General features: G+C 59.5%; 51 protein-coding genes, 3 tRNA genes, 2 pseudogenes and 2 riboswitches (1 of these 58 running past the window's edge). Of the genes and pseudogenes, 18 read left to right on the plus strand and 38 right to left on the minus strand.

Features of this window, described 5'->3' with window-relative positions; all coding sequences use genetic code 11:
• Together lpxD and ACR3EN_RS15035 are read right to left on the minus strand one after the other, a co-directional pair.
• On the minus strand, nt 1-504 hold the beginning of the coding sequence (gene lpxD / locus ACR3EN_RS15030) for a UDP-3-O-(3-hydroxymyristoyl)glucosamine N-acyltransferase (protein ID WP_480859294.1). It extends 588 nt beyond the left edge of the window; only the first 504 of its 1092 coding nucleotides appear in the window; it begins with the start codon at nt 502-504; its stop codon lies off the left edge, out of view.
• Between the two features lie 37 nt (nt 505-541).
• Entirely contained in the window at nt 542-2137 is a 1596-nt protein-coding gene (locus ACR3EN_RS15035; protein ID WP_480822321.1) for a L,D-transpeptidase family protein, read from the minus strand.
• A 347-nt stretch (nt 2138-2484) separates the two neighbouring features.
• Here ACR3EN_RS15035 and mepK point away from each other — a divergent pair, with 347 nt between their 5' ends.
• Entirely contained in the window at nt 2485-3054 is a 570-nt protein-coding gene (gene mepK, locus ACR3EN_RS15040; protein WP_480822323.1) for a peptidoglycan L,D-endopeptidase MepK, read from the plus strand.
• 96 nt (nt 3055-3150) lie between these two features.
• Here mepK and ACR3EN_RS15045 read toward each other — a convergent pair.
• The 10 genes from ACR3EN_RS15045 to iscR all read right to left on the minus strand — a co-directional run bounded on the left by ACR3EN_RS15045 (nt 3151) and on the right by iscR (nt 10948).
• Nucleotides 3151-3227: transfer RNA gene (locus tag ACR3EN_RS15045), tRNA-Arg, on the minus strand.
• A 55-nt stretch (nt 3228-3282) separates the two neighbouring features.
• Entirely contained in the window at nt 3283-4503 is a 1221-nt protein-coding gene (locus tag ACR3EN_RS15050) for a cysteine desulfurase (RefSeq protein ID WP_480870773.1), read from the minus strand.
• Between the two features lie 13 nt (nt 4504-4516).
• Nucleotides 4517-5083 (minus strand): Yip1 family protein, encoded by a 567-nt coding sequence (locus ACR3EN_RS15055; RefSeq protein ID WP_480822327.1) that lies wholly within the window; start codon nt 5081-5083, stop codon nt 4517-4519.
• Nucleotides 5080-5565 carry a YIP1 family protein gene (locus ACR3EN_RS15060; RefSeq protein ID WP_480822329.1) on the minus strand — a complete coding sequence of 162 codons (486 nt, stop codon included), beginning with the start codon at nt 5563-5565 and terminating at the stop codon, nt 5080-5082. The genes ACR3EN_RS15055 and ACR3EN_RS15060 overlap by 4 nt, the downstream gene beginning before the upstream one ends.
• The gene (sufD, locus tag ACR3EN_RS15065) at nt 5565-6845 is read right to left on the minus strand and encodes a Fe-S cluster assembly protein SufD (RefSeq protein ID WP_480822331.1); all 1281 of its coding nucleotides are present in this window, start codon (nt 6843-6845) and stop codon (nt 5565-5567) included. Before sufD ends, ACR3EN_RS15060 begins: the two co-directional genes overlap by 1 nt.
• Complete coding sequence (gene sufC / locus ACR3EN_RS15070) at nt 6845-7600, minus strand: Fe-S cluster assembly ATPase SufC (protein WP_480822333.1); 756 nt, start codon at nt 7598-7600, stop codon at nt 6845-6847. Before sufC ends, sufD begins: the two co-directional genes overlap by 1 nt.
• Before the next feature lie 49 nt (nt 7601-7649).
• The gene (locus ACR3EN_RS15075; protein WP_480822335.1) at nt 7650-7853 is read right to left on the minus strand and encodes a hypothetical protein; all 204 of its coding nucleotides are present in this window, start codon (nt 7851-7853) and stop codon (nt 7650-7652) included.
• Nucleotides 7853-9373, minus strand: a complete 1521-nt coding sequence (gene sufB / locus ACR3EN_RS15080; RefSeq protein WP_480822337.1) for a Fe-S cluster assembly protein SufB — start codon at nt 9371-9373, stop codon at nt 7853-7855. Before sufB ends, ACR3EN_RS15075 begins: the two co-directional genes overlap by 1 nt.
• An 18-nt stretch (nt 9374-9391) precedes the next feature.
• Nucleotides 9392-10435, minus strand: coding sequence for a cysteine desulfurase family protein (locus ACR3EN_RS15085; RefSeq protein ID WP_480822339.1), 1044 nt, complete (start codon nt 10433-10435; stop codon nt 9392-9394).
• Nucleotides 10436-10489: 54 nt separating this feature from the next.
• Nucleotides 10490-10948 (minus strand): Fe-S cluster assembly transcriptional regulator IscR, encoded by a 459-nt coding sequence (gene iscR, locus ACR3EN_RS15090; protein WP_480822341.1) that lies wholly within the window; start codon nt 10946-10948, stop codon nt 10490-10492.
• A 179-nt stretch (nt 10949-11127) separates the two neighbouring features.
• Between iscR and ACR3EN_RS15095 the strand changes: the two genes are divergently transcribed.
• The 4 genes from ACR3EN_RS15095 (at nt 11128) to ACR3EN_RS15110 (ending at nt 15160) form a co-directional block, all read left to right on the plus strand.
• A complete protein-coding gene (locus ACR3EN_RS15095; RefSeq protein ID WP_480822343.1) occupies nt 11128-11781 on the plus strand; it encodes an alpha/beta hydrolase in 654 nt (217 codons plus the stop codon).
• Nucleotides 11781-12026, plus strand: a complete 246-nt coding sequence (locus tag ACR3EN_RS15100; RefSeq protein ID WP_480822345.1) for a hypothetical protein — start codon at nt 11781-11783, stop codon at nt 12024-12026. Before ACR3EN_RS15095 ends, ACR3EN_RS15100 begins: the two co-directional genes overlap by 1 nt.
• 509 nt (nt 12027-12535) lie before the next feature.
• Complete coding sequence (typA, locus tag ACR3EN_RS15105; RefSeq protein WP_480822347.1) at nt 12536-14353, plus strand: translational GTPase TypA; 1818 nt, start codon at nt 12536-12538, stop codon at nt 14351-14353.
• Between the two features lie 273 nt (nt 14354-14626).
• The gene (locus ACR3EN_RS15110) at nt 14627-15160 is read left to right on the plus strand and encodes a hypothetical protein (RefSeq protein ID WP_480822349.1); all 534 of its coding nucleotides are present in this window, start codon (nt 14627-14629) and stop codon (nt 15158-15160) included.
• Between the two features lie 121 nt (nt 15161-15281).
• Here ACR3EN_RS15110 and ACR3EN_RS15115 read toward each other — a convergent pair whose 3' ends face one another.
• The 4 genes from ACR3EN_RS15115 to recA all read right to left on the minus strand — a co-directional run bounded on the left by ACR3EN_RS15115 (nt 15282) and on the right by recA (nt 20492).
• Nucleotides 15282-15902 (minus strand): transglutaminase-like cysteine peptidase, encoded by a 621-nt coding sequence (locus ACR3EN_RS15115; protein WP_480870776.1) that lies wholly within the window; start codon nt 15900-15902, stop codon nt 15282-15284.
• A gap of 339 nt (nt 15903-16241) precedes the next feature.
• Entirely contained in the window at nt 16242-16529 is a 288-nt protein-coding gene (locus ACR3EN_RS15120) for a DUF1330 domain-containing protein (protein WP_480822353.1), read from the minus strand.
• Nucleotide 16530: 1 nt separating this feature from the next.
• Entirely contained in the window at nt 16531-19203 is a 2673-nt protein-coding gene (alaS, locus tag ACR3EN_RS15125; RefSeq protein ID WP_480822355.1) for an alanine--tRNA ligase, read from the minus strand.
• A 224-nt stretch (nt 19204-19427) separates the two neighbouring features.
• Nucleotides 19428-20492, minus strand: a complete 1065-nt coding sequence (recA, locus tag ACR3EN_RS15130) for a recombinase RecA (protein WP_480822357.1) — start codon at nt 20490-20492, stop codon at nt 19428-19430.
• A 190-nt stretch (nt 20493-20682) separates the two neighbouring features.
• On the opposite strand from recA, the gene ACR3EN_RS15135 reads away from it, so the two are divergent.
• Complete coding sequence (locus ACR3EN_RS15135; RefSeq protein WP_480870778.1) at nt 20683-21276, plus strand: gamma-glutamyl kinase; 594 nt, start codon at nt 20683-20685, stop codon at nt 21274-21276.
• On the opposite strand, the gene ACR3EN_RS15140 is transcribed toward ACR3EN_RS15135, so the two are convergent.
• The 3 genes from ACR3EN_RS15140 to guaB all read right to left on the minus strand — a co-directional run bounded on the left by ACR3EN_RS15140 (nt 21273) and on the right by guaB (nt 26290).
• Nucleotides 21273-23558: an ATP-binding protein gene (locus ACR3EN_RS15140; RefSeq protein WP_480870781.1), complete on the minus strand. Its 2286-nt coding sequence runs from the start codon at nt 23556-23558 to the stop codon at nt 21273-21275. The two genes, ACR3EN_RS15135 and ACR3EN_RS15140, sit on opposite strands and share 4 nt — an antisense overlap.
• A 104-nt stretch (nt 23559-23662) precedes the next feature.
• On the minus strand, nt 23663-24820 hold the full coding sequence (locus ACR3EN_RS15145) for an RsmB/NOP family class I SAM-dependent RNA methyltransferase (RefSeq protein WP_480822363.1): 1158 nt from the start codon (nt 24818-24820) through the stop codon (nt 23663-23665).
• A gap of 21 nt (nt 24821-24841) precedes the next feature.
• Nucleotides 24842-26290 carry an IMP dehydrogenase gene (gene guaB / locus ACR3EN_RS15150; protein ID WP_480822365.1) on the minus strand — a complete coding sequence of 483 codons (1449 nt, stop codon included), beginning with the start codon at nt 26288-26290 and terminating at the stop codon, nt 24842-24844.
• A 214-nt stretch (nt 26291-26504) separates the two neighbouring features.
• Here guaB and ACR3EN_RS15155 point away from each other — a divergent pair.
• A pseudogene (locus ACR3EN_RS15155) lies at nt 26505-28548 on the plus strand (ASKHA domain-containing protein).
• Nucleotides 28549-28572: 24 nt separating this feature from the next.
• The gene (locus tag ACR3EN_RS15160) at nt 28573-29427 is read left to right on the plus strand and encodes a class I SAM-dependent methyltransferase (RefSeq protein WP_480822369.1); all 855 of its coding nucleotides are present in this window, start codon (nt 28573-28575) and stop codon (nt 29425-29427) included.
• 1 nt (nt 29428) lies between these two features.
• Here the strand turns inward: ACR3EN_RS15160 and ACR3EN_RS15165 are convergent.
• The 4 genes from ACR3EN_RS15165 to ACR3EN_RS15180 form a co-directional block, all read right to left on the minus strand.
• Nucleotides 29429-29502: transfer RNA gene (locus ACR3EN_RS15165), tRNA-Gly, on the minus strand.
• 126 nt (nt 29503-29628) lie between these two features.
• Nucleotides 29629-30690: a methyltetrahydrofolate cobalamin methyltransferase gene (locus tag ACR3EN_RS15170; protein WP_480822371.1), complete on the minus strand. Its 1062-nt coding sequence runs from the start codon at nt 30688-30690 to the stop codon at nt 29629-29631.
• A 9-nt stretch (nt 30691-30699) separates the two neighbouring features.
• Nucleotides 30700-31626, minus strand: coding sequence for a methylenetetrahydrofolate reductase (locus tag ACR3EN_RS15175; protein ID WP_480822427.1), 927 nt, complete (start codon nt 31624-31626; stop codon nt 30700-30702).
• Between the two features lie 26 nt (nt 31627-31652).
• Nucleotides 31653-31949, minus strand: coding sequence for a virulence factor (locus tag ACR3EN_RS15180; protein WP_480822373.1), 297 nt, complete (start codon nt 31947-31949; stop codon nt 31653-31655).
• A gap of 240 nt (nt 31950-32189) precedes the next feature.
• Here ACR3EN_RS15180 and ACR3EN_RS15185 point away from each other — a divergent pair, with 240 nt between their 5' ends.
• Nucleotides 32190-33302: a Ppx/GppA phosphatase family protein gene (locus ACR3EN_RS15185; protein ID WP_480822375.1), complete on the plus strand. Its 1113-nt coding sequence runs from the start codon at nt 32190-32192 to the stop codon at nt 33300-33302.
• Nucleotides 33302-34017: pseudogene (locus ACR3EN_RS15190) on the plus strand (RlmE family RNA methyltransferase). The gene ACR3EN_RS15185 and the pseudogene ACR3EN_RS15190 overlap by 1 nt, the downstream one beginning before the upstream one ends.
• A gap of 3 nt (nt 34018-34020) precedes the next feature.
• Here ACR3EN_RS15190 and ACR3EN_RS15195 read toward each other — a convergent pair.
• Nucleotides 34021-34215 (minus strand): hypothetical protein, encoded by a 195-nt coding sequence (locus tag ACR3EN_RS15195; RefSeq protein WP_480822379.1) that lies wholly within the window; start codon nt 34213-34215, stop codon nt 34021-34023.
• A 227-nt stretch (nt 34216-34442) separates the two neighbouring features.
• Nucleotides 34443-35297 (minus strand): YihY/virulence factor BrkB family protein, encoded by an 855-nt coding sequence (locus tag ACR3EN_RS15200; RefSeq protein WP_480822381.1) that lies wholly within the window; start codon nt 35295-35297, stop codon nt 34443-34445.
• A 142-nt stretch (nt 35298-35439) separates the two neighbouring features.
• Here ACR3EN_RS15200 and ACR3EN_RS15205 point away from each other — a divergent pair, with 142 nt between their 5' ends.
• The 3 genes from ACR3EN_RS15205 to cls all read left to right on the plus strand — a co-directional run bounded on the left by ACR3EN_RS15205 (nt 35440) and on the right by cls (nt 38013).
• Complete coding sequence (locus ACR3EN_RS15205; protein ID WP_480918437.1) at nt 35440-36054, plus strand: AI-2E family transporter; 615 nt, start codon at nt 35440-35442, stop codon at nt 36052-36054.
• Entirely contained in the window at nt 36051-36509 is a 459-nt protein-coding gene (locus ACR3EN_RS15210) for an AI-2E family transporter (protein WP_480918438.1), read from the plus strand. Before ACR3EN_RS15205 ends, ACR3EN_RS15210 begins: the two co-directional genes overlap by 4 nt.
• A gap of 91 nt (nt 36510-36600) precedes the next feature.
• On the plus strand, nt 36601-38013 hold the full coding sequence (cls, locus tag ACR3EN_RS15215) for a cardiolipin synthase (RefSeq protein ID WP_480822385.1): 1413 nt from the start codon (nt 36601-36603) through the stop codon (nt 38011-38013).
• On the opposite strand, the gene ACR3EN_RS15220 is transcribed toward cls, so the two are convergent.
• A complete protein-coding gene (locus ACR3EN_RS15220; protein ID WP_480822387.1) occupies nt 38010-38444 on the minus strand; it encodes an ion channel in 435 nt (144 codons plus the stop codon). The two genes, cls and ACR3EN_RS15220, sit on opposite strands and share 4 nt — an antisense overlap.
• Nucleotides 38445-38599: 155 nt before the next feature.
• On the opposite strand from ACR3EN_RS15220, the gene ACR3EN_RS15225 reads away from it, so the two are divergent.
• The 3 genes from ACR3EN_RS15225 to ACR3EN_RS15235 are packed head-to-tail and all read left to right on the plus strand — an operon-like array spanning nt 38600 to nt 42679.
• Nucleotides 38600-39247, plus strand: coding sequence for an ABC transporter ATP-binding protein (locus ACR3EN_RS15225; protein ID WP_480822389.1), 648 nt, complete (start codon nt 38600-38602; stop codon nt 39245-39247).
• Nucleotides 39244-41655, plus strand: coding sequence for an ABC transporter permease (locus tag ACR3EN_RS15230; RefSeq protein WP_480822391.1), 2412 nt, complete (start codon nt 39244-39246; stop codon nt 41653-41655). The genes ACR3EN_RS15225 and ACR3EN_RS15230 overlap by 4 nt, the downstream gene beginning before the upstream one ends.
• Nucleotides 41645-42679, plus strand: a complete 1035-nt coding sequence (locus ACR3EN_RS15235; protein WP_480822393.1) for a lipocalin-like domain-containing protein — start codon at nt 41645-41647, stop codon at nt 42677-42679. Before ACR3EN_RS15230 ends, ACR3EN_RS15235 begins: the two co-directional genes overlap by 11 nt.
• A 5-nt stretch (nt 42680-42684) precedes the next feature.
• Here ACR3EN_RS15235 and ACR3EN_RS15240 read toward each other — a convergent pair whose 3' ends face one another.
• The 6 genes from ACR3EN_RS15240 to ACR3EN_RS15265 all read right to left on the minus strand — a co-directional run bounded on the left by ACR3EN_RS15240 (nt 42685) and on the right by ACR3EN_RS15265 (nt 49166).
• Entirely contained in the window at nt 42685-43116 is a 432-nt protein-coding gene (locus tag ACR3EN_RS15240) for a universal stress protein (RefSeq protein WP_480822395.1), read from the minus strand.
• Nucleotides 43113-45731, minus strand: a complete 2619-nt coding sequence (locus tag ACR3EN_RS15245) for a TRAP transporter permease (RefSeq protein ID WP_480871221.1) — start codon at nt 45729-45731, stop codon at nt 43113-43115. Before ACR3EN_RS15245 ends, ACR3EN_RS15240 begins: the two co-directional genes overlap by 4 nt.
• Nucleotides 45732-45848: 117 nt before the next feature.
• On the minus strand, nt 45849-46817 hold the full coding sequence (locus ACR3EN_RS15250) for a TAXI family TRAP transporter solute-binding subunit (RefSeq protein ID WP_480918439.1): 969 nt from the start codon (nt 46815-46817) through the stop codon (nt 45849-45851).
• 296 nt (nt 46818-47113) lie between these two features.
• Entirely contained in the window at nt 47114-47911 is a 798-nt protein-coding gene (locus ACR3EN_RS15255) for a metal ABC transporter permease (protein ID WP_480820088.1), read from the minus strand.
• Nucleotides 47911-48651, minus strand: coding sequence for a metal ABC transporter ATP-binding protein (locus tag ACR3EN_RS15260; protein ID WP_480820041.1), 741 nt, complete (start codon nt 48649-48651; stop codon nt 47911-47913). The genes ACR3EN_RS15255 and ACR3EN_RS15260 overlap by 1 nt, the downstream gene beginning before the upstream one ends.
• 2 nt (nt 48652-48653) lie before the next feature.
• Nucleotides 48654-49166, minus strand: coding sequence for a transcriptional repressor (locus ACR3EN_RS15265; RefSeq protein ID WP_480820039.1), 513 nt, complete (start codon nt 49164-49166; stop codon nt 48654-48656).
• A gap of 56 nt (nt 49167-49222) precedes the next feature.
• Here ACR3EN_RS15265 and ACR3EN_RS15270 point away from each other — a divergent pair, with 56 nt between their 5' ends.
• Nucleotides 49223-50311: a zinc ABC transporter substrate-binding protein gene (locus ACR3EN_RS15270; RefSeq protein WP_480820037.1), complete on the plus strand. Its 1089-nt coding sequence runs from the start codon at nt 49223-49225 to the stop codon at nt 50309-50311.
• Between the two features lie 376 nt (nt 50312-50687).
• Here the strand turns inward: ACR3EN_RS15270 and ACR3EN_RS15275 are convergent, their stop codons facing one another.
• From ACR3EN_RS15275 to ACR3EN_RS15300, 6 genes are all read right to left on the minus strand, one after another.
• The gene (locus ACR3EN_RS15275) at nt 50688-51584 is read right to left on the minus strand and encodes a metal ABC transporter solute-binding protein, Zn/Mn family (protein ID WP_480820035.1); all 897 of its coding nucleotides are present in this window, start codon (nt 51582-51584) and stop codon (nt 50688-50690) included.
• On the minus strand, nt 51581-52483 hold the full coding sequence (locus tag ACR3EN_RS15280; protein WP_480820033.1) for a metal ABC transporter permease: 903 nt from the start codon (nt 52481-52483) through the stop codon (nt 51581-51583). The genes ACR3EN_RS15275 and ACR3EN_RS15280 overlap by 4 nt, the downstream gene beginning before the upstream one ends.
• Nucleotides 52476-53261: a metal ABC transporter ATP-binding protein gene (locus tag ACR3EN_RS15285; protein WP_480820031.1), complete on the minus strand. Its 786-nt coding sequence runs from the start codon at nt 53259-53261 to the stop codon at nt 52476-52478. The genes ACR3EN_RS15280 and ACR3EN_RS15285 overlap by 8 nt, the downstream gene beginning before the upstream one ends.
• Nucleotides 53234-53371: a hypothetical protein gene (locus ACR3EN_RS15290; protein ID WP_480843406.1), complete on the minus strand. Its 138-nt coding sequence runs from the start codon at nt 53369-53371 to the stop codon at nt 53234-53236. The genes ACR3EN_RS15285 and ACR3EN_RS15290 overlap by 28 nt, the downstream gene beginning before the upstream one ends.
• A gap of 211 nt (nt 53372-53582) precedes the next feature.
• Nucleotides 53583-53793, minus strand: a riboswitch (cobalamin riboswitch).
• A gap of 97 nt (nt 53794-53890) precedes the next feature.
• Nucleotides 53891-54970, minus strand: coding sequence for an FAD-binding oxidoreductase (locus ACR3EN_RS15295; RefSeq protein ID WP_480820029.1), 1080 nt, complete (start codon nt 54968-54970; stop codon nt 53891-53893).
• 4 nt (nt 54971-54974) lie between these two features.
• Nucleotides 54975-56201 (minus strand): aromatic ring-hydroxylating oxygenase subunit alpha, encoded by a 1227-nt coding sequence (locus ACR3EN_RS15300; protein WP_480820027.1) that lies wholly within the window; start codon nt 56199-56201, stop codon nt 54975-54977.
• Between the two features lie 113 nt (nt 56202-56314).
• Nucleotides 56315-56518: riboswitch (cobalamin riboswitch) on the minus strand.
• Between the two features lie 350 nt (nt 56519-56868).
• On the opposite strand from ACR3EN_RS15300, the gene ACR3EN_RS15305 reads away from it, so the two are divergent.
• Nucleotides 56869-56952 (plus strand) — tRNA-Leu (locus ACR3EN_RS15305).
• Nucleotides 56953-57149 lie beyond the last annotated feature (197 nt).

Consider the following 57149-nt stretch of genomic DNA (forward strand, 5'->3'; position numbering starts at 1 on the left):
TCCGATCTGGGCGCGTGCGCCGATGCTGACCATTTCGCGCAGCAAGGCGTTTTCGCCCAGCACCACGTCCATGCCCACCACGCAATGCGCACCAATCAGCGAACGCGCCCCGATCCGGGCCCGGGCGCCAATGACTGCCAGCGGGCCGATGGAAACGTCCGCACCGATCTCGGCGGTCGGGTCAATGACAGCCGAGGGGTGAATACCCGGCTCAATCCCCTGCCCCCGGTCCAGCATCGCGGTGATCCCGGCCATCGCCATCCGCGGGCGTTTCACGAAGATCGCGGCTTCAAGCCCCAGCGACTGCCAATCGGCCCCGTCCCACAAAACTGCAGCACGCGCAGCCCCGTTTTCCAGCGTTTCCGCGTATTTCGGCGACATCGCCATCGCCAGATCGGTCGGCCCAGCATCGCCCGGCTCGGCGGCGCGCAGGATGGTCAGGCCGGTCTGACCGGCGGCCTCGGCCCCAATGGCTTCGGCGATTTGCTCAACGGTGAACTGCATGTTCGGGCTTCCTTGGTGGCAGGACGTGCCCCCGTGATTACCCCTGAACGTCCGGCAGGACCACCCCTGCCTTTTGTAGCGCATCCCAAATCTTGGCGTCGCGGTCATAAACGTCGCGGCGATACTGCACCTCGCCCTTCGGGCCGACATAGGCGGTGCGATAGATCAGATGCACCGGCACATGTTTGTCCAGTTTCACAGTCGTCTCCTTGCCCGTATTCAGGACACGGTGGAAAAACGCTTTGGGGTCTTCTTCTTGTTCGGCCAGCAGCGCATAGGCAAATTCGAACGGCTGTGCCAGACGGATACAGCCATGCGAGAACGCCCGAACCTCGCGTGAGAACAGAGATTTCTTAGGCGTATCATGCAGATAGATGTTGTACTTGTTGGGGAACATGAACTTCACCAACCCCAGAGCGTTGCTCTGACTCGGTGGCTGGCGCATCGCAAAAGGGAAGTTCCGTGCGGTAAACTGGGTGAAATCCACAGCACCGCGATTAACCTGCCGCCCGCTGCGGTCGGTGATCTGAATATGGCCAACAGCGTTCGGGTTCGACTGCAGCTTGGGCAGATATTCCTTGGTGATGATCGAGCGCGGGACATACCAGCTTGGGTTGATCACCATATGCTCCATCACGTCCGAGAACTCAGGACTGCGGCGGTCATGGGTGTTCTTACCGATCACAGCGCGCGTCTCGAAGGTGACCTGGCCATCATCAACGATCTTGGCCGAGAAATCCGCCTGATTCACCAGGATGTGGCGCTCGCCGCGGTTTTCGGGCAACCAGCGCTCCCGCTCGAGGGCGACAAGGACCGCTTTCAGGCGATGGGATGCTGGCCGGTTGACCTCGGCAATGGTGCCTTTCCCGGCTACGCCATCCGGCTCCAGCCCATGGGCGGATTGAAAGGCCTGCACGGCGGCGATCAGGGCATCGTCATAGACCGGACTTGCGGTGGGCTTCAGATACCCCATGGCAACCAGCCGATTGCGCAGCTTGATCACGCTGGGCCCTGAGTCGCCGCGCTCCAACTTGGCGGCGGGAACGGTTTCCCCCCAGCCCCCCTGCGCGATCAGGTCTTCCAGCTCACGCTTGTGCTTCATCAGCGCCCGGTACTGCGGCGTCTGCGGCATAAGTGTCTGGATATAGTTCGTGCTTCCTGCAGCCGTAAGACGATTGAGATGCTCTTCAGCCGAGCGCCTCTCGACCTTGCGCACCAGCCCGGCGTCAACCTTCGAAGGGGTGACCGTGCCAGATTGCAGATCGCTGGCATACCGCAGGAAAACGCGCGTCATCTCTGCCTCAACCAGCCCAAGATCACGCGTTGTCCGCGCCTGCTGCATCTGCTGCAACAGAGACTGTACATCATACCGGGCCGCGGGAAGGCCATGCATATCGGTTGTCGATAGCGCTTTGATCAGCGCGGCGCGTCGCTGCTGATGTTCAGGTGTCTCGCCGACCCAAATCGGGTCAAAGCCGTTGCTGCGATAGAACTCGGCCACACCCGGCGCCGAGGTCGTATGTTCAGCAACGGCCATCTGAAAGGCCGTACTTTCGACACCAGCCTGCGCTGCGGGCGCTGTCGATGCGAGCAGAGCAACCAGTAATACACGGGTACGAGATACAAGTGACATAAGATGGCCTTGGTTATTCAATGACTTGGCGCGCATAACTCGGACGCGTCCAAAGATAATGTTAAGCGGTGGGCCGCTTGTCTATTCACAAATGCATCACCGAGGGGCATCTTTTCCGCCGTGGTGCGCGTTTGCATCGGGCCGGGGCTAAATGCGTCAAATCCAAGCATACTTGCATCAGTTGCGCAAAAAACTGCCGAAAATTCCCCCTTGATTTACCTGCGACCAAAGAATTCTTGGCTGTTGAATCCGACTGTGCCATAAAACCCGCATCTGGGATGGGAAAAAATTAAGATCGCGCGCGTAACATCGTGCGCAGGCAGGAACAGTACGGGACGAAACAGAAAATGACCAAGAGCAGTGCATCGGGCGTGACCCGGCGTGCCCTATTGGGCGCATTCGCAGCAACGGCAGTCGTCGCAGCTCCGACCTATTCCAAAGCAGCGGGATTCCTTCGTGGCGGCGGTGATATTCGCCGCATTCGCATGTATTCGGGTCGCACTGGCGAACGTATCGATATGATATATTGGGTTGACGGCAAGTACATCAAGGACGCTGTCAAAGAAGTGAACCACTTCATGCGCGACTGGCGAAATGACAAAGTCAAATCCATGGATCTGCGCACCATCGACATTATGGCTGCCGCGCACAACATGCTGGACGTCAGTGAGCCTTACATGCTGCTCTCAGGCTATCGGTCGCCACAGACCAACGCGATGTTGCGCTCAAGATCACGCGGCGTTGCCAAAAACTCACTCCACATGAAGGGTCAGGCCGCAGACCTACGCCTGTCATCCCGCTCGGTCTCTCAGATGGCCAAGGCCGCTATGTCGTGCCGCGCTGGGGGCGTTGGACAGTACTATCGCTCGAACTTTGTCCATATGGATTGCGGCGATATCCGCACATGGCGCGGCTAACCAACGCGTTCTTGCTGTTAATGAATGTTGCCCCCGCAGATTATTCTGACGGGGGTTTTGTTTTGCCTGTTCGTATGATCAGTCAGAAGGGGTAAATGGCGCACCTGAGAGGATTCGAACCTCTGGCCTCTGCCTTCGGAGGGCAGCGCTCTATCCAGCTGAGCTACAGGTGCGTTGGCTGTTAGCTACCCTCGTTCAAGGCCGGGTGCAACTGCAAATACGACCCGATCAGGCAAACAGATCATGCGCCAGTTCAAGCGCGTCAATCAGCGTGTCGACTTCATCGGTGGTATTATAAAGGCCAAAGCTTGCGCGGCACGTTGCCGTGACACCCAGGTGATCCATCAGCGGCCCCGCACAATGGTGACCCGCCCGCACGGCAACGCCTTTTTTGTCCAAGATCGTCGAGACGTCATGCGCGTGCCCCGCCCCATCCAGCGTAAAGCTGAAAATCGCGGCCTTGTCGGCGGTCGTGCCCTGCACCTGCAGCCAGTTCAAACCGGTCAAACGTTGCATCGCATAATCCCGCAGGCCCGCTTCGTGGGCCGCAATGCTGTCCATTCCAAGGCCCATCATGTAGTCCAGCGCCACGCCCAAACCAATGGTCTGCACGATCCCGGGTGTGCCCGCTTCGAATTTCATGGGTGGGTCATTATAGATGACCTGATCTTTTGAAACCTCTTTGATCATGTCGCCACCACCAATGAACGGGCGCATCTCGGCCATGCGCTCGGACTTGATATAGATCGCACCCGAACCAGAGGGGCCATATAGTTTGTGCCCGGTGATCGCATAGAAGTCACAGCCGATATCTTCGACATTGACCGGCATATGCACGGCACCTTGACTGCCATCGACCAGCACCGGAACGCCTTTGGCATGCGCAGCTTGGGTGATCGATTTCACATCGACCACAGTGCCCAGCACGTTCGAGCAATGCGTGACCGCGACCAGTTTGGTTCTGGGACCTATCGCATCAATCACCGCCTGCGGATCCAGATGACCCGCCGCATCAACATCGACCCATTTCAGGACCACTCCCTGACGTTCACGCAGGAAATGCCAGGGCACGATGTTGGCGTGATGCTCCATCACGCTCAGAACGATTTCGTCCCCGGCTTCAAGTCGCGGCATGGCCCAGCCATAAGCCACCAGATTGATACCCTCGGTCGTGCCCGAGTTCAGAACGATCTCATCCTCGTCCGTGACCCCCAGAAATCGGGCCACAGTACCCCGGACGGATTCGTATTTCTCGGTCGCGAAGTTCGACAGGTAGTGCAGGCCGCGGTGGACGTTCGAATATTCGTGCGCATAGGCCTGCGTGACCGCATCAATCACGACCTGAGGTTTTTGCGCAGACGCGCCGTTGTCCAGATAGGTCAATGGCTTGCCGTTCACTTCGCGGGACAGGATCGGAAAGTCAGCGCGGATTTTCTGCACATCATACATGGATGGGAATTCCCTATACAGGCCCGCCGGGGGACAACCAAAGAACAAACGGGATGGCCAGAACACCCGAAATCAGCATCACCAGAAAAGCCTTGCCCAACGAGTCGAAACGGTGCGCCTGGTTCAGGAAATGCAGTGTGATGTAAAGGCTAAGGCCCAGCACCACCAGACTGGCTGGTAGAAACAGGAAAGGTGCAATGGTTGCCGCAACCAGCACAACCACCTGCCCCGCAATCTGCAGCACCTGCAGCCAGATCACCAACGTCGCGACCTCAAACAGCGATCCTGTGCCGCCCATCATCCTGCCAACGATCTGAAAACCCACGACGCTGATCAGGATCGCTCCGGCAGAGACAAATAGGGTCTGCGATACGGGCACGGTCAGTTGCGGAACATCCGGCCTGACCATCGGCAGAACGATACCCGACGCGGACTGGACCAGAGCATTCAGGATGACTGCCAGAAAAAACGCCAGCCACAAGACATCTCCGCCAAGCCGCATCGCGATCATGCGGCGCGCGGCTTCGGCGGGGTTTGACAGGGTCAGAACAACCAGATTCATCAGTGCGACAGAGCTCATTCAGGCGCCTTTTGCGTTTGTCTCAATCCCGAGAACCAGAACCAGAGGAAAATCGCAACCCATAACAGCCCGATCAGCGACTGAGCAGGACCCGGCCCGATGAAACCAGCGACCAGACCATTCAGCAAAACCAAAGGGGCCGAGGCTAAAAGAGCCCAGAACAATGCGAGGCGCGCGCCATAGCTGCTTCCTTTGCCACCAAAGGCGCGCGCTGCAAGATACGAGAGCCACGCAAGCCCATAGAAGATCAAAGGCAGCATGAACACCGAGCCCAACAAGGCGCCGCCCATCAGCATGTTCAGTTCCGACCCTTCCAGATGCGCTTTGCGCGCAAGGCTGGGAAGTTGCGCGATAAAACCGATCACGCAAAAAGCCATCACAAATGCCAGGGCCCGGTCTTCCCGTGGCCCCATATCCAACAGACGGCGCACAACGCGCCCCGGTCCGCGATACGTGGCTACGATATCGGTTGTCACCGGCATCAACTGCGGCGTGCCAGCCAGCTTTCGAGACGAGAAACGATCACATTGGCCAGCGCTTCGTCGTCGATCTCTTCCACCGCTTCAGCAAGGAAGGCCAGCGTCAGCATGTCGGTCGCATCTTTAACCGGGACGCCCCGGGACCGCAGATAGAACAGCGCCGTCTCATCAATCGCGCCCGAGGTCGACCCGTGCGAACAGGCCACATCATCGGCATAGATCTCAAGCTCGGGCTTGGCCAGAAACTGGCTGTCATCGTCCAGAAGCAAGGATTGGCTGATCTGGTACCCATCCGTTTTCTGAGCACCCTCCTTGACCAGGATCTTGCCCTGAAACACCCCGGTCGCCCCGTTGCGCAGCACCTTTTTGAACACCTGACGGCTTTCGCAATTCACCGCGTCATGGGTGATGAAAACAGTATCGTCATGGTGAAAATCGCCATCACCAACGCAGGCACCAGCAACATGCGCGACCGCATCGTCGCCGGTCAGTTCGACAACCTGCTCGTTGCGGGTCAAGACACCATTCACAGTCAGGGTGAACGATTTGTAAACCGACTCGCGCCCCATTCGGGTAAACATGTGGGTCGCGGCCCGGCGCTGATGGTCCCGCCCCTGCGCACGCACGTGGTGCAGCGTTCCGCCATCGGCGATATCGATCTCCATACACTTGTTGAAGCGCGACGCCGCCGGGCCGTTCTCGAGGATAGTCACCTCGGCATCGCTCTCGACCCGTACGATGTGGTGCAGGATCGCGTCCGATGTTTCAGAGGCGTGGCGATAAATCAGGCTGATCGGTTTTGAGGGCTTTCCCGTGACATGGATCGCCACACCATCCGACGCAAACGCAGTGTTCAAGGCCGCAAGCGGACGTTGAACCGGATGCTGGCCCTTTGCTTCAAGAACGCCGTATAACATCTTGGCCCAATGTATATCTTTGCAACAGATATCCTCGAGTCGATCAATCGAAACACCTTCGAGTGTCAGGTCATCGGACTCTTCCGGACTAAAGACGCCATCCACAAAAACGATCTTGAGACGATCGAACTCATGAAACACCATGGGTTCATCGGTATGGAACAACGCCGCCGGAACCGCCTCGGCCGAGGTCAGCGTATCCGGGCGCGTGTATTTCCAGTACTCGTCGCGGCGACCCGGCAAGCCCATTTCGCGCACACGCGCCAGTGCGGCCTCGCGCGCATCACGGGTGCAGCCCGCATCCGGCATGGTCAACGCGGCCAGTCGCTCTTCGGTGGCTGTTTGTTTTGCTTGGGGTAAGGCCATCAGTTCACCTCGGCCAGAATATCGGCATAGCCGTTGTTTTCGACTTCCAGCGCCAGTTCGGGGCCACCGGATTTCACGATGCGGCCATCTGCCATGATATGCACCACGTCAGGCTTGATGTGGTCCAAAAGGCGTTGATAGTGGGTAATCACCAGAAACCCGCGGCCTTCGTCGCGCAGCGCGTTCACGCCTTCCGAAACCAGCTTCATCGCGTCGACATCCAAACCTGAATCCGTCTCGTCCAGGATACACATCTTGGGTTCCAGCATTGCCATCTGCAGGATTTCGTTGCGCTTTTTCTCGCCGCCCGAGAACCCTACATTGACCGGACGCTTCAGCATATCTGCATCGATCTTCAGAGCTTTCGCTTTGGCGCGCACCTCTTTCAGGAAATCAGTGGCCGACAACTCTTCCTGACCGCGTGCCTTGCGCTGCGCGTTCACCGCGGTGCGCAGGAAGGTCATGTTGCCTACACCGGGAATTTCCACCGGATACTGGAAAGCCAGGAAGACGCCCGCCGCGGCTCGTTCTTCAGGCTCCATCTCAAGCAGGTCTTCGCCATCGAGCGTGGCGGCCCCCTCGGTCACCTCATACCCATCGCGCCCTGAAAGCACATAGCTGAGCGTCGACTTGCCCGAGCCATTCGGCCCCATGATCGCATGCACTTTGCCCGCCTCGACCGTCAGATCGACACCTTTGAGGATCGTCTTGTCCTCTTCTTCAAGTTTCACGTGCAGGTTCTTGATTTCCAGCATTTCTTTGTCCTTTTGCGTATCGCAAAGAGCCCGCGGGCCCAGATAACCTTTATCCCAACGCCTTGCGGATCACGCGTGCTGCAATCCAACCAAGGATTGCCCCACCACCTATCGCCCAGACCGGGTTGATGAATTCGAAATAGTTGATGTTGACGTAAGCCACGCCCAGAAAACCACCCAGAACCGGCAGGGCATAGCCAAGCCAGATCAGCACATCATCCTTTTGGATGCGGGTGCGGGGCGTGCGCGCCATCAACCAACCGAGCCTTCCAACGAGATTGCCACAAGCTGCTGCGCTTCCATGGCGAACTCCATGGGCAGCGCCTGCAACACATCCTTGCAGAACCCGTTGACCACCAGCGCCACGGCCTCTTCCTCGTCCATGCCGCGCTGGCGGCAATAGAACAGCTGATCGTCGTCGACCTTGGAAGTTGTCGCCTCGTGCTCCACACGTGACGAGTTGTTCTTGACCTCGATATACGGAACAGTATGCGCCCCGCATTTGTCGCCGATCAGCAGGCTGTCGCACTGGGTATAGTTGCGGCTGTCCTTCGCCTTGGGATGCATCGAAACAAGCCCGCGATAGGTGTTCTGCGCCTTGCCCGCGCTAATCCCTTTCGACACGATCCGCGACTTGGTGTTCTTGCCCAGATGCACCATCTTCGTGCCGGTGTCGGCCTGCTGATAGTTGTTGGCAATCGCGATCGAGTAGAACTCGCCCTGACTGTCATCCCCACGCAGGATGCAGGAGGGGTACTTCCATGTCACGGCCGAGCCCGTTTCGACCTGCGTCCACATTACTTTGGACCGATCGCCCCGACAATCGGCGCGCTTGGTCACGAAGTTATAGATCCCACCCTTGCCGTTCTCATCACCGGGGAACCAGTTCTGAACGGTCGAGTATTTCACCTCGGCGTCTTCCTCGATGATGATCTCGACCACCGCCGCGTGCAGCTGCGCTGTATCGCGTTGCGGCGCGGTACAACCCTCTAGGTACGAGACGTAGGAACCCTTGTCGGCGATGATCAGGGTGCGTTCAAATTGCCCCGTGTTTTCGGCGTTGATGCGGAAATAGGTGCTCAGCTCCATCGGGCAGCGCACACCCGGCGGCACATATACGAACGAGCCATCCGAGAATACCGCAGAGTTCAGAGTCGCATAAAAGTTGTCCGACGGCGGTACAACCGTGCCCAGATACTTCTTGACCAGTTCAGGGTGTTCCTTGATCGCCTCAGAGATCGAGCAGAAGATCACGCCGGCCTTCTTCAACTCGTCCTGAAATGTCGTCCCGACCGAAACCGAGTCGAACACCGCGTCCACCGCAACCTTGCGTCCTTCGGCCGGGGCATCTTCGGCCCCTTCGACGCCTGCCAGAATCATCTGTTCTTTCAGAGGGATACCCAGCTTTTCGTATGTTGCCAGAAGCTTGGGATCGACCTCATCCAGCGACTTTGGCTTTTCCTCCATCGATTTCGGACGCGCGTAGTAATACTGATCCTGAAAATCGATCTCGGGGTAGCTGACCATCGCCCATTTGGGCTCTTCCATCTGGGTCCATCGTTCAAACGCGGCCAGACGCCATTCGGTCATCCACTCCGGCTCTTCATTCTTGTCCGAGATCAGACGAACGATATCCGGGTTCACGCCTTTGGGCGCATACTCCATCTCGATATCGGTTTCCCAGCCGTATTTGTAGGTGCTGACCTCGCGAACCGCGTCCACGGTTTCCTGATCAACACCTTCTTTTACCTGGGTCTGGTCCAAAGCGGCCATATGACACCCTCCGTCTGATCACGCAGCGCGCGCGCGATGCTTTTTCTCTTTATCCAGCCACGTCTCGGCGAAACGCAGCACGTCTTCTTCGGTCGTCTCAGGCCCCAGCGATACGCGGATCGCACTGGCAGCCGTCTGTCCGTCAAACCCCATCGCAGTCAGCACGGCGCTTGCCCGTACCTTGCCGCTGGAACAGGCCGAGCCCGCGCTGATCGCAAAGCCTGCCAAATCCATCTGCATCACCTGCGTTTCACCCTTCCAACCCGGGGTCGCGAAACACGTGGTGTTCGGGAGTCGCTCCTGACCTTTCCCGACAAAAATAGTAGCTTTCGTTCCAGCCTCAAGAGCGTTTTCTAGAATATTTCTAAATTCAGCGGTCTGCGCCCAAACACCGTTCGCAAGATCCTGCGCCGCTGCTTCAGCTGCGGCACCGAAGCCCGCGATTCCAATGACATTTTCTGTTCCGGACCGACGGCCCATCTCTTGCCCGCCGCCCTTGATCTGCGCCGCGATATCCGTGCCGCGCTTCATGACCAAGGCTCCGATTCCCTTGGGGCCGCCCAGCTTATGCGCCGAAATCAACGCCATCTGCGCACCCATCCAATTGAACGCAACAGGCACCTTGCCGAAAGCCTGCGTCGCATCTGTCACAGCCAGACCTTGAGGCAGCTTCTGAACAATACCTGTTTCCGAATTCGCCAGCTGAAGAACCGATCCAGCAGGGTCTGTCACGACCACCTGGCCCGTTTTCGAAACCGGTAAAGATTCGTCTATCCAGGCTCTTACAGCATCATGTTCAATCGCCGCGCCCTGAAGGTCCCGCGCGGCTATCGCCAAAGCTGCCGCCTCGGTCGCGCCCGAGGTGAAAACGATCTCCGCACCATCCGCGCCGAACGCGCTGGCGATCTGCGACCGGGCCTTTTCGATCACCGCCTTGGCCGCGCGCCCCTCGGCATGCACAGATGAGGGGTTCCCCGCCGCATCCATCGCCGCGACCATCGCCGCGCGCGCCTCGGGGCGCAGGGGTGTTGTTGCATTGTGATCCAGATAAACGCGTTTCATGGATACATCTTTTCTGGTGTCAGGCGTAGAAGCGCGCGCACAGGTCCCATCAAATCAATCGTCCACGACTGCAAACAGGTTCGGCACCGCCGGACATGGGGCCAGATCGTTCATGATGACGTCTGACAGACGAGTCTGATGCAAGAACACATAGACATTCGCGCTAAGGCTTTCCCACAACCGGTTGGTCAGCGACTGCGCACGGCTGCCGGACGAGCCCCCCGACGCCCCCGCACCTTTGTGCATCGCATCGACGGTTTCATCCACTGCCGCCAAAACCTCAACCACGCGTATGTCGGAAGCGGGGCGCGCCAAACGGTAGCCACCGCCGGGTCCACGCACCGACGCCACCAGCTCGGCCCGGCGCAGCTTGACGAACAACTGTTCGAGATACGGCAACGAGATATCCTGACGCTCGGAAATCTCACCCAGCGTCACCAGCTTGTCAGACGGCTGTAGCGCAATATCAGCCAGCGCCACCATCGCATAGCGACCCTTTGTCGACAGCTTCATTTCATTCCCTCTCGGCAAGAACCGCGCGAAAACATTGACGCCGTCGCGACCAGTGCGTATCTCCCACTGACAGCGTATTTGCGCGACACAGATGCAATTAGAACCGTTCTAAAGTACCCGACGATTACCGTCAAGATAATCCCGGGACCAACACGGTAAAAAACAGGACGAAAGCACACATGCCCGAGGTGATTTTTCCCGGACCCGAAGGCCGCCTGGAAGGCCGCTACCACCCGCAAAAGGAAAAAGACGCACCGATCGCCATCGTCCTGCACCCGCATCCTCAATTTGGCGGGACCATGAACAACAAGGTGGTCTACAACCTGCACTACGCCTTTTACAACATGGGCTTTACGGTGCTGCGCTTTAACTTCCGCGGTGTTGGCCGCAGCCAGGGCGAATACGATCAGGGCGTGGGAGAGCTGAGCGATGCCGCCTCTGCGCTGGATTACCTGCAGTCGATGAACAACAACTCGAAACACTGCTGGGTCGCCGGATTCTCGTTCGGCGCATGGATCGGGATGCAACTGCTGATGCGCCGCCCCGAGATCACCGGATTCATCAGTGTCTCGCCGCCCGCGAACATGTATGACTTCTCGTTCCTCGCGCCCTGCCCGTCTTCGGGCCTGATCATCAACGGCTCGGCCGACCGGGTGGCTCCGCCTGCCGACACCGCGTCGCTGGTTGGCAAACTGCACGAGCAAAAGGGCATCACCATCACTCATAACGAGGTCGAGGGTGCGGATCACTTTTTCCAGGAACGTCACATGGATACGCTGATGACCGATGTGACGGATTACGTGAAACGCCGCTTGACCGAGAACACACGCTGATGTCCGACACCATCAACACCCTTGCCGCCAAGTTGGCCGAGGACACGATGAAAGTCATGGATGAAACGGGCGAAGAGCGCTTTTTCGTCGAGGTTGGAGATGTGCTGGGTGCTGCCTCGCAATCCCTGGAGGAAGCGTTCCTGACCGAAATCCGCGTTCGCCTGGCCGAACGCAAAGCGCGCCAGTTCGTCATTCAGAAACTGACCGAGCATAGATCGAAACTGAAAGCGATCGAAAAGCAGTAGGAAAAGAAAAAAGGAGCCCTGAGAGCTCCTTTTTTAATCGCTCGGCGGGCGCTTAAACCAAAACCCCGATATACCGATCAACAAATTGGGCTGCATCAATGTCGACGGACCCCCCGTCTGCAAGCCACCCGAGCGCCACAATCAGAACCGAAACGATTATGACGGATTTTGCAAAAGTCGTCATCAACTCAAACTCGTTAAAAAAACACTAAAAACAATACAGTGGATAGCACGCATTTCGGTGGCGCGAATAGTAAGGTTTACCTGACCTTTGGTCATTTGCGGATCCAGAAGGTCTCGCATGGCGAACTGACAGCATCTGGCGCGAACGTTGCATTTGCGTCTCGATAGCTTGCGCCGCGCACTTCGGGCCTTTGATGATCTGGCTCGTTTGCCGATCACCGGTCTGTTTCAGGGCGCGGCAGCCTGCTGGCTGCCGGTTAGGGCTGGTATATTTCGCCGCGCCGCGCTATGCGCGCGTCAACTTCCCGTTCAAAGGCTGACCTCTCATGGACCTGCGCAATATCGCAATCATCGCTCACGTGGACCACGGCAAGACGACCCTGGTGGATGAGCTGCTCAAACAATCCGGAGCGTTCCGGGAAAATCAGGCCGTGGCGGAACGCGCCATGGACAGCAACGATCTGGAGCGCGAGCGTGGCATTACCATTCTCGCCAAAGCGACCAGCGTCGAGTGGAAAGACACGCGCATCAACATCGTCGACACCCCGGGCCACGCCGATTTCGGTGGTGAGGTTGAGCGGATTCTCAGCATGGTTGACGGCGTGGTCCTGCTGGTTGACGCCGCCGAAGGTCCAATGCCGCAGACCAAGTTTGTCACCTCCAAGGCGCTGGCACTGGGGCTGCGCCCGATCGTGGTGCTGAATAAGGTCGACAAACCCGATGCCGAGCCCGACCGCGCGCTGGATGAGTGCTTTGACCTTTTCGCCAACCTCGGCGCAGACGACGACCAGTTGGATTTCCCCGCCATGTATGCCTCGGGGCGCTCGGGCTGGGCCGATATGGAGCTGGATGGCCCGCGCAAGGACCTGACCGCCCTGTTCGACCTGATCGTCGATCACGTTCCCGCCCCCAAACAGATCGAAAAAAAGAACGAGCCGTTCCGCATGCTCGCCACGACGCTGGGCAGCGACCCGTTCATCGGTCGCATCCTGACCGGTCGTGTGGAAAGCGGCACGCTTAAAGCGGGCGACACCCTCAAGGCGCTCAGCCGGGACGGTTCGCTGATCGAGAACTTCCGCGCGTCGAAAATTCTGGCCTTCCGTGGTCTGGCGCAGCAACCCATCGACGTGGCCGAAGCGGGTGACATCGTGACCATCGCAGGCATGAGCAAAGCCACTGTAGCGGATTCGTTGGTCGCCCCGCAGGTCGACGAGGCCCTGCCCGCCCAGCCCATCGATCCGCCGACCATCACCGTCACCTTCGGCATCAACGACTCGCCCTTGGCCGGTCGGGACGGCAAAAAGGTTCAGTCCCGCGTGATCCGCGACCGGCTGATGAAAGAGGCCGAATCGAATGTCGCGATCCGCATCACCGACACCCCCGGTGGCGAAGCGTTCGAGGTCGCGGGGCGTGGCGAATTGCAGATGGGTGTCCTGATCGAGAATATGCGCCGGGAAGGCTTCGAACTGAGCATCTCGCGCCCGCAGGTTCTGTTCCGCGAAGAAGACGGCCAGCGCCTTGAGCCCATCGAAGAAGTCACCATCGACGTAGATGACGAGTATTCCGGCTCGGTGATCGAAAAGATAACCGGCGCCCGCAAAGGTGAACTGGCCGAGATGCGCCCCGCAGGCGCAGGCAAGACCCGCATTATTGCGCACGTGCCCTCGCGCGGCTTGATCGGCTATCACGGCGAATTCCTGACCGACACGCGCGGGACCGGTGTTCTAAACCGCGTGTTCCACGGATGGGCAGCGCACAAAGGCCCGATCCCTGGTCGTCGCGCCGGCGTTCTGATCTCGATGGAAAACGGTCAGGCCGTGGCCTACGCCCTATGGAACCTTGAAGAGCGCGGCCGCATGTTCGTGGGCCCGCAGGCCGATGTCTATCAGGGCATGGTGATCGGCGAGCACTCGCGCGACAACGACCTTGAGGTGAACCCACTGAAAGGCAAAAAGCTGACCAACGTGCGCGCCAGCGGTTCGGACGATGCGGTACGCCTGACGCCGCATATCCAGTTCTCACTGGAAGAAGCCATCGCCTATATCGACGATGACGAGCTGGTCGAGGTCACGCCAAACGCTATCCGCCTGCGCAAACGCTACCTCGATCCGCATGAACGCAAAAGGATGTCTAAATCCGCTTAGAAGGCGCAGTAATCTGGTTCACAGATTGGAAACAATGACCCAATCGTGGCAATTTTGCGTCATTTCTCGCATCCAAGAAATCCGGAAAGCTCAGCCGCAGGCTGGGCTTTCTTTTTGTTTTTTATTGCTTTTTCTGCAAGCAGTCGCATTTTCCGGATTTGAGCCACTTCCCCGCCCAGCAAAAAACGCGCAGAAAGATGCCCAATTTATGTTCAAACTGTGACGGCGGGGCGATATACGCAACGCAGTTAATGAGTACCAAGGAGAGGCGCCATGCGCATCAAGTCCACCCTGTTATCTTTTGTTTTTGTTTCTGCGACATTCCCCTTTCTCTCAACCGGCACCGCGCAAGCTTCGGAAATGTGCACCGTGAAAACGGCGCGGCAGTCAGTCTCTTCAACCACGCTGTGCGCTTGCGACATCGTGAGCTCGCAAATGTTGAGGTACATCCAGCGCCGCGCTGATTTTGAATCAATCCTGGAACAGACCTTTCTTGACTGCCCAGCTTTCGCTGCGCTGCTGACCGACCTTCCCACAGCCTCCGTTGGCGTTGCCCAGCAACGCTCTGGCGATGGTCCGGCAGATGAAAATCGTGGTAGCCCGAGCTCTAACGGCCCAAGTGGCAATGGTAGCCCTGGTGGCGGCAGTCCATCGGGTAGTGGTCCTGAAAAAGAATCTGAAAAGCAGACTGATACAAAGTCTGAAACGCAGACCGATACAAAGCCTGAAACAAACACTGAGACAAAGACCGAGACAAAGACCGAGACAAAGACTGAAACAAAGACCATCGGTCTAGTTCAGAAGTAGCCTTGCGATTTCGCGATCCCGAGTGCAATGATCACGCCCACAAAACAAAGAGAATGAGGGAAGTGCAAAGCGACTCTCATTCAATTGGTTGATTATCTAGGCGTCTGATACCAAGCAGTGCTTAGCTGCGACCGTATACACCAACCCACTTGCGCGGCTGATTTGGGTTCTGCATACGCAAAAAGAGATAACGGGTCTCTGACCAAGGTTTGATGCGGTTCGTCAAGTTGTCGAGAACCAAATCGCCCTGCTCAGAGCGATACACCAAGACCGCATGGGGGTTCCTACGTGAGTCCAAAACCGTTGCGATCAAAAGGCGACGCGGGTCGATTCCCGCATTCACAAGATCTCGTTTCTTAAGCAACGCAAAATCTTCACAATCTCCGCCACGCGAGGTGGGAAGCGCCCAGTGCTCTCGCATTCTGTATTGAGACTGGTCTGTCACCTCGCGCGTCGAGGCATTGACGCGTCGGTTGATCTGCTTGACCAGTTTCATCTCTTGAGCACCGGACATGGAAGCCACTGCTTTGTGCGCGCAAGCCCATGCGTATTGCCGGCACAACTGAACCGCACCAGATGGTGGGGGCGACGCAGCAACAACCGGAATGAATGCGCCATCGCGTGCTTCTGCGCTTGTAGCGAAGAACGCAGACCCACATAGCAGCAGAGACATCGCGCACGCACCGCCAAATCGAACGGCGCTGTTACCTGCGACCCTTAGCTTCGTGCTAATCCAATCCATCCCAGTCCCTCGAGCTCTGTTCAATCAAACCGATCAGCGTGGCTCAGAACCCTATCTGCTCACTGGAAAATATCCGTGAACAGCGGGTCGCACGCAATCTCATGTTGAAGCTGAGGGGGAAAAGCGGCGGAAATTCGTCATTTTTTGTGACGATTTCCGCGCAGGATCATGGCGCGGGCGTCACATTTGGCCCGATCTCCACTTTAAAATCGTGACGTAAGACTTTGTAATAATTTGACTTTGTGAGGCATAAAAGCCGGCCATACAGTCTAAGCGATAACACACATTCTCGTGATCGGTTTCAACGAGCTCGCGGAGATCCAGGTCCAAAGGTGATTCTCAATCAGTGATTTCAACGACGACCAGTTCTCGCTCGCTGGCCCCGCGTGCGTGATCCAGCGCCTTCTGATATTCGGCCGAGTGATAACACTCCACCGCCGCTTCCACCGATGGGAAACGCGCGACCACATTTCTTGGCCGCTCTTTGCCTTCCAGCTGGACATAGCGCGCGGCACGGGCGATGAACTCTCCGCCATGGGCCGCGATAGCAGGGCCCGCCAGCTCAGCATATTTTCCGTAGGCGTCCGCATCAGTTACCGTGACATGCGCGATCCAGAGTGCTGGCATCTTATCCTCCCAATACCTGCTCGGCAGCCTTGATGGCCGCATCTGCGTTCGAAGCATCCTTGCCACCACCCTGCGCCATGTCCGGTCGGCCGCCACCGCCCTTACCGCCGAGTTCCGCGACCGCCGCCTTGACCAGATCAACCGCGGACAGCTTTTCGATCAAATCCTGCGTCACACCAGCGGCCACTGCCGCCTTGCCGCCCGTGTCCGCGATCAGCAATACAGCCCCTGATCCCAGGCGGGTTTTGTGCTCGTCAATCAGCGCAGGTAAGTCTTTTCCGGATACACCGGTCAGAGATTGCGCGAAGAATGCAACACCGTTGACCTCGCGCGCATCGGCACCGCCGCCCGGTCCGGCACCCCCGGCCATGGCCAGATCGCGGCGCAGCTGGGCCACTTCGTTCTGCAGTGCCTTGCGTTCGTCCAGCAACGATTTCACACGCGCCACCACATCATCTGGCTGCGCTCTCAGCTCAAGCGCGATCGCACCCAAACGGTGATCCTGTGCAGACAGGTATTTGAACGCCTCATCCCCGGTCAGAGCTTCAATCCGCCGCACACCCGCACTGCTGGCGCTGTCGCCCAGCACGACAAACGTACCGATATCGCCGGTCTGACGCACATGCGTCCCGCCGCAAAGCTCGATCGACCACGTCTCGCCATCCTGCCCTTTGCCGGTCGGCGCCTTGCCCATAGAAACAACGCGCACCTCGTCACCGTATTTTTCGCCAAACAACGCCTGCGCCCCCAGTGCACGCGCGTCGTCCGGGGTCATGATGCGGGTTTCAACGGTTGAATTCTGGCGGATGAAATCGTTCACCTCCCGCTCAACCTTTTGGATTTCGCCCAAGGTCAGCGCCTTGGCGTGGCTGAAATCGAACCGCAGACGCTCGGCGGCATTGAGCGACCCACGCTGCGCCACATGGTCGCCAAGCGTTTCACGAAGCGCCTCATGCAGAAGGTGCGTGGCCGAGTGGTTTGCGCGGATCGCGGTACGACGGGTGTGATCAACAGCAAGCTCGACAGCATCGCCTTTGGACAGCATGCCCTGATCCACCACAATCTTATGCGCATAGACCTTCCCATCGGCGAATTTCTTGGTGTCTTCAACGCGTGAGACATGCGCGCGTTCGTCCAGACGGCGAATTTCGCCCGTGTCGCCAACCTGACCGCCGGCCTCGCCATAGAACGGCGTCTGGTTGACAACAGCCCACCCCGTGCCGCCCGTTTCGATCTTGTCCACCAGCGCACCGTCAACGACCAGCGCCGCAATCTGTCCCTCGGCCTGCTCTGTATCGTAGCCCAGAAAGTCAGTGGCCCCGGCGGTATCAAGCACATCGAACCAAACAGCCTGGTCAGCGGATTCGCCAGACCCCGCCCATGCGGCACGGGCCTTGGCCTTTTGCTCGGCCATCGCAGCATCGAATCCATCGGTGTCGACGGTCAGCCCCTTCTCTCGCAGGGCATCTTGCGTCAGGTCCAACGGGAAACCATAGGTGTCATACAGCTTGAACGCCGCATCGCCGGGCAATGCCGCGCCTTTTGGCAGTCCAGCCACCTCATCGTCGAGCAGTTTGAGTCCACGGTCGAGCGTTTGCTTGAACCGCGTCTCTTCCAACAGCAATGTCTCTTCGATCAGCGGTTGGGCCTGCCCCAGTTCCGAGTACTGAGCCCCCATCAATCGCACCAGCGTCGGCACCAGCTGGTGCATCACCGGGTCCTTCGCGCCCAGCAGATGCGCATGGCGCATCGCGCGTCGCATGATCCGGCGCAGAACATATCCACGCCCATCATTGCTGGGCATGACACCATCCGCGATCAGGAAGGATGTCGAGCGCAAGTGATCCGCGATCACGCGATGATGCACGTTCTGATCGCCGTAAGGATCGACGCCTGTCGCCTCAGCCGATGCCTCGATCAGTGTTTTGAACAGATCGGTATCGTAATTGTCATGGCTGCCCTGCAGCAGCGCGCCGATCCGCTCCAGCCCCATGCCGGTATCGATCGACTGCATGTCGAGTTCCACCATCGAGCCGTCCTCGAACTGCTCGTTCTGCATGAAAACGATGTTCCAGATTTCGATGAACCGGTCGCCATCTTCCTCGGCTGAACCCGGAGGGCCGCCCCAGATATGATCGCCGTGATCGTAGAAAATCTCGGTACAGGGACCGCAAGGACCGGTCGGGCCCATCTGCCAGAAGTTGTCATTGGTGGCGATGCGGATGATCCTGTCTTCGGGAACGCCGACCTTTTTCCAGATCTCGAACGCCTCATCATCCGTATGGTAAACGGTGGTCAACAGGCGGTTCTTGTCGATCCCGAATTCCTTGGTGATCAACTCCCAGGCGAACGGGATGGCATCATGCTTGAAATAGTCCCCGAACGAGAAATTTCCCAGCATTTCAAAGAATGTATGATGGCGTGCGGTGTAGCCCACATTGTCCAGATCGTTGTGCTTGCCCCCTGCCCGCACGCATTTTTGCGCAGTTGTGGCGCGGCTGTAGTCGCGCGTTTCAACGCCGGTGAACAGGTTCTTGAACTGCACCATGCCCGAGTTCACGAACATCAGCGTCGGGTCATTACGCGGCACCAGCGGGCTGGACGCGACCACCTCGTGCCCCTGCTTGGCGAAATAGTTCAGAAAGGTTGATCGAATATCGTTCAGCGTGGGCATTGGGGCTCTCTCGGCGCGCAATCATCTTGTTCGCTCATGGGTTTATCCCTGTCCCAAAGGATAGTCCACAGGATAGAGGGGCCGCCCTTGGGATAAGCAACTATCTCACGGCATCGTAGGTGCCTGAAACGAAACAAGGCGGCCCTGATGGACCGCCCTGTTCCAGATATTCTCAGCACCATCGGGGTGCCGGGGGATTTCTGCTGTTCCCGTCAGCGACTGTCTCAAGCCTCGAGGATATCATCCTCTTCCGCTTGTGGTGGCATGTCGAAATCCAAGCCATGCGCAGCGCGAATCTTATCTTCGATCTCGAACGCGACGCGACCATTGTCACGCAGGTATTGCTTTGCGTTCTCGCGTCCCTGCCCGATCCGTTCATCACCATAGCTGAACCACGAACCCGACTTCTCGACCACACCGGCCTTTACGCCCAGATCCAGCAGTTCACCCATCTTGCTGATGCCTTCGCCATACATGATGTCGAATTCCACCTGCTTGAACGGCGGTGCCACCTTGTTCTTGACGACCTTCACACGGGTCTGGTTGCCAACCACTTCATCCCGATCCTTGATCGCCCCGATACGACGGATATCCAGCCGGACCGAGCTGTAGAATTTCAGCGCGTTACCGCCTGTTGTGGTCTCGGGGCTGCCAAACATCACGCCGATCTTCATCCTGATCTGGTTGATGAAGATCACCATACAGTTCGAGCGGCTGATCGAACCCGTCAGCTTGCGCATCGCCTGGCTCATAAGACGCGCCTGAACGCCGACATTGCTGTCGCCCATGTCGCCCTCAAGCTCGGATTTCGGCGTTAGTGCTGCCACCGAGTCGACCACGACCATGTTCACCGCGCCCGAGCGCACCAGAGTATCAGTAATCTCCAACGCCTGTTCACCGGTATCGGGCTGTGAGATCAGCAACTCGTCCAGATCAACGCCCAGCTTGCGCGCATATTGCGGGTCCAGCGCATGTTCCGCGTCAACGAACGCGCAAACACCACCGCGTTTCTGCTGTTCCGCAATACAATGCAGCGTCAGCGTGGTTTTACCCGAGCTTTCAGGCCCGTAAATCTCAACAATCCGCCCCATTGGCAGACCGCCGATTCCCAGCGCGATGTCCAGCCCGAGCGATCCGGTCGAGCTAGCCTCGATATCCTGCTTGGAATCCTCGCCCAGCTTCATGATCGAGCCTTTGCCGAACTGTCGTTCGATCTGGGCCAAAGCGCTGTCGAGCGCCTTTTGCTTGTCTGCGTTTTTCTTGTCGCTCATTGTCAGAAGATCCGCCATTGTCCTGTCACTATCCCTTTTGTCACACCCTTTGACGGGCGGCAATCGCTGCTTTGTTCGCCTCTTGTTCCTTATGGGACCAAAAAGAGAACATTTCAACTAAAACTTACGAAACCCACTGTTGAGCAATTGTGTTAAAGAGTCGTTTACGACAATCTGCGACACGAAAAGCGTTGAAGAGAAAAGAGAAATGCTGGTTTTTTACAAAGAGCGTCTTGCGCTGTTGTCTGTGCCCAAAACCGGTAGTACCGCCTATCAGGAAGCCCTGCGCGACCGGGCTGATATCGTAATTTCCGGTCCGACAGACCTGAAACATGCAAACCTGCGTCGCTATGACAGGTTCTTTCAGTCCATGTTCCGCAAAATCTTCGACACCGAGATGGAGGTGATGGCTGTCATACGCGAACCCATAGACTGGCTGGGCAGTTGGTATCGATACCGCTCGCGGCCGGAACGGCAGGGGCATGCGCATGCCACCCATGCGCTGAGTTTCGACGATTTTCTGAACGCCTATATGGCGTCCCCAACCGCGCCCTTTGCAGATGTCGGATCCCAGAGTGACTTTCTGCGCCCGCGCAAAACCGGCGCTGACGTTGATCACTTGTTCAAATACGAAAACCAGGACGCGATACGGTCTTTTTTGCAGGATCGTCTGAACTGCGATATCCACCTGGACCGCACAAATGTCTCACCGGAACGGCCTTTGGACCTTGCTGCAGAGACCGAACGGCGATTCCGCGAAAGACATGCCGCCGAATTCGCACTGTATCAGGCGGCGCGCTAGCTCAATTGCTGATAAACCGCTTCGGTCAGTTGCGTCAGTGAGAACGGCTTGGGCAGGAAAGCGGAATTCTCAAGCTCTGGGCCGGACTCACTGAAAGCACCTTCTGTATAGCCTGACATGAACACCACCCGCACATCAGGGCGCGTCTCACGCGCCTGACGGACCCAACTTGGGCCATCCATACCGGGCATGACCACATCAGTCACGAAGACATCGACAGACAAATCCGTGTCTTCAAGCAGGCGCAAGGCCTCCTCGGCCGAGGCCGCCTCGAGCACGGTGTATCCTTTCAGCCGCAGCGCGCGTGTTGCAAACGCGCGTACCGGCGCTTCGTCTTCGACAAGCAGAACCACGCCCTCACCCTGACGCGCAATCGGCTCTTCCAGAGCGACGGGTGCCGCAGGTTCTTCGCTGACGATCAGCGTGCTGACGGGTAATAGGACCATGAATTCTGTCCCCTTACCCAGCACGCTGTCGACAAAAATGAAACCGCCGGTCTGCTTCACGATTCCATAGACGGTGGACAGGCCCAGCCCCGTGCCTTCACCCGTGCGCTTGGTGGTATAGAACGGCTCGAACACCTTTTGCAGCTTGTCTGTAGGTATGCCGATGCCGCTGTCGATCACCTTCACCGTAACATATTCGCCGGGCTGTACCGTTGCCCGGTCGCGGGTGAAGGGCCGATCCAGGGACAGCACCTCGGTCTCGATCCGGATCTCGCCACCCTCGGGCATCGCGTCGCGGGCGTTGACCACGAGGTTCATCAAAACCTGCTCAAGCTGACGCTTGTCGGCGCATACCGGTTTAAGGACGGGATCGTGGCTGAGGGTCAGGCGCACCTTCTCACCGACCAGACGGTTCAGCAGATGAATCAAATCCGAGATCGTATCCCGCAGGTCCAGAGTCTGGGGCCGCAACGTCTGCTTGCGCGAGAACGCAAGCAACTGGCTGACCAGAGCCGCCGCGCGGTTAGCGTTCTGATTGATCTGCACAAGGTCCCCATAATCCGGATCGTTTTGATCATGGCGCAGCAGCAGCAAATCGCAGTGACCCGAAATCGCGGTCAGAAGATTGTTGAAATCATGCGCAACCCCACCTGCAAGCTGGCCCACCGCCTGCATTTTTTGACCCTGAACAAACTGCGCCTCAAGTGTCTTCAGCTCCGTTGCATCGTTGAGCACAGCAATCAGTGCTGCCTGGCCCTCGCGCTGGATACGCGACAGAGTGACCTGTACGAACACGTCTTGATCCCGGCGCGTCAGGCGCAGAAATTCCGAACGCGGCGTGGCGTTCAGTTCCAGCGCGCGGCTCAGCCAGTCGCGGATCGGATAGCCAAGCCCCTGCATCATAGTCTCGATATTGGTAACCCCGGGTTCGACGTCTCCGATCAGTTGCTCTGCCAATCGGTTAGCTTCCAGAATTTCTCCGTCGGCGGAAAGCCGCATGACCGGAACAGGAAGCTCGGCGACCGTCGCCGGATCAAGATCGGCAGTAGCGACATCAACCGGCGTCAACAGGATATCCCGGACCGTGTCGCTTTCCCGCAAGGTCGAAAGAATCACCGATCTTTGCCCCTCTGGGGTCAGCAACTGATGGACGCCAGGCTGCGCACCGGGTGATAGCACCTGGCCAATGGTCACGGGGCTGCGGCCAAGAAGGCGTATCGCTGCGTCGTTTGCCCCCAACACCACATCGTCGCAACCAACCGTCAGGACCGGAGCCTGAATGTCCCGAGCACGGCACGCTGGTTGCGGCCCAAAGCGCCAGCAAAAGCAATCGTCATCCAGCCGCGTCACCGCGACCGAGATCGTCTGACCACGCGTGACAATATCGCGTTCGGCCCTTCCCCGTGTCCTGGCCTGCGCCTGGAGACTGGTCAAAACCGCAGCCGGGGTCGCGAATCTGGACCGCAGGCATATGTCGAGACGTCCGCCAATGGTCGCTTTCAGGCAGGATCGTGCGCGCAGATTGGCATTCAGGATGCGGCCACTTGCGGTGGCGATCAGGCTGGATGTGGTCTGATGATCAAGATAAGCCGAGATGTAAGCCAGCGCTTGCTGGCTGGCCCGGTTCTGGTGCCATTTGCGCCCAAGGTCAAAGAGAACAACAACCAGCGACGACAAACCCGCGGTCAGGGTCATTACGCTCCACGGAGCTGGAACCAGACCAAGCCCGGCAGGCAGGCACAAAATCAGAGCGATCACCCCAAGTGAGACAGAACGCCAGTGTACACCACCCCAACGCCCCGCAGCGTCAGGAAAGGACTGAGAAATTTCGGACATAAACAGCTCGTGTTAAGTCAATTTTTGACCAATATCGGCCTGCAATGGTTAACCACCGCTTAACAAGTTCACGGCTTAAACTGCTTATGGTTGATTTTTCAAATTCACGCTCTCGTCAAGTGAGCTGTGTAAAATCCATCGGTACCGTGTGAAACCAGCCACGATTTGCGCAACCCGCAAACCCAGTCCGGATGGTTGTGCAAAAACGCATCGACAACAGCGTCATTCTCGGTCGTCAGCATCGAGCATGTCGCATATGCCAGCACCCCACCCGTTGCCACAAACGGCACAACATCGGACAGGATCCGGGCCTGAAGGTCTGTCAGTTCCTGCAAACGCTCGGGTGTTAGCGCCCATTTTCCAGCGGGTGCGCGGCGCCAAGAACCGCTTCCCGAACAGGGCACGTCGGTCAAAACAATGTCAAATGGTGCTTGCTTAGCCAATTGCCCGGACGACAGGAGCGTGACATTGACCCCCGCACGCTGCGCACGCGCCGGAAGATCACGCATCCGCGCCGGACTGGCATCATGGGCGAACACCTGAACACCCTCTGCGGCCAACGCCAGGCTTTTGCCGCCTCCGCCCGCGCAGTAGTCCAGAACACGCAGGCCTGCGTGCAGATCAAGCGCTGCAGTCACGGCCTGACTTGCAGCATCCTGCAGTTCGACAAGCCCGGTTTTATAAGCCGTACTTTGGGCAACCCCGCGCTCACCTTCTGTCACCTCAAGCGCGGTCTTGCAGGCTCTATGCGGGGCCGTCGCTATTCCGTCCTCAGCCAGCCGAAGCGCCGCTGCTGTCCTGTCACCTTTTGCGCGGTTGACGCGCAAATGCACGGGTGCGCGTGTCTGCAAAGCCCGAGCTGCCTGCTCGGTTTCTTCTGCCAATGACCCTTTGAACGTAGGCCAGAGCCATTCTGGAATATCAAGGCGCTCGGCATCACTGGCAAAAGGGCGCGCCTGCTCTGAGGACGCGATGGGCGCTGGTGCGAACTTGTTGCCCGTGAACACGGCAGAGGGATCGCCGGATTCTGCACGGATTGCTCCGATCATCAGCCCGCGCCCGGTTTCCGCCCCGCCGAGCGCCGCGAAGGATCGTTTGCAACGCAGGGCGCCAAACACATGGTCCCGGATCGCCGCACGATCTTTTGACCCGGCGAACCGGCTGCGCCGGGCCCAGCCGGTCAGGGCTTTTTCAACCGCGACGCCCGAGAGAATCTCGTCGAGAATCTCAATTGAGGCCTGAACGCGCGCTGCCGGGGTCATTACCGTTTCGAATCCCGAAGATCACATCACACGATAGTTCGGGCTTTCGCGGGTGATCTGGACGTCATGCACATGGCTTTCCTTCAGTCCCGCGCCGGTGATCTTGACGAAATTGCAGTTCTTACGCATCTCATCAACGGTTGCACATCCGGTATAGCCCATCGCCGCGCGCAGGCCTCCGACCAGTTGGTGCACCACAGCGCTGGCCGAGCCCTTATAGGGCACCTGCCCCTCGATCCCTTCGGGCACCAGCTTGTCGTTGGCTGCGTCCTTCTGGAAATACCGATCCGCCGAACCACGCGCCATCGCACCCAGACTGCCCATGCCGCGATAGGATTTGAACGAGCGGCCTTGGTACAGAATGACCTCGCCCGGGCTTTCATCCGTGCCTGCGATCATCGAGCCGACCATGGCGCAGGACGCCCCTGCCGCAATCGCTTTGGCGAAGTCGCCAGAGAACTTGATACCGCCATCCGCGATGACCGGAATATCACCCGCCGCCGCTGCACAATCCATGATCGCCGTCAGCTGAGGCACTCCGACCCCGGCCACCATCCGCGTGGTACAGATCGAACCCGGCCCGATGCCCACCTTGATCGCATCGGCACCCGCATCAATCAGCGCCTTGGTTGCCTCGCCCGTGGCGACGTTCCCGGCGATGATCTGAACCTCGTTCGACAGCGTCTTGACCCGGCGGACCGCATCCAGCACCCCTTGCGAATGACCATGCGCGGTGTCGACGACGATGATATCGACGCCCGAATCCACAAGCTGCTCAGACCGTTCAAACCCGGCATCGCCCACCGAAGTTGCCGCCGCCACCCGCAGGCGACCCAGACGGTCCTTGCAGGCGGTTGGGTTCAGCACAGCCTGTTCGGTGTCTTTCAAAGTCAGCAGGCCGGTCAGCTTACCGCCGCCGTCAACGACCAGCAGTTTTTCGATGCGCCGGGCGCGCATAAGGCTTTTGGCCTCTTCCAAATCAGCAGGTTCCTGCAGCATCGCCAGATTGTCCGAGGTCATCATCGCCTTAATCGGCGTATCGTCCGAGGTCGCAAAACGCATATCCCGATTGGTCACAATGCCCACGACCCGGCCGCTTTCATCAACAACGGGAAAACCGGTGAAATTGTACCGTTCCACGAGCGCCTGCGCATCGGCCAGCGTTTGATCCGCGCGCAAGGTCACGGGGTTATACACGATACCGGATTCAAAGCGCTTCACGCGGCGCACTTCGCGGGCCTGTTCCTCGACCGAAAGGTTCTTGTGCACCACGCCGATGCCCCCGGCCTGCGCCATAGCAATGGCCATGCGTGCCTCGGTCACCGTGTCCATCGCTGAACTCAGCAGAGGGATATTCATGGTGATCTCACGCGTCACGCGCGTGGTCGTATCCGCGGTTGCCGGCAGCACAGAAGATGCGCCCGGAACAAGAAGAACGTCGTCGAAGGTGAGTGCCTCACGAATCTGCATCTGATAACCCCATGCAAAAGCCCGTTTGACGGTGACCCTATTACATGGATTTCACCCAAGGGAAAGCCCTGAACCAAGTTGTTTTTCCGTGTTGGGCTTTACCAAGCCCGAAAACGACGCAAGCTGTGCAAAACGTGCCGCTGAATGCCCTTTCCCTTTGCGCGCAAACGCATATCTTCCGCCGCATACGCGCGAATACAAAGGCAGGCCTTTCATGACCACCGATCCTCTTGTCGTCTTCACCCCCTCCGGCAAACGCGGGCACTTCCCCGTCGGCACGCCGATTCTGACCGCTGCCCGTCAGCTGGGCGTCGATCTGGATTCGGTCTGTGGAGGGCGCGGGATTTGCTCGAAATGCCAGATCACCCCAAGCTATGGCGAGTTTCCCAAGCACGGCGTGACCGTTTCCGAGGACGCGCTGAGCGAGTGGAACGCGGTCGAGCAGCGCTATGACGACAAACGCGGGCTGAAACCGGGGCGGCGCTTGGGCTGTCAGGCGTCGGTTCAGGGCGATGTAGTGATCGACGTGCCGCCCGAAAGCCAGGTGCACCGCCAAGTCGTCCGCAAAGCCGCCGCTGCGCGCGATCACCATGGATCCGGCCACACGGCTGTATTTCGTGGTGGTGGAAGAACCCGATATGCATTCCCCCACCGGCGATCTGGAACGGCTGGAACGTGCCCTGCGCGAACAGTGGAAGATCGACGCCGTGACTGCCGACCTGTCGCTGATGTCCAAACTGCAACCCGCTCTGCGCAAAGGGAAATGGGAGGTCACCGTGGCCGTGCACAAAGGCCACAAGGACAAAATCGCCCGCATCGTCGAAATCTGGCCCGGTTTGCACGAACAGGGGCTGTACGGTCTGGCCATCGACCTCGGCTCGACCACAATCGCCGCGCACCTGACCGATCTGGAAACCGGCGAGGTGAAGGCGTCCTCGGGGCTGATGAACCCGCAGATCCGCTTTGGCGAAGACCTGATGAGCCGCGTGTCCTACGCCATGATGAACCCCGGCGGTGATGCCGAGATGACCAAAGCGGTGCGCGAGGCGATCAACGATCTGACCACCTCGATCGCCGATGAGGCCGGGATTGATGCAGCCCTGATCGTGGAAACGGTGTTCGTCTGCAACCCGGTCATGCACCACCTGCTGCTGGGTCTGGACCCGGTCGAACTGGGTCAGGCGCCCTTCGCACTCGCCACTTCTGAGAGCATGTCCCTGCCCGCGCGTGAGATGGACCTGACCACCATGAACCCCCGCGCGCAGGTCTATATCCTGCCCTGCATCGCGGGCCATGTGGGCGCAGATTGCGCCGCCGTCGCGCTGTCCGAAGAACCCGGCAAGTCCGAAGACCTCGTGCTGATCGTCGATGTGGGCACAAACGCCGAAATCCTGCTGGGCAACACCCAGCGCGTTCTGGCCTGTTCCTCGCCCACAGGTCCCGCCTTCGAGGGCGCGCAGATCAGTTCGGGCCAGCGCGCTGCCCCCGGCGCGATCGAACGGATCGAGATTGATCCCGTTACCAAAGAACCCCGCTTCCGCATCATCGGATCCGAGAAATGGTCCGATGAGGAAGGTTTTGATCAGGACATCGCCACCACCGGAATCACAGGCATCTGTGGCTCGGGCATCATCGAAGCCGTGGCCGAAATGCGCATCGCCGGGTTGCTGGATGAAAGCGGCCTGATCGGATCAGCCGAGCAGACCGGCACCCCGCGCTGCGTGCCCGAAGGCCGTACCCATGCCTATCTGATCCACGACGCCAGCGCCGAAGGCGGTCCGCGCATCACCGTCACCCAAGGCGATATCCGCGCGATCCAACTGGCGAAATCAGCGCTCTACGCCGGTGCGCGCCTGCTGATGGACGAGATGGAAGTCGACCGTGTGGATCGCGTCGTTCTGGCCGGAGCTTTCGGAGCGCACATCTCGACCAAGCACGCGATGGTTCTGGGCATGATCCCCGACGCACCGCTGGACAAGGTCTCAAGCGCAGGCAACGCCGCAGGCACCGGCGCGCGGATTGCGCTGTGCAATATCGGTGCGCGAGCCGAGATCGAGCGTGTCGTGCGCGAGATCACCAAGGTGGAAACTGCAATTGAGCCGAAGTTTCAGGAACACTTCGTTGCAGCGAACGCTATCCCGCACAAGACCGATCCGTTTCCGGAACTGGCCTCGGTGGTCACCCTGCCCGCGCCGTCCTTCAACACCGGTGGAGGCGACGCCGAAAACACTGGCCGCCGCCGCCGCAGAAGGTCATAGTCGCCTCATCCACAGGAGGCGGACATGACAGAAAACGAGGAACAGGCGGAATTCTGGGGTAGGTCCGAGCAAGGCGCCAAGTGGCTGACTTTTGAAGATCAGCTCGATCACGCCTTTGCGCCTGTTCTCGATCTGGTTCTGAACCGGGCTGCGCTGTCGTCGGGCATGCGGGTTCTGGATATCGGTTGTGGCACCGGCGTCAGCGCGATGGCCGCCGCCCGTGCTGTTGGGGCCGAGGGGCACGTATTGGCCGCCGACATATCGCAGCCTTTTCTGGAACGCGCGGCTGAACGCGCCGAAAGGCATGGGATTCAGAACATCACTTTTCAGCAGGCGGATGCTCAGACCTATGCGTTTGAACCAGATCGGATGGATGCCGCGATCTCTCGGTTCGGGGTCATGTTCTTCAACGACTCGGTCGCAGCATTCCGCAACATCGCTTCGGCCCTGAAACCAGGGGGGCAAATGACCTTTGCCTCTTGGGGTCCGCTGGACGTCAACCCGTGGTTCAAGATACCCCATGTCGCCGCCGTTCAGCGAATGGGGCAACCGCCCCGAGTGGATCGCTATGCGCCCGGGCCTCTGGCCTTCCACGATCTGGACCACGTCAAAGGCCTTTTGACACAGGCGGGGTTGTCCGACGTGACCGGCGAAGCGGTCGCGATAAACCTCACAGGTTTTGGCGGCGTTGAAAGCACGGCGAACCTTGTGACGCGTGTCGGCCCCGCAGGCCGCGTAGTCGCGCATTTCGAGGGGGATGAAACCGATACGATGGCCATTCAAAAGGCAGTCGCGACCGAGTTCCAGCAGTATCAATCGCGTTCGGATGTCCTGATTCCGGCGACGATCAACTTGTATCAGGCCCGACGTGCAGGGTGATTGGAGCGGGTAGCGGGAATCGAACCCGCGCGTTCAGCTTGGGAAGCTGACAGGCTACCATTACATCATACCCGCCGCAGGGCTCTGGATAGCATTGCGGGTTTCCGGAACACAAGCCGCAACCCGCAGGGCCTGCGAAGAAATTCCCAACAAAAAAGGCCGGACGCGAGGCCCGGCCTTTCTGTTCAGATCGCCTGAGGATCAAGCGCGGCGGCGACGGCCACCACCGCGACGGCCACCTGCGCCACCTGCGGCGCCAGCCTCATCAGGTGCTTTGTTGAACTTGATCCACGCCCCGCCATGCGGGTCGTTGTTGGTCAGCAGGTTGGCGGCGCGGATCGCCTCCATTTCCTTACCGGCGCGCGGCAGGGTCGAGCCCAGACCGAACAGCTGGCAGAAGGTTTCGTCATCCATATCCGCAGGCAGAACGATGCCTTTTGCCTCAACTTCGGCCTTTTTCTCCGCCAGTTTCTTGGGACCAACCGGCAGGGCAACAGGGTTCATGATCGCCGAGGTCATACCCGCGCCCATCGCCATCGGCAGGAACGCGTTGTTGATACCATGACGGTTGGGCAGACCGAACGAGATGTTCGACGCGCCACAGGTGGTGTTCACACCCAGTTCCTCGCGCAGGCGACGGACCAGAGCGAAAACCTGATTGCCAGCGGTTGCCATCGCACCGATGGGCATCACAAGCGGGTCAACCACGATGTCATGCGCGGGGATACCGAAATCGGCTGCGCGCTCAACGATCTTCTTGGCCACGTCGAAACGGACATCGGGGTCTTCCGAGATGCCGGTGTCATCGTTCGAAATCGCAACGACCGGAACATTGTATTTCTTGACCAGCGGCAGAACCAGCTCCAGGCGATCCTCTTCACCGGTGACCGAGTTCAGCAGCGGACGACCTTCAGCCGCCTCAAGACCGGCCTCCAGCGCACCCGGAACCGACGAGTCGATGCACAGCGGTACATCAACCAGACCCTGCACCAGTTCGACGATCTTGGTCATCAGCGGCGGCTCGGTCTCGTTCGGGTTAGGGTTCGAGTTGTAGACAACGCCCGCGTTGATATCCAGAACGGTGGCCCCGGCGGCGACCTGAGCGATGGCGTCTTTCTCGACGGTCGAGAAATCGCCTGCTTCCAGCTCGGCAGCCAGCTTTTTGCGGCCGGTGGGGTTGATCCGCTCACCGATCACGCAGAACGGTTCGTCAAAGCCCAGAACGGCGGTTTTTGTTTTTGATTCGACGACTGTACGGGTCATGTCGGGTCCTTAGGAGTTTGCAGGCTTTGCCGAAGCGCCGCCGTTTTCGATCGCCCAGTTGGCGTTGGTCTTGATACCACCCAGCGGGAAGAAGTGCACGTTGGTGATGTTGAAATCGGGGTTCGCCGCCTTGTGCGCGGCCAGTTCGGTCAGAACGTCGGTGGGTTCGTATGGCAGCAGCAGCTTGGACACATCCATGGCGCGCTTTTGCAGAACCTTCAGCGACGGGCCAACGCCACAGGCGATCGCGAACTTGATCAGCGTCTGCAGCTTGGCCGGACCCGCGATACCGATGTGGATCGGCAAGTCGATACCGGCCTCTTTCAGGCTATCAGCCCAGGCGATGATCGGCTTGGCATCAAAGGCGAACTGAGTGGCCAGTGCCATTTCAGCGTCGGTCGTTTCGCTGAACTTCTGCTTCCAGCGCAGGGCGTCATCGACATTCTTGGTCGAGCCGTCCGGGTCGATGTCCTTGTTGCCTTCGGGGTGACCGGCAACGTGCAGGCGCTTGAAGCCCGCCTTATCGAACAGACCGCTTTCCAGCAACTGCATCGAGCTGTGGAAGTCGCCATGGGGCTTCTCAACACCACCGGCCAGCAGCAGAGCCTGCTCGACACCTGCTTCGCCCTGATACATCGAAATCCAGTTCTCCAGCGTCGCGGCATCCTTGATGATGCGCGCGGGAAAGTGCGGCATGACCGGATAACCTTCGGCGGCAATGCGCTTGGCGGTCTTGACCATATCCTCGATGGGCGTGCCCTCGATATGGGCGATGTAGACGCGGGTGCCTTCGGGCAGCAGCGCGCGGAAATCCTCGACCTTTTCGGCGGTGCGGGGCATCACCTCGATCGAATAGCCCTGCAGGAAGGCTTCGACAGTCGGGTTCACCGGGGCCTTCGCGGCCGCATCACGTTTCTTGAAGTTCAGCAAAGCCATCGCGGCCTCCCATAAAGATTTCGGGCTCATGCCCAACCGTCATTTGCGATCAGCGCCTTGATACGGTCCTGATCATATTCCGTTTCCAGACGCGCGGCCTCGGCCTCGGCAATCTCGGACGGGTCGCCGTCAACTGCAAAGGGTTCAGCCTTGCGCCATTCAGCCAGATAAGCGTCGCTGTCCTTGGCATTCACCTTCATGGCAGCCCGGTCGATCGCCTGTTCGAACCGTTCTTCCAACTGCCGCTTTGCGCCACGACGGCCTTTGCCGACGATGACTTGGGCGGGAATGTCGCGCCAATATACGATGGTGACGTCGGGCATCGCTTTTGATTCCTCCTGACCAGATGGACCGGTTCTAAACTTCTATGTGGGCACGGGTCGGTCGGTTTTCGACACACGGCGCATTTGCAGCGACGTTTTTGCCCACGATGGGATACCGAGGGTATATCGGGGATTTCACCTGTCCGCCCATCAAAATTCTCATGACTTTAATGAGTGGCTTGCGTGATCGAACGGCGCGACCTATGGTCAGGATAACTCGAAAATCGGAGGGCGTTTCAGATGGCGCCCAAGCGTCCCAAAGGTGCGGGCGCGTTCCCGAAAGCGGTCGAAAGCCCCGCGCCGGCAAAACCCGATCCGGATGCACTCTATGCGGCACTGGATTTGGGGACAAATAGTTGCCGCATGTTGATCGCCCAGCCCAAGGGCAGCGGGTTCCATGTGGTAGACAGCTTCTCGAAGTCCGTGCAGTTGGGCGCGGGTTTGGAGCGTACCGGGCGTCTGTCACGGGCGTCGATGTCACGTACCGTTCAGGCGCTGCGAATCTGCCAGCAAAAGCTGAAACGCAACAAGGTCAGGCGAATGCGTCTGATCGCGACCGAGGCCTGTCGCCGCGCCAAGAACGCGCGGGATTTCATCCGTCAGGTGAGGCGCGAAACCGGTCTGACGCTGGAAATCATCCAACCCGAAGAAGAGGCCCGCCTGGCCGTTATCTCTTGCGCGCCACTGGTGTCCACCAAGACCGAGCAATTGCTGGTCGTCGATATCGGCGGCGGCTCGACCGAGCTGGTATGGATCGACATCTCATCAGTGCCGCGTCGGGATCGCCCGGCGGCGATCATGCGATTGCACAACGGGTTTCACACCGCCGAAAGCCCCTTCCCCGCCGCCAAGGTGGTGGACTGGATCAGTGTGCCGTTGGGCGTTGCCACCTTGCGCGATCAGTTCAATGACGTCGAAGACGACGCCGCACGCTTTGCCCTGATGAGCTGGTTCTTTGAAGAGAACCTTGCAGATTTCGCACCTTACAAGGACGAACAGGCGCGCGAAGGGTTTCAGATCGTGGGCACCAGTGGAACCGTGACAACCGTCGCGGCCTCGCATCTGGGGCTGAAGCGCTATGACCGGACCAAAGTGGACGGGTTGCGCATGACCAGCGATCAGATTGACAAAGTGATACGCGGCTATCTAGAACTCGGCCCTCAGGGTCGGCGGCGCGATCCCCGGATCGGGGATGACCGGCAGGCCCTGATCATGTCCGGCTCGGCCATTTTGCAGGCGCTGCTCAGATGCTGGCCCACCGACCGCCTTTCCGTGGCGGACCGGGGTCTGCGCGAGGGTCTGCTTTATGCGCAGATGAGCGCGGACGGCGTATTGGAAGACGGACCGTTCTGATGGCGAAGACACCTACCGGAAAAGGCAACTCAGGCCGCGGACAGCGCGATCTGAAAGTCAAAGTCAAGACTGCACGCGGGCGCAAGCTCAGCTCGACCCGCTGGCTTGAGCGGCAGCTGAACGACCCATACGTCAAACGCGCCCAGTCCGAAGGCTACCGGGGGCGGGCCGCGTTCAAGATACTGGAGCTGGACGACAAATTCCGCTTTCTGGTGCCGGGCGCGCGCGTGGTTGATCTGGGGTGCGCCCCGGGTGGCTGGCTGCAGGTCGCTGTTCAGCGCGTCAATGCGCTGGGTGAAAAAGCGGCAAGCGCATCGGCACCGTTCTGGGTGTGGACCTGCAAGAGGTCGAACCGGTCGCGGGTGCCACGGCGCATGTGCTGGATTTCATGGAGGATGACGCCGATCAAAAGGTCAAGGACTGGCTGGGCGGCAAGGCTGACGTGGTCATGTCGGACATGGCCGCCGCCTCATCGGGCCACAAACAGACCGACCACCTGCGGATCATGGCGCTGTGTGAAACAGCCGCCTACTTTGCGTTCGATGTCCTAGAAGAAGGCGGCACGTTTGTTGCCAAGGTGCTCGCAGGTGGGGCCGAGGGTGATCTGCAAAAGCTGTTGAAACAGAAGTTCACCAAAGTGGCCAATGTCAAACCACCTGCATCCCGTTCGGACAGTTCCGAGAAATTTGTGGTTGCCACCGGGTTCCGCGGCTGAACATCAGTCGAGATCGATCCTGCCCTGCGCCAGACGCTGCGTACGCAGCGAAGCGACCGCGATGCCCTGCAGCAACAGCGCTTCTCCGTGGTTGATGTCCGCTGGTTTACGCATGCGCAATTCCTGAATCCGCTGATCCAGCGTCGTCTTTTGTGCACCGGTCAACGGCGGCGCAACGGTTCCGGGGCGGTCTGGCATGGCTCAACCTTTCGGCTTGGTTTGTGCCTAATACTTACCGGGACAATATGCCCGGATCGTGGCCGAAATCGGTCTGTTCGATGCCACAGACCATCGGCAGGACACGCCGCGCCAGAATGCGCTGCGATCGCAAATGGCACTTTTTCTTGGCAATGCGTGCAAACCTAGTCGGTCGGAAACGGACGACGCTTCTCAACGTTGTTGAGGCATAAGGGACAGCGCTCTTGTCATTGCGCAGCGTTTCGCAGGTCGATCAGCGCCCCATTATACTCTGCACCAAGGATCAGCATGGCAGAGCAGAGATAGAGGAAGATCAACGCCGCCATCGCGCCCGCAAGCCCGGCATAGGTCGCACTATAAGTGGCGAACTGTGCGATATAGACCGAAAACCCCCAACCGCCGGCGGCCCAAAGGGCCAGCGTCAATATCACGCCCGGAAGAATCTGAGACAGCCGGTGACGCCGTGTCGGCAGAACCAGATGCGCCAGCAAAACGGTCCCGGCAGGGACAGCCACTGTGAAGGTCCACCGCAAGCGATCGACCGACAGCCAGCCATCGACATCCACCGATGTGGTCTCTGCAACCAGACGGGTGTAGACGGGCAAGACGACCTCGAACGCAGCAATGGCCAGAATTGCCGCCCCGCCGAGGATGACGAGGCCGAAACACAACAGCCGTGTTTTCCAGAACGGCCAGCTATCCTGATCATGATAGGCCTGAGTCATGGCTTTGCGTACAGCGGCCACTCCGTTCGAGGCAAAGTAGATCGCCAGCAAACCACCCAGCGTGATCACCCCCGACCCTGACCCGGCGAGCACGGCACGCAGTTCCGAGACGATCGGATCGGCAACATCCTTGGGCCACGCACCAAAGATGAGCTCGATGAGTTCATCCGTGACATAGCCCTGCGACAGAGCTCCCGCCAGCGCCACCGTGAACAGAACGAACGGAAACAGGGCCATCATGAGCGACATCGCGACGTGGCTGCTCATGACAAAGCCGTTCTTGGCGTTGAAGCGCCGCAGGGCCAGCCAAAGGGCGCGGACCAGCTGGCCCGAGGATGGAATCGCAACGTGTGTCATTGGCTAACTCTATCCTGCCTTGCTGCTGCAAAGAACCGCCAAACCGGCAGAGGCAGTGAATTCCTGCGCGTAACTGGCTGGGTGGATTGCATAAACCCGCCAGCACGTGCAGGATCGGCTTGAACGCAAATCTGGGCCCCCCATGACCTCTGAGACCGACGACAGCATGACACGACCGCGCCTTCAACTGGGTGTCCTACGCGATGTTGCAATCGTCTCTACGCTGGTCGTTCTGGGCCTGTATGCGGGGGCCAAGTTTCTTGTGCCTCTGACGATGGCGCTGCTGGTAAACGTGCTGATCATGGCGCTGAGCGACCGGGTCATCGCGCTGACGCGCGCGCCAATATGGCTGGCCAACATTGCGGGCGTGACCGTCGTTCTGGCCGGTTTGTTCATGATCATGTACATCCTCGGCAGTCAGGCCACGCAGTTCGCACGCTCGATCAACACGTATGAAAACCAGTTCGACGGTGCCGTGAACCGGATCACGGGCCTTGTGGGCAATGACGTGACCAGCTTTATCCGCGACAATCTTGTCAGTATCGATATGTCCTATGTCGCCCGCGTTCTGCTGGGCAGCGCAACGTCGCTGCTGAATCAGTTCTTTCTGATCAGTCTCTACGTCGCCTTTCTGATGGCCGAGCGTCTCGCGTTTCGGAAAAAATCCAGTTGGCAGCCGGCAACCCCAAGCTGGGGGCGGATCTGGCAACGGTTCTGGATGCGATTTCGCGCAGCCTGCAACGTTATGTCGGGGTGAAAACACTGATCAGCCTGATCACAGCGACGATCAGCTATTCGATCTTCAAACTGCTAGGGTTGGAATATGCCGAGACCTGGGCCGTGCTGACCTTTGCGCTGAACTTCATTCCATCGATCGGCTCGATCATCGCAGTGATTTTCCCATCGATGATCGCGCTGGTCCAGTTCGACAGCATCGGCCCGTTTCTGGTGATCGTACTCGGCTGCGGCACCATCCAGTTCCTGATCGGCAATTTTCTGGACCCGGCAATGCTGGGCCGGTCGCTGAACATGTCGACGTTTCTTGTGATTTTGGCGCTGACTTTCTGGACGACCGTCTGGGGATTGATCGGAGCCTTCCTCAGCGTGCCTTTAACGGTCTGCATACTGATCATCTTCAGCCATATCCCGGCGCTCAGGCCCATTGCGATCCTGATGTCTCTGGATGGGCGGCTTGCCACGGACACTGCCTAAAGCGCGCCCGGAACGGTACGGGATATAGCCAATGCCTAGACGCCTCACTAAAGTTAACCAAACCAGATAAATCCCGGACCCAACCAATAAAATGTGGACCCTGTTTGTTTCGTTTTCCGTCTTTGCGCTGTATTGCGCGGCGGTGGTGTTTTCGGTCCGGGCCGCGCAGACGGCGCGCACGCCGCAGGGTGCAGTAGGCTGGGCTGTGTTCCTTTTGTCTGCCCCGGTCTTTGCTGTCCCGCTTTATCTATTCCTCGGACATCACCGGTTTCGCGGTTATCGCATTGCCCGACAGGAAAGCGAACGGGTGGTCGAAGGGATCAAGACCTTTGCCGACTTCTCAAAGCCCGACCCCCAAACGCTGCGGATCAATCCGCGCCCGTTCGAAGCGCTTGCGCACCTGCCCGTCTCGCGCGGGAATGGCGCTGAGCTGCTGATTGACGGGCACGCTACCTTTGACGCCATTCTTGACGCGATCGATCGCGCCAAAAGCTATGTTCTGATCCAGTTCTACATCGTGCGCGACGATGATCTGGGCCGCAGGGTGCAAGACAGACTTCTTGCTGCGGTCAAACGCGGTGTACATGTGCGGTTCATGACGGATGCGGTTGGCAGCTATGGCCTGCCGACCAGTTATCTCGAAACACTGCGCGACGGAGGGGTCGATGTCGCGGACCCGCGTGAGCAACGCGGGCCGAACTTCCGGTTTCAACTCAACTATCGCAATCATCGAAAAACCGTGATCATCGACGGAGAGACCGGCTTTATCGGGGGCCACAATATCGGCGTCGAGTATCTTGGGCAGAGCCCCCGCTTTGGGCGTTGGCGCGACACCCATGTCAAAATGACCGGTCACGTCGTCCGGCAGTTGCAGCTGATCTTTACCGAAGACTGGCACTGGGCCCGCGACGAAGACCTCATCGACGAGCTGGACTGGGCGGGCAGCGAATCCGCGCAGGATATGAACGCCCTGCTGGTTGCAACCGGTCCGGGTGATGAGACCGAGACGGGCGCGATGATGTTCTTCGCGGCCATCACCGAAGCGAAAGAGCGCCTGTGGATCGCCTCGCCCTATTTCGTGCCCGATATCGATATCATGACCGCGCTGCAACATGCCGCGATGCGCGGGGTGGATGTGCGGATTCTGATCCCGGACGTGATCGATCATCGCCTGCCCTGGCTTGCCGCCTACGCCTATTTCGACGAAGTCCGCGACTGCGGTGCACGGGTGTTTCGTTACACGGACGGGTTCATGCATCAAAAGGTGTTTGTCGTTGACGACACGCTGGCGGCGGTCGGCACGACCAATCTGGACAACCGCTCGTTCCGGCTGAATTTCGAGGCGATGGCGTTATTCTTCGATTCGCGCGCAGCGAACGCGGTCGCAGAGATGCTTGAGACTGATTTCGCCACCAGCTACGAGCTGAGTCGCAATCTTCAGCAACAACCAGCGCATATCCGTTTCGGCGCGCCGCTGGCGCGGTTGTTTGCGCCGATCCTCTAGGTCAGGAAACGCTCCTGGAATACACGGGTCATCAGGGCCACGAGAAACGCGGTCGATAAGCCGAACGCCAGAAGGCCTGTCACCGCTGCGAACGCCCCGAAAATCCGCAGTCCCTCGCCCAGAACTATGTCTCCATAGCCCAGCGTCGTGAACGTCACCAACGAGAAATAAAGCGCTGTGTTCCAATCGGGCAGCACATCCCCCAGCACCCAGACAACAGCCCAGATCCAGACCTGTACGGTATGGGTCAGGACAATGAACAACAGTGCAACGGTGATCGGTCCTGCCGTCGCGACGATCGCGTTCCGGCTTTCCCATCGGTCCACCAGTCTGCGGATCACAATGACACAGACGGTCAGAAGTATGATCTCGATCAGAAAACAGATGCCGAGATATAAGCTGCCCCAAAGGATTTGCTGCGACAAAGTCATGAAACGGCCCCGGTCCCCTGCGCTGACGTTGATCGCAGCATGGGGCTTTCTGCAACGCGGAACAACCCTGGGACCTGCGGCGAATAGAACCGAACTCGGCACTGGACACTGACGTTCGGCGTTGCACATTGTGGCCAAACCAGATGAGGCCATGAATGCTGCTGTCGATCGATCAAGTGCGGAAATCCTACCCGGGCGGGCGACCGGTTCTGGACAATGTCTCGCTGAGCTTGCAGCAAGGCCAGACACTGGCCCTGACCGGTGAAAGCGGCAGCGGCAAAAGCACGCTATTGCATCTGGTTGCCGCATTGGACGGGTTTGATGCCGGCGAGATCACGCTGGACGGGCACGCTCTGTCTCCGCTGGACGATGCCGGCCGCGCCGAGCTGCGCCGCGACTGCTTGTCACTGGTGTTTCAACAATTCAACCTGATCCCGTCGCTGACGGTTGCGCAGAACCTGTCGATCCATGCGCGCCTTGCCGGGCGATACGATCCGGGCTGGACCGATCATCTGAGCGAACGACTGGGGCTGTCGGAGTTGCGCGACCGCTATCCCGAAAACCTGTCGGGCGGGCAGCAGCAGCGCGTCGCAATCGGACGCGCCATGGCGACGCGACCAAAACTGCTGCTTGCCGATGAACCCACCGGTAATCTGGACGAAACCGCCAGCGCCGTGGTGCTTGAGCTGATGCTGTCTCTGGTGGCTGATACAGGGGCCGCGCTGCTGCTTGTCACGCATTCGAACGAGATCGCCGAACGACTTGACCGGCGCGCGCATCTGGCAGGTGGTCAAATCACATGATTGGCTCGGCTGCACAGTCGCTGCTCTCCCACTGGCGCGCGCATCCGTTGCAGCTGGCGACGTTGCTGACGGGGATTGCTTTGGCCACATGCCTCTGGTCCGCTGTTCAGGCCATCAATTCCGAGGCACGTGCCAGCTATGCGCGCGCCAATGCCCAGCTTGCGATCGGACAGTTCGATGAGCTTCAAAATCCGGGCGGCAACATCACTGTCCAGCAATACGCCGAGCTCAGGCGGGCGGGTTGGCAAGTTGCTGCGGTCCTCGAAGGGCCATTGCGCATCGGAGAGCGCCGCCTGCGCCTTATGGGTGTCGACATGGTCGCCTACCCCGCCCTGCCCGCTGTAACCGAGGTCAACGAAACCGCGACCCCGCCTGATCCGTCCGATATTCTGACGGCTCCGGGCCGGTTGCTGATGGACCCCAGCCTCAGCCCCCTGTTCGAGAATATCGATGGTTTTCCGCCTCTTATCGAAACCACCAACCTGCCCCCCGACCTCATCCTGACCGATATCGGCGTTGCAGAACGCCTGCTGGATCGCCGGGGACAGATCTCGCGGCTGCTGGTTCTGCCACAGCAGCCGCGTGCAGTACCGCCGTTGCCCGAGGTCGCACCCGAGCTCACGCGCATCAACGCATCCGCGCAATTGGATACCGCGCAGCTGACCGACAGCTTTCACCTGAACCTGACAGCCTTCGGTTTGCTTTCCTTCGCGGTGGGTCTGTTCATTGTGCACGGCACAGTCGGGCTGGCCTTTGCGCAAAGGCGCGGCATGATCCGCACCCTGCGGGCGCTGGGCCTGCCGCTGCGACAACTGGTCGGCATCGTTCTGGGAGAACTGCTATTCCTCGCCGTCGCCGGGGGAATCCTGGGCCTGATACTGGGTTTCTTCCTTGCAGGTGCTTTATTGCCCGACGTCGCTGCCACATTACGCGGGCTGTACGGCGCGCCGGTCGATGGGCAAATGTCCCTGCGACCACAGTGGATTCTGGCGGGGCTTACCATGGCGATCGGTGGCACGCTGCTTGCCAGCGGCCAGGCCCTGTGGCGGTTATCCCGCATGCCAATCCTTGCCGGTCCCGGCCTGCAAGCCTGGAGCGGTCAGGGATCCGCGCAGCTCAGCGGTGCTTGCGGGCTTGGCCTGATCGCTGGCGGGGTCGTCCTCTTCTTCGCCGCCGATGGCCTTCTGGCTGGCTTCGCGCTGCTGGCTGGAGTGCTGACCGGCGCAGCCCTGATCCTGCCCGCGCTGTTGTCTGCCATCCTGTCGTTCTTTGGGCAACGCGCCAAAGGCCCGTTGGCCCAATGGGTCTGGGCAGACATGCGTGCGCAGTTGCCCGGGCTGTCGCTCGCCCTGATGGCCCTGCTGCTGGCGCTTGCTGCGAATATCGGTGTGGGCACCATGGTCTCAAGCTTTCGGCTCACTTTCATCGGCTGGCTCGATCAGCGCCTGACGGCCGAGCTCTACGTGACCGCAAAAGATGAGGCGCAGGCCGCGCAAATGGCACAGTGGCTGGATCCGCAGGTCACTGCGATCTTGCCCATCCGCAGCACCGAACTACCGCATGAAACCGGCCCTCTCTTCCTTTACGGTATTGTCGATGACGAGACATACAGACAGCACTGGCCGCTGATCGCGCAAGAACCGGACGTCTGGAATGCCGTATTGCTGCGTGGCGGTGTGCTGATCAATGAACAGCTTGCCCGCCGCGCCGATCTCTGGCCCGGCGATACGCTATCGCTTGCGCCCCAGTACGATCTGACCATCGCGGGCGTCTATTCGGACTATGGCAATCCCACAGGACAAGCGATCGTCGCGATGCCCCTGCTCGACCAGATCGCCCCCGGCACGACCGACCGGCGTTTTGGCATCCGCACCGCGCCGGATCGCGCAACCGATCTGGCCCAAGCCCTGCGCGAGCGGTTCGATCTGCCCGCCCGTGCAGTGGTTCAGCAAGCCGCAATGAAAGCGCAGTCGCTGGCGATTTTCGAGAAGACCTTCGTCGTGACCTCGGCCCTGAATGTCCTGACATTGGGGGTCGCGGGCTTTGCGATCCTGACAAGCCTTCTGACGCTTTGGACACAACGGCTTCCGCAGGTGGCCCCAGTCTGGTCACTCGGGCTGACGCGGGCGCAACTGGCGCGGCTTGAGCTTCTCCGCAGCGTATTGCTGGCCGCCCTGACCGCCTGTCTGGCGCTGCCTTTGGGATTGGTGCTTGCCTGGGTTCTGCTTGCCGTGATCAACGTCCAGGCCTTCGGGTGGAAGCTGCCGATGCACCTCTTCCCTGGCGACTGGATCGGGCTGTTCCTGCTGGCCCTGTTCGCCGCAGCCTTGGCCGCAGCCCTGCCCGCATGGCGCCTGCTGCGCCTTCCCCCTGCCGCCCTGCTGAGAGTTTTTGCAAATGAACGCTAAAGCCCTGGTCGTCTTTCTGTTGATTCCGATCACCGCATGGGCCCAAGGCTATGCCGGGTTGGGCGGTGACGCCGAGGGGTTCGACCGCCCGATGGCTGGATACAATTTCCAGTTCCCTCGGGACCACGGCCCGCACCCGACCTACCGGATCGAGTGGTGGTACCTGACCGCCAATCTCACCGGAGAAGACGGGCGCGACTACGGCATACAGTGGACCCTGTTTCGCTCGGCGCTGAAGCCAACTGAAACCGACGGGTGGCAGAGCCCGCAGATCTGGATGGGCCACGCGGCCGTCACCACGCCCGATGCACACCATTTCACCGAGCGCCTCTCGCGCGGTGGTATCGGTCAGGCTGGGGTTATCGCAGACCCATTTGAGGCGTGGATTGACGAATGGCATATGCGCGGCAGCATCGAAGGCGCACTCGATCTGGCTGCGAACGGTCCGGAATTCGGCTATGACCTGAACCTGCAGGCGCAGGGCCCGCTGGTCTTCCACGGTGACGCCGGATATTCGGTCAAATCCGCCGATGGCCAAGCCAGCTACTATTACTCGCAACCTTTCTACAGCGTCGAGGGAACGCTGCATCTACCGGACCGCGATGTCGCCGTGACAGGTCAGGGCTGGTTGGATCGCGAGTGGTCCTCGCAGCCGCTGGCCGAAGACCAAAGCGGCTGGGACTGGTTTTCACTCAGTTTCGAGGGCGGGGACAAGCTGATGGCTTTCCGCCTGCGCGGCGCGCGCGGAGATTTCACGGCCGCCACCTGGATTGACGCGGATGGCAAGACGACTGCACTGCCGGATGGATCGGTCGTCTTCACAGCGTTGCAGACCAGCCAGGTCGCGCAACGCGAGGTACCAACCCGTTGGCGCATCGAACTTCCGGATCATGGGGTCAATGTCGAAGTCGCGGCGCTGACGCCCCAATCATGGATGGGTACAAGTTTCGAATACTGGGAAGGCCCGATTGCAATATCAGGCAGCCACGCGGGCCGCGGATATCTGGAAATGACAGGGTATTAGAACCCCTACCGCACAACATAAACCGAAGCCGACGAATGACGGATGACGCGTGAGGCATTGGGCCCCAGTAAGTAATCCTTGAGATCAGGCTTATGTGCGCCGATCACAATCAGGTCAGAGCCGGCATTCTCGGCGGTTTCCAGGATTTTCTGATAGGCTGATCCGGTGGCCACGACATGGCGCACCTTGGCATTGCGCGTCTCGCCCAGTGTCGTGGCGCAAAAGCTGACCAGCTTGTCATGCGCGGCTGCCACAGCCTGGTCGTGGAATTCAGGCTTGAAGAAGCCGGAAACCCAGCTTTCGCCAAAATCCGGCAGCACAGTCACAACATCCAGCTGGGCGCCGTCGAGATCGGCCAATTGAGCCGCGCGTTGCAACACGCCCGCATCCAGATCATCATTGCTGATGTCCACAGCACAAAGGACGGATTTGGTCATGGTGTTACCTCTTGTTGTGTGGTGCGTGCGGCGCGGGAGCGTTGGAGGAAGGCGATGAGGCCGAGGAGGATGAGCGCGGGGATGAACATCAGCTCTTTGGGGGGCTGGTTCTGGGGCGCTTGCACGGTGGTGATGCGGACAGGTTCGTCGGCGTAGTAGTCGAAGTTCGACAGCTCGTCCGAGACCGGGGTGCCGAACAGTGGCTCGTCAAGCTTGACCAGGCCGTCTTCTTCCAGCGGGATCAGGCCCAGGGCGTCGATGCGGGCGGCGCCGTCAGCCTCGTCGCCGATGGTCAGCACCACTGTGGTCTCGGTCATGTTGCCGGTGTCAAAGTCCGGGCCTGCGACCTCGATGCGCAGGGAACTGCCCGGGGCGGCCTCGCCCACGGCTTGCTCTAGCTGTGCGGGGTCGATCTGCGCAAAGGGCGGTGCGATACGGTTCATGAAGAAGTCCGGGCGGAACAGCGCAAAGGCGATCAGGATCAGCGCCACGCTTTCATAGATGCGGTTGCGGGTCAGGAACCAGCCCATGGTGCCGGCGGTGAAGATCAGGATCGCGATGGTCGCCGATACCGCCACCAGAATGCCCTGCACCCAGCCCACATCGATCAGCAAGAGATCGGTGTTGAAGATGAACACGAACGGCAGCGCCACGGTGCGCAAGCTGTAGAAGAAGGCTGTGAAGCCCGTCTTGATTGCGTCGCCGCCCGACACGGCGGCAGCGGCAAAGCTCGCCAGACCCACGGGTGGCGTAACATCGGCCATGATGCCGAAGTAGAACACAAACAGATGCACTGCGATCAGCGGCACGATCAGACCGTCCTGCGCGCCCAGTTCGACAACCACACCGGCCATCAGCGAGCTGACGACGATATAGTTCGCGGTTGTCGGCAGGCCCATGCCCAGAATGAGGCTGAGCAGGCCGACCAGCGCCAGCATGGCGATCAGGTTGCCGCCCGACAGGAACTCGACCAGATCGGCCATCACCTGACCCACACCGGTCAGCGTCACGGTGCCCACGATCACGCCTGCGGTGGCCGTGGCCAGCGCGATGCCGATCATGTTGCGCGCGCCGTCGATCAGACCGTTCCACAGGTCAACAACCCCGTCGCGGAACGCGTTTGCGGTGTTGTTCTCGCCGCGGAAGATCGACTTCATCGGCTTCTGCGTCAACAGGATCACGAACAGCAGCGAGGTCGCCCAGAAGGCCGACAGGCCCGGCGATTTCTGCTCGATCATCAGGAAGTAGACCAGCACGATGATCGGCAGCAGGTAATGCAGACCGGCCTTGTAGATATCGGCAATCACCGGCAGCTCGACCTCTTTGGCGTTGGGATCATCGGGAACCAGATCCTCGACGCCCGAGGCCAGTTTCAGCAGGAACAGATAGGCCAGCACGATCAGGCCCGACAGCACCAGACCCGAGGCATCCGGGATCAGCGCAATGATGCCCTTGATCGGATACTGGATGCCATAGCAGAGCCCGGCAAAGCCCACGAAGAACACCGCCATGCCGCCAATCGTGCGCCCCATCGAGACCACGCGGTCACCCAGCGTCGGCATGTTCCGCTTCACCGCCTCCAGATGCACGATATAGACCAGCGCGATGTAGGAAATCGCGGCAGGCAGGAAGGCGTGGGTGATCACCTCGACATAGGAAATACCCACATATTCCACCATCAGGAAGGCCGCAGCGCCCATCACCGGCGGCATGATCTGACCGTTCACCGAACTGGCAACCTCGACCGAGCCCGCCTGTTCGCTGCTAAAGCCCACCCGCTTCATCAGCGGAATGGTAAAGGTACCGGTGGTCACCACGTTCGCAATCGACGAGCCCGAGATCAGGCCGGTCGCCGCCGAGCCCACCACAGCCGCCTTGGCCGGGCCGCCGCGCAGATGCCCCAGCGCGCCAAAGGCCATCTTGATGAAGTAATTGCCCGCACCCGCCTTATCCAAAAGCGCGCCGAACAGCACGAACAGGAAGACAAACTTGGTCGAGACACCCAACGCGATGCCAAACACACCCTCGGACGTGATCCACATATGGCTCATGGCCTTTTTCAGGCTGGCGCCCTTCCACTGGATCACCTCGGGCACCCAGTCGGACGAGCCAAAGAACACGTAAGCCAGGAAGATCGTCGCAATGATCGCCATCGCGGGGCCAAGCGCACGGCGCGCGGCCTCAAACAGCAACAGCAGGCCAAACAGCGCCACCCATTTGTCGACATCATCGGCCAGCAGGCCATTGTCGACCAGTTTTTCATAGAAAATATAGCCGTAAAGCGCGATCCCCGCGCCCACCACGCCCATGATCCAGTCCTGAATGGGGATATAATTGCGCGGGCTGGATTTCAGCGCCGGATAGGCTGCAAAGGCCAGAAAGATTGCAAAAGCCAGATGGATCTGGCGCGAGTTGTTCACCACGCTGCCCGGCAGAATGGCGTTCGACAGGGGCGAGGCCAGCACCACCTGAAAGACCGACCACATGACCGCGACAATGGCCAGAAAGATCCCCACATTGCCCGCCGGATTGCGCGCGCCCGCATCGGACGAGGCCACCAGATCCTGAAGCTCTTCTTCGGATAGCGGGCGGTTGGATTGGGTGTCGGAACTCATCTGGCGTCTCCCCGTCGCTCTGCGATCTTGGCGGGCCGTTTCGGCCTCATTGTCACCCGGCACCCCGGGTGCGAATGGGGCGCGCCCGTCACAGGCGCGCCCCGCATCAGGTCCGGCTTACTGCAGCCAGCCTTTTTCCTTGTAGTACTTCTCGGCACCCGGATGCAGCGGTGCCGACAGGCCATCCGCAATCATCTCTTCCGGCTGCAGGTTGGCAAACGCCGGGTGCAGCTTTTTGAAGTCGTCGAAGTTTTCAAAGACCGAGCTGACAACCGCATAGACCGCATCATCCGACACGTCTGCCGAGGTCACGAAGGTCGCGCCCACGCCAAAGGTCGTGGTGTCGCCGTCCGAGCCGCGATACATGCCACCCGGAATGGTCGCGGTGCGGTAGTACGAGTTGTTGTCGATCAGACCCTGGATCGCATCGCCGGTCACGTTCACCAGAACCGAGTCGCACGCGGTGGTGGCTTCCTGAATCGAGCCCGACGGGTGACCCACGGTGTAGATCATCGCGTCCAACTGGTTGTCACACAGCGCCGCCGACTGCTCGGCCGCTTTCAGCTCGGATGCCAGTTCAAAGTCATCAATGGTCCAGCCCATCGCTTCCAGCACAACATCCATCGTGCCGCGCTGACCGGAACCGGGGTTGCCGATGTTCACGCGCTTGCCTTTGAGGTCCTCAAAGCTGGAAATCCCCGCATCGGCGCGCGCCACAACCGTGAACGGCTCGGGATGCACCGAGAACACCGCCCGCAGATTCTCGAACGCGCCCGCGTCTTCGAACTTCGAGGTGCCGTTATACGCATGGTACTGCCAGTCAGACTGCGCCACACCAAACTCCAGCTCGCCCTCGCGAATGGTGTTGATGTTGTAAACCGACCCACCCGTCGATTCCACCGAGCACCGAACCCCATGCTCTTTCCGGCCCTTGTTCACCAAACGGCAAATCGCACCACCCGTCGGATAGTAAACACCCGTCACACCACCCGTACCAATCGTGATAAACTCCTCTGCATATACAGCCGGCGCGAGAAAGGCGGCAGCGGCCAGACTGGTGAGGCTGATTTTGGCTTTGTTCTTCATCCTTGATCTCCCTGTTGTTTTATTCGGCAGACTTGACGAAAACCGAAAGCGGCCAAGAGTGCCGCCATGGCAACGTAAAGCATGCCAGTCTCTGATTTTTTCCAAAGTCTCCCAATGGATACGAAGTTTCATTCAGAGACGGCTCTTGTCAAGTGCAGCGCGGCCCGGCGACCGCAAAAGTGTCTGCTTCGTCGATGCCGCAAAGCAAGCTCGCCGGCGGAACTCTCTGCCTTTCAATCGCGAACCCAGCGCGAATCCGCGGTTTTCTACCGCGCGATGAGGTCTTGGCGCTCGGACTATGCGCCGCTGCGGCTTCGCCAGCCTATCAGGCTCAGGCAGGCGAACAAAATGGCTGCAACGCAGACGATCGATGGGCCCGCGGGCGTGTCAAACACATAGGCGGCGCGCAGCCCGGCAACTGCTGAAAACGCGCCGATCGCTGCAGCGATCAACGCCATCATCTCGGGCGAACGGGACAGGCTGCGTGCGGCAGCAGCCGGGATGATCAGCATGGCCGCTATTAGCAAAACACCCACAACCTTGATCGCCACGGCAACGGTAACGGCCAGCGAAAGGGTAAGAACCAATTGCTCGCGCCTGGGGTCAAAACCACTGGCGTAGGCCAGTTCCTCATTCAGCGTCGCTGTCAGAAGGTGCGACCAACGCCACGCGATCATCCCCACGACCAGCGCCGCACCGCCCCAAATGACAAGCAGGTCAGAACGCGATACGGCAAGAATGTCCCCAAACAGATAGGCCATCAGATCGATACGCACGCCAGACAGGAACGAAACCGCCACCAAGCCAAACGCAAGAGCAGAGTGCGCCAGCACGCCCAGCAGCGTATCCATCGCATATCCGCGGCCACTGAGCAAAGTGACCGTCAGCGCCATCAGCAGAGCGACCGCCAGCGCTCCTGCAAAAATCGACAGTTGAAAGGTCAAAGACAATGCCACGCCCAATATCGCCGCATGCGCGGTCGCATCACCGAAATACGCCATCCGGCGCCAGACGACGAAACATCCCAAAGGAGCAGCGGCAAAGGCGACGCCCACCCCGGCAAGGGTCGCGCGCATCATAAAATCGTCCAGTATCATTCCGCGGCTTCCTGAGAGTGCCCACCATGGTCATGGTCGTGATCATGGTCATGACGATAAAGCGCCAGCGCGCCACCTGTACCGGTCCCAAACAACGCCCGATATTCCGGAGCGGAGGCCACAACGGCCGGGGACCCCTCGCAACACACGTGCCCGTTCAGGCAGATCACACGGTCCGACGCGCTCATGACCACGTGCAGTTCGTGACTGATCATCAAAATCGCGCAACCTGTCGTGCGTCGCACATCTTCGATCTGACGATAGAACGCCGCCGACCCCGGCTGGTCCAGACCCTGCGTTGCTTCGTCCAACAACAGGACATCTGGGCGATTGATCAACGCCCGCGCCAGCAGAACCCTTTGGAACTGGCCACCAGACAGCTGTGACATCTGGCGCTTCAAAAGGTCCGGCACGCCCGCAGTTTCTAGCGCGTCCTGACATTGCGTGGAGGATACACGGTCCGTCAGGCGCATGAATCTTTCAACCGATATCGGCAGGGTCGGATCAATATGCAGTTTTTGCGGCACATACCCGATCTTCAATCCCGGCTTAAGGCTGACGCGCCCGGCTGCCGCTTTTACCGCGCCGATTATGGCGCGCAAAAGGCTCGTCTTGCCGGACCCGTTTGGGCCGACAATCGTCACGATCTCGCCCGGTTCAATGACCATGTCGACGTGGCTTAGAACGGTATTGGCGCCATAGCGCACAGTCAGATTTTCAACCGAGATAAGGCTCATTTCTATGCCTTTTTGGTGCAGTCAGGGCAGAGTCCCTCGGCTTCTACTACCGTTCGTTCGATCTCGAAACCCGCGGCGCGCGCTGCGGCGCCCAAAACCCCTTTTGCGGGGGTCGATTGTGCCTCGGCAACCGCGTCGCATCTTCTGCAGATCATGAAGGCCGGGGAATGTGTGGCACCAGGGTGAGAACAGGCCACAAACGCATTCAGACGCTCGATCTTGTGGACGAACCCGTTCTGCACCAGAAAATCCAGCGCGCGATAGGCAACAGGCGGTTGCGACCCGAACCCCGCGTCGCGAAGCCGGTCAAGAATGGCATAAGCTCCAAGCGCGCGATGTTCCTGCAACAGCATTTCAAGCACTTTGCGTCGCACCGGGGTCAGGCGCAATCCGTCCTGTTTGCAACGCGCTTCTGCCGTGGCGAGCGCGGATTCGACGCAATGCGCGTGATCGTGTTTCTGGAATCCGACCGGGACCGGAGCATCGGTGGCGTCGGTATGCGTATCACTTGTCATGTTATTCCATATCATGTATGCCGCTCGTAACGTTATAAAATCACACAGAGGGTCTGATGTCCAGAAAGCTCCTACCACTGTCAATCACGGCTGCGCTCTTGGGGGGAACAGCCTTTGCGGATGCGCCCAACGTCGCGGTGGATATTGCACCGGTTCATTCTCTGGTAGCGCGCGTGATGGAGGGGGTCGGCACCCCGAATCTGATTGTGCAACCGGGCGCCTCGCCGCATGAATACAACATGCGCCCATCCGAAGCCGCCGCTTTGCAAAACGCCGATCTGGTGTTCTGGATCGGTGAAGACCTGACGCCCTGGATGGAAAACGCGGTTGAAACACTGGCCGATGGGGCCTCGGTTACGGCGTTGCTGGACGCAGACGGCACAGTGCTGCTTGATTTCCGCGAGAATGCCCTGTTTGAAGCGCATGATCACGGTGACCACGATGATCATGAAGACCATGGGCATGAAGACCACGCTGAGCACAAAGATCATGACGAACATGGGCACGACGACCATGGGCACGAAGATCACGACGACCATGCGCATGAAGATCATGACGACCATGCGCATGACGATGAACACAATCATGGCGACCACGCCGAAAAGGACGATCATGACCATGATCACGCACATGGGGCGCATGATCCACACGCCTGGTTGTCACCTGCAAATGCCGAAACCTGGCTGAACATCATCGCGGCGCAATTGTCGGCAGCCGATCCCGACAACGCGGGCACCTATTTTGCAAACGCTGCTGCGGCGCGCGAAGAAATGGCGGCCCTGTCGGCCGAGGTTTCAGAAACACTTGCGCCGGTTCGTGGTGGCAGCTTCATCGTGTTCCACGACGCCTACCAGTATTTTGAACACGCTTTCGATTTCCCCGCGGCAGGCGCGATCTCGATCAGTGACGCATCCGACCCAAGCCCCGCGCGCATCGCCGAAATTCAGGCGCGGGTAAAAAATGAGGGCATAGACTGCGTCCTGGCCGAGCCGCAGTTCAACACCGGCATCGTCGTGACCGTGCTGGACGGAACCGATGCAAATACAGGCGTGATCGATCCGCTTGGGTCTGACCTTGAACCCGGCGCTGCCCTGTATCCGCAAGTGATCCGCAATATGGCCAAAACTCTGGCTGATTGCATGTGACCCCCGCTCCGGTCGATCTCTGCAGGTCGACCGGGCCCAAGATCGTCAGGGGCAGCGCACATAACGCGTGTCCGAGTAGCAATTAACCACGTTGTCCCTGGCGCATCTGTGTAGGAATGCAGGCAGTCTCGCCCTTGCCTTCTGACCCAACCAAAGTCCAACGTGCAGGACGTTCTCGGCTTCGCCGTTCTGTGTTTTCTTTTCGTAAACCAACAGCATCGACAAAACTCTGGCTGAGAGGTCCCGCGCGCGTCCTCATGATCACGCATGCACGTTTGGGACGGCTAAGCAATCATCGCACATCGTGCTGCAGCAGGCCTGACACAGCAAATGAAAAAAGACGGCGCAATCGCGCCGCCTCGTTTGTAATCTGGGGTCAGCTTGACGCGTCTTTGCCCAGTGCATTCAGCAAAGTGCCAAGGTTATGCTGGAACATCGCCAGATAACTGGTGGCGGGGCCGCCGCGTTCGGACAAAGCGTCCGAGAACAAACGTCCGCCGATTTCGATCCCGGTTTCGTCCGAAATCTGCTGCACCAGCGCGGGGCTGGTGATGTTCTCAACAAACAATGCAGCCGCACCTTCGGCTTTCAGCTGCGCGATCAGAACGGCAAGCTCTTGGGCCGAGGGTTCGGCTTCTGTATCGATACCGACGGGCGCCAGGAAAGTCATACCATACGCATCAGCAAGATAACCGAATGCGTCATGCGCGGTCACAACTGTACGCCGATCCGCGGGCAGCTCGGCCAGCTTGGCCTTGGTCTGCGCATCCAGCGCTTCCAACTCGGCGATATAGGCATCGGCATTGGCGGCAATCTGGTCGGCGTGCTCGGGCATCGCTTGTTTCATCGCGTCCGCCACATTGCTCACGTAGATCACGCCGTTCGACAGAGAATTCCAAGCATGCGGATCGATCTCACTGTCGACCTTGACCGGGGTGACGCCCTCGGTTGCGACATGCACGGTGGCTTCGGTGCCGGACTCGGTGATCAGGGTGTCTGACCACGTCTCAAACCCCAGACCGTTGACAAAGATGATGTCCGCTTGGGCCACGGCTTTTGCGTCAGCAACCGACGGCTGATACACATGCGCGTCGGCGTCGGGACCGACGATGGTTGTCACGTCGGCCAAATCGCCAACAACCTCTTCGACCATGTCGCCAAGGATCGAGAAACTGGCGACGACCTTGATGTCTTCGCCCGCCTTGGCTGGATAGGCCACCAATGCGACCGCAACCGCAGCGATGCCTGCATAAAGGGATTTGATAAGAGTCATTTTGCTCGCTCTTCTTGATGAATGTGCGCAATAGAAGTGTCATTCTTGACAGACGGTTTGCGCAGCCCCCTGCCAAAGCCTAGCGGCCCAAGCACGGCCGAAATCAGAAAGAAACCACCAGCGACCAGCACGATTGCCGGGCCAGACGGGGTTGCGGGAAACAGGTAAGACAGGGTCAGTCCGATCCAGCAGCTGGACAGCGCAAAGACAAAACCCAAAGCCAGCTGCGCGGTAATGGTGCTGGCCCAATATCTGGCCGCCGTCGCCGGCAGGATCATCAGGCCGACCGCCATCAGCGTGCCAAGCGTCTTGAAAGCGGCCAGAAGGTTCAGTACCAGCAGCAGCATGAACCCCTGCTCGACCAACCAGGGCCGCCGTGTCTGGGTCTCGAAAAAGACCGGGTCACAGGTGCTGACGATCAGCGGCCTGAGCAGAAAGGCGAAGCTGACCAGAGTGACCATCGCAACCCCGCCCACCAGCAGCATCGAGGCGTCGTCGATCCCAAGAATCGAACCGAACAAAAAGCTTTTCAGTGGCACAGCAGAACCTGCAGCCGACAGTATGAAGATGCCCACGGCCAGGGCGATCAGATAGAGCGACGCAAGGCTCGCATCGCTGCGCAGGATTGTTCTACGTGCCAAAAATGCTGTCAGGAGCGCAACACCGACACCGGCGATCAGGCCACCGACCAACAGCGACATGACAGACAATCCTGCGGTCACAAAACCGATCACGATGCCCGGCGTAATCGCATGAGCCATGGCTTCGCCCGCAAGCGACAGACGGCGCAGGACCAAAAACGCCCCCACCGGTGCCACGGATGCCGACAAAACCGTTGTGGCGACGAACGCCCGGCGCATGAATGCAAAACCCCACATCTCGGCGAGCAGATCAAACATGCGCATTCTCCGCTGGCGTGGGTTCGCTTCGAAACATCCACGAAGCCTGGCTTTCCGACAGATAACCCTGCGCAACCAGCCGGTCGGGGGTCAGGACGTCATACACCGGACCATAGGTCGCTTCCTGCCCGCCCAGCAGAAGGGCGTGGCTGCAATGGTCCAGAACCGAAGACAGATCATGCACCACCAGGACCACGGCGCGTCCCTCATCGCGCCATCGACGAATGATCGACAACAGGTGCGCCTCGGTGTTCTGGTCGACAGCGGCAAAGGGTTCATCCAGAAGAACAAGCGGAGCATCCTGCATAATCACGCGCGCAAACAGCGCGCGCTGCAGCTGTCCGCCGGACAATTGATGCAGCGGGCGGTCGGCGATATCGAGAACGCCCGCTTCGTCAAGCGCAGCGGCCACCCGGTCTCGGGCGGCGCTGTCCAGCCCCGACCGGAGCCCGAAACCGCGCCACGCCCCCATAGCAGCCAGATCCCGTACGCGAATGGGGAAACGCCGATCGAACTCGGTCATCTGTGCGAGATACCCGATCTCAGACGGTCGCCCCTGCGGCCAGCTTAGCGTTCCGGCAAGCGGATCCAACAGACCCAGCAGCATTTTCACAAAAGTGCTTTTGCCGGATCCGTTCGTGCCAAGGACGGCCAGCGTTGTTCCGGCCTCAATGTCCATCGACAGGTTGCGGAACAACGTAAGATCGCGATACCCCAGCGTCAGGCCGCACAGTTGCAGAACACCCGACATCAGATCACCGCGTAAATCATGAGCCACAGCAGCGCCGACACGATCAGAGCGCCGGCAACCAGGATCGGAACGCTGAATTCCGTCAGGCAACGTAGCCTTTGCGCACCGGTCGCGCGAGGGGTCAGAGGACGGGTCATCGGTTACCGACGACGCCGAGAGGGCGGCTTTGGAACGTCAGCCACGCTGCAGCGACGCAGCGTCTGCCAGCTTCGCGGGGCCCGCTCTCAGGATTTTGCAACGCCACGTGTTTCGGCTCCTCGGTTTGGACGGGGGCAAGGCGAGTGCAAAGTCTGGGACGGCGACAGCCGCTTGGAACATTGTCATCTCCCTCCGGGACACCCCGCCCGGGTTCGTTCAAATCGGATGGCAGGTCTCCTGACTTGCGGGTCGATGCTGTCCCGATCCTTCCCAGGCGATTGCCCAGTGGCCGATCTCGGGTCGCTCACCGCCTACAGTTGCGGGGGCAGTCACGGATTTGGCCTGATCGCACGGGCCGCACCATATTCCCTTGAATCCCGCGCGCGATTCGCGTTCAGGAACCATCCTGGTCACAAGATACGAAACAACTTGATTTGACAAGGAAGCGCACTAACACAAAGTCGTTTGTCGCCAAGTTAGAGGGGCGGCAGACCGCAATGCGCGCCGCCCGTTCCATGTCAGACCTCGACTTCGACCTTGCCGATGGGGTTTGAACAACAGGCCAGAATGTAACCTGCCTCGATATCGTCTTCCGAAATACCGCCATTGTGAACCATGTGCACCTCGCCCGCGGTCTTTCTGACTTTGCAGGTGCCGCACACCCCGAAGGTACAGCCCGACGGTATGTTCAGCCCGACCGAGCGCGCGGCGACCAGAACGGTGTCCGTTTCGGCCACTTTGGCCGTCACGCCCGAGGCGGCGAACACGATCTCGGCACTGCTGTCGTCGTCGGGGACAACATCATCCAGCGCAGGCTGATCGGCCTCGGTCTCGATCGGGGCACCAAAGCTTTCCTGATGATAGTTGTCCATGTCGAAACCCAGACCCACCAGCGCGTCACGCACGGCCTGCATGAAAGGTTCCGGGCCGCAGCAATAGACTTCGCGCTCAAGATAATCGGGGGCCATCAAGCCCAGCATCAGCTGGTTGAACTGGCCTTGATACCCGGTCCAGGGGCGGTATTCGTCCGCTTCTTCGACGACGAATTTCAGATCCAGACCGTGGGTTCGGCTGGCCATCTGCTCCAACCGTTGGCGAAAGATAATCTCGGACGGGCGCTTGGCGCAGTTGATGAACACAACGTCCAGATCGCGCCCTTCATCCCACATGCAAGTCGTCATCGACATCATCGGCGTGATACCCGATCCGGCCGAGATGAACAGAAACTTGCGCGCCGTGCTTTGGGCATTGGTGAACAGACCCGCAGGCCCGATCGCGCGCAGCCGCATCCCCGGCTGCAGATTGTCCAGCATCCAGCGCGTGCCGATACTGTCGGGCTGCGCCTTCGCCGTGATGGTGATCGATCGGGGCCGCGATGGCGAGGACGAGATCGTGTAGGTCCGATGCACGACACCGCCCGGTTGACCCGGAGCGGGAATCTCAAGCGTCAGAAACTGGCCGGGTTGATAAGCGAACATCGCGCCCGAGGGGGCCCGAAAGGTAAAGCTGGCTGTGTTCGGCATTTCGGGTACCACCGAGACGCATTCCAGCGTCTCATCATCCTGCCAGAGCGTGGCCATTGGGCTAAGATCATTCATGGCGTCACTCCGCAGCGATGGTTTCGGGGCTCAGACGTGCTGACAGGGTCCTGCAGTACCAGTCGGTGAACTGCAGCACGCCCGATTCCTGAGTGTCCGAATACGGGCCAGGTACATAGGCCGGGCTGTTGATGCCCTGCTGATTGTCCTCGACCACGCGACGATCTTCATCATTGGTGGCGATCCAGACCTCGGTCAGCCGCTTGATGTCGTAATCCAGCCCTTCCACGGCATCTTTGTGAACCAGCCATTTTGTAGTGACCTCGGATTCGGTCGCGCTGACGGGGGTGACGCGGAAGACGATCGAATGATCCGGCAGGAAGTGATTCCACGTCGTCGGGTAATGAAACTGTAGCAACGCTCCGGCATCGGCAAACGGAACCCGGCCCAGCCAGCGCCGCACAGCTGCCTTGCCATCCATGGTATAGCTTTCGGCCCCCTCTTTCAGCGGCATCCGCGCCACCCGAAACTGGCCATCGGTGCTCAGATGAAAGTTCGACGGCACCCCGGCGGCCTCGCACCGGTCGAAATGTGCCTGCAGATGTGCAGGCGTTTCACCGCCTTCGCCGATGCCGGTCACGCTGGGATCGTCAGGATAAGTGCGGCAAAGCGCAGGATGATTACCACCGCAGTGATAACATTCTCGGTTGTTCTCCCAGACCAGCTTCCAGTTCCCGTTCTCGATGATCGAGCTTTCATAGGCCACCTTGGCGTTGCCAAGATCATGCGGTTCAAGATAAGGCCGCGCCACATCGGCAAAGGCGTTGAAATCAGGCGCGTCCTCCGCAAGACAGATATAAACAAGCCCCGCCAATTCACGGCAATGCACGGACTTCAGACCGTGCTGCTTGGGGTCGAAATCAGGCCCCATATCGCGCGCCCACAGAAGCGATCCGTCCAGTTCATAGGTCCATTGGTGATACGGGCAGACCAGCTTGGGCGCGTTCCCCTTTGCGGCCTTGCAGATGATCGAGCCCCGATGCCGGCAGGTGTTGTGAAATGCACGAATCTGGTTGTCTGTGCCGCGCACGATGATCACGCGATATGCACCGATGGTATAGGTGACGTAATCACCCGACTTCACCAATTCGCAGGCCGGTATGGCAAACAGCCATTCGCGATAGTGGATGGCTTCCAGATCAGCCTGAAAAATAGCGGGATCGGTATAGAATGGCTGCTCAAGCGCATAGGCCGGGTTCCGGCGCGCCAACAGGCTTTGAATACTGCTCACTTATGGCTCTCCTGCCGCACGCCGCGGCACTGCTTGGGCAGATGGCAACAGGAGGCCCGCCCGGAAGCGTACGAGGATCACGCCCGGCAACAGCGCCCCCACCGCCACCCGCGGTTTGACATATCCACGAGGCTGGTTTCCGGACTTCGAAGGGGCTCGCGCCCGGTTTCGGCACCTTCCCGGGATCCTCGTCCCAGTGGTTGATCGCCGAACCCGACCTTCGTTACCGTTGCGGGGGCAGTGCCGGATTTGCACCGGCTTCCCAATTCTCCGCTGTCCGAGAATCAAACAGCGGCACCTCGTAGCGGCAAGATAAATTTACACCGCATCACCGCTGAAAGGCTTGCGACATTTCCCGTTCCAAAACAGACACCGCCCTGAATTCGCTGCCGCAAGAGCGAGGCTGTCCTCGGTTTGTTTTTGTTCTTCAATGGGTCAGATCGTCATCATGCAAGCGCAAAAACCCTGCGCTTTAATCGGGGCCGCGCGAGGTCAAGCTTGTCTCTCGGCGGCGGAACCAACACTGCGCCTTTCGAATGGTGCCGCTTAGCGGCGGGATCGATCATCGAACGCACCGTCTTATCGGTGGACGAAATCGCATCGACACATTTAGCGGCGATCACCCTGTTGACGACCCCCGGCAGGTCGCCTAAACGAGAACTCAAGGGCCCTTCTGGTGGAACGGTAGACACGAAGCATTCAAAATGCTTTGCCTCACGGCGTCCCGGTTCGAATCCGGGGAAGGGCACCATTCATCTCCACGACAACACGCATCGTTTCCACAAACTGGTCTGTCGCGTAACACTGCGGCTTTGCCCATCACCCCGTTTGCCCGAAATGCGCCATACCGGGCGCATGCTCCCGGGCGCGCCGCAAACACCGCGTGGGTGTGATCATGCGGCGGTATCAAGTGAAAAACCGCTATCGCGCGAAATGAGGCGACCACAG

The sequence above is a fragment of the Ruegeria sp. G7 genome (genome assembly GCF_056535465.1).

Bases quoted from the DNA above. Each gene is read 5' to 3' on its own strand.
- ACR3EN_RS15035 (WP_480822321.1), bottom strand. From the start codon at position 2,137: ATGTCACTTGTATCTCGTACCCGTGTATTACTGGTTGCTCTGCTCGCA.
- mepK (WP_480822323.1), top strand. From the start codon at position 2,485: ATGACCAAGAGCAGTGCATCGGGCGTGACCCGGCGTGCCCTATTGGGC.
- ACR3EN_RS15050 (WP_480870773.1), bottom strand. From the start codon at position 4,503: ATGTATGATGTGCAGAAAATCCGCGCTGACTTTCCGATCCTGTCCCGC.
- ACR3EN_RS15055 (WP_480822327.1), bottom strand. From the start codon at position 5,083: ATGAGCTCTGTCGCACTGATGAATCTGGTTGTTCTGACCCTGTCAAAC.
- ACR3EN_RS15060 (WP_480822329.1), bottom strand. From the start codon at position 5,565: ATGCCGGTGACAACCGATATCGTAGCCACGTATCGCGGACCGGGGCGC.
- sufD (WP_480822331.1), bottom strand. From the start codon at position 6,845: ATGGCCTTACCCCAAGCAAAACAAACAGCCACCGAAGAGCGACTGGCC.
- sufC (WP_480822333.1), bottom strand. From the start codon at position 7,600: ATGCTGGAAATCAAGAACCTGCACGTGAAACTTGAAGAAGAGGACAAG.
- ACR3EN_RS15075 (WP_480822335.1), bottom strand. From the start codon at position 7,853: ATGGCGCGCACGCCCCGCACCCGCATCCAAAAGGATGATGTGCTGATC.
- sufB (WP_480822337.1), bottom strand. From the start codon at position 9,373: ATGGCCGCTTTGGACCAGACCCAGGTAAAAGAAGGTGTTGATCAGGAA.
- ACR3EN_RS15085 (WP_480822339.1), bottom strand. From the start codon at position 10,435: ATGAAACGCGTTTATCTGGATCACAATGCAACAACACCCCTGCGCCCC.
- iscR (WP_480822341.1), bottom strand. From the start codon at position 10,948: ATGAAGCTGTCGACAAAGGGTCGCTATGCGATGGTGGCGCTGGCTGAT.
- ACR3EN_RS15095 (WP_480822343.1), top strand. From the start codon at position 11,128: ATGCCCGAGGTGATTTTTCCCGGACCCGAAGGCCGCCTGGAAGGCCGC.
- ACR3EN_RS15100 (WP_480822345.1), top strand. From the start codon at position 11,781: ATGTCCGACACCATCAACACCCTTGCCGCCAAGTTGGCCGAGGACACG.
- typA (WP_480822347.1), top strand. From the start codon at position 12,536: ATGGACCTGCGCAATATCGCAATCATCGCTCACGTGGACCACGGCAAG.
- ACR3EN_RS15110 (WP_480822349.1), top strand. From the start codon at position 14,627: ATGCGCATCAAGTCCACCCTGTTATCTTTTGTTTTTGTTTCTGCGACA.
- ACR3EN_RS15115 (WP_480870776.1), bottom strand. From the start codon at position 15,902: ATGGATTGGATTAGCACGAAGCTAAGGGTCGCAGGTAACAGCGCCGTT.
- ACR3EN_RS15120 (WP_480822353.1), bottom strand. From the start codon at position 16,529: ATGCCAGCACTCTGGATCGCGCATGTCACGGTAACTGATGCGGACGCC.
- alaS (WP_480822355.1), bottom strand. From the start codon at position 19,203: ATGCCCACGCTGAACGATATTCGATCAACCTTTCTGAACTATTTCGCC.
- recA (WP_480822357.1), bottom strand. From the start codon at position 20,492: ATGGCGGATCTTCTGACAATGAGCGACAAGAAAAACGCAGACAAGCAA.
- ACR3EN_RS15135 (WP_480870778.1), top strand. From the start codon at position 20,683: ATGCTGGTTTTTTACAAAGAGCGTCTTGCGCTGTTGTCTGTGCCCAAA.
- ACR3EN_RS15140 (WP_480870781.1), bottom strand. From the start codon at position 23,558: ATGTCCGAAATTTCTCAGTCCTTTCCTGACGCTGCGGGGCGTTGGGGT.
- ACR3EN_RS15145 (WP_480822363.1), bottom strand. From the start codon at position 24,820: ATGACCCCGGCAGCGCGCGTTCAGGCCTCAATTGAGATTCTCGACGAG.
- guaB (WP_480822365.1), bottom strand. From the start codon at position 26,290: ATGCAGATTCGTGAGGCACTCACCTTCGACGACGTTCTTCTTGTTCCG.
- ACR3EN_RS15160 (WP_480822369.1), top strand. From the start codon at position 28,573: ATGACAGAAAACGAGGAACAGGCGGAATTCTGGGGTAGGTCCGAGCAA.
- ACR3EN_RS15170 (WP_480822371.1), bottom strand. From the start codon at position 30,690: ATGACCCGTACAGTCGTCGAATCAAAAACAAAAACCGCCGTTCTGGGC.
- ACR3EN_RS15175 (WP_480822427.1), bottom strand. From the start codon at position 31,626: ATGGCTTTGCTGAACTTCAAGAAACGTGATGCGGCCGCGAAGGCCCCG.
- ACR3EN_RS15180 (WP_480822373.1), bottom strand. From the start codon at position 31,949: ATGCCCGACGTCACCATCGTATATTGGCGCGACATTCCCGCCCAAGTC.
- ACR3EN_RS15185 (WP_480822375.1), top strand. From the start codon at position 32,190: ATGGCGCCCAAGCGTCCCAAAGGTGCGGGCGCGTTCCCGAAAGCGGTC.
- ACR3EN_RS15195 (WP_480822379.1), bottom strand. From the start codon at position 34,215: ATGCCAGACCGCCCCGGAACCGTTGCGCCGCCGTTGACCGGTGCACAA.
- ACR3EN_RS15200 (WP_480822381.1), bottom strand. From the start codon at position 35,297: ATGACACACGTTGCGATTCCATCCTCGGGCCAGCTGGTCCGCGCCCTT.
- ACR3EN_RS15205 (WP_480918437.1), top strand. From the start codon at position 35,440: ATGACCTCTGAGACCGACGACAGCATGACACGACCGCGCCTTCAACTG.
- cls (WP_480822385.1), top strand. From the start codon at position 36,601: ATGTGGACCCTGTTTGTTTCGTTTTCCGTCTTTGCGCTGTATTGCGCG.
- ACR3EN_RS15220 (WP_480822387.1), bottom strand. From the start codon at position 38,444: ATGACTTTGTCGCAGCAAATCCTTTGGGGCAGCTTATATCTCGGCATC.
- ACR3EN_RS15225 (WP_480822389.1), top strand. From the start codon at position 38,600: ATGCTGCTGTCGATCGATCAAGTGCGGAAATCCTACCCGGGCGGGCGA.
- ACR3EN_RS15230 (WP_480822391.1), top strand. From the start codon at position 39,244: ATGATTGGCTCGGCTGCACAGTCGCTGCTCTCCCACTGGCGCGCGCAT.
- ACR3EN_RS15235 (WP_480822393.1), top strand. From the start codon at position 41,645: ATGAACGCTAAAGCCCTGGTCGTCTTTCTGTTGATTCCGATCACCGCA.
- ACR3EN_RS15240 (WP_480822395.1), bottom strand. From the start codon at position 43,116: ATGACCAAATCCGTCCTTTGTGCTGTGGACATCAGCAATGATGATCTG.
- ACR3EN_RS15245 (WP_480871221.1), bottom strand. From the start codon at position 45,731: ATGAGTTCCGACACCCAATCCAACCGCCCGCTATCCGAAGAAGAGCTT.
- ACR3EN_RS15250 (WP_480918439.1), bottom strand. From the start codon at position 46,817: ATGAAGAACAAAGCCAAAATCAGCCTCACCAGTCTGGCCGCTGCCGCC.
- ACR3EN_RS15260 (WP_480820041.1), bottom strand. From the start codon at position 48,651: ATGAGCCTTATCTCGGTTGAAAATCTGACTGTGCGCTATGGCGCCAAT.
- ACR3EN_RS15265 (WP_480820039.1), bottom strand. From the start codon at position 49,166: ATGACAAGTGATACGCATACCGACGCCACCGATGCTCCGGTCCCGGTC.
- ACR3EN_RS15270 (WP_480820037.1), top strand. From the start codon at position 49,223: ATGTCCAGAAAGCTCCTACCACTGTCAATCACGGCTGCGCTCTTGGGG.
- ACR3EN_RS15275 (WP_480820035.1), bottom strand. From the start codon at position 51,584: ATGACTCTTATCAAATCCCTTTATGCAGGCATCGCTGCGGTTGCGGTC.
- ACR3EN_RS15280 (WP_480820033.1), bottom strand. From the start codon at position 52,483: ATGTTTGATCTGCTCGCCGAGATGTGGGGTTTTGCATTCATGCGCCGG.
- ACR3EN_RS15290 (WP_480843406.1), bottom strand. From the start codon at position 53,371: ATGACCCGTCCTCTGACCCCTCGCGCGACCGGTGCGCAAAGGCTACGT.
- ACR3EN_RS15295 (WP_480820029.1), bottom strand. From the start codon at position 54,970: ATGAATGATCTTAGCCCAATGGCCACGCTCTGGCAGGATGATGAGACG.